We start from the raw sequence: 57,671 nt of genomic DNA on the forward strand, positions 1-57,671 counted from the left end.
GGAGAAGCATGACACCCCCTTCCATGGGCACCTTTAGCTCAGTTGGTAGAGCACCTGACTCTTAATCAGGGTGTCCAGGGTTCGAGTCCCTGAAGGTGTACCACTCCCACTTGGGTGTGTGATGCACCCAAGTGGGAGCCCCAAAAGCTGGGTAAAAAACACTTGACAACGGCGGAGAAATCTGCTAATATGTCAAATGTTCAGTGCAGATCAAAAGGTCTGTGTCGACTTAGTCGGTGCTGATTGCAGTGAGGGTCCACCCGTACCCATTCCGAACACGGCAGTTAAGCTCACTTGCGCCGAAAATACTTGGCTGGCGACGGCCTGGGAAGATAGGTAGTGCCGACACAAAGAGGTTTGAGTTTCTCAAGTCTCTCAATATTCCTCCTTAGCTCAGTTGGTAGAGCATGCGGCTGTTAACCGCAGGGTCGTTGGTTCGAGTCCAACAGGGGGAGCCATTTCTGTACATGAGCCGTCACAGGTTTGTGACGGCTCATGTAGACAGAACAGATCGACGACATGGGCCTTTAGCTCAGTTGGTTAGAGCAGCCGGCTCATAACCGGTCGGTCCCGGGTTCGAGTCCCTGAAGGCCCACCATACAGGGGTATAGCTCAGCTGGTAGAGCATCGGTCTCCAAAACCGAGTGCCGAGGGTTCGAATCCTTCTGCCCCTGCCATAAAAATAACAGCGGAAGCTGATCAAATAGATTCCCCCAGATGGCGCGGTAGTTCAGTTGGTTAGAACGCCGGCCTGTCACGCCGGAGGTCGAGGGTTCAAGTCCCTTCCGCGTCGCCATTTGCTGCTATAGCTCAGTCGGTAGAGCGCATCCTTGGTAAGGATGAGGTCGGCAGTTCGAATCTGCCTAGCAGCTCCAAAAAGTCTTGAAAACTTCGGTTTTCGAGGCTTTTTTGTTTGCAATAATGATGTTTGGGTGTGGGTCAAAATGTGGGTCAGGGGCTTGACCCACACCGTGACCCACACGGGGAAAGGGTCAAAGAGTGCCGGACAGGAAGTTTCCGCTTCCTGTCCGGCTTTCTCTCTGTCTTATATCACTTGTGCCATAAAGCTGCCCATGGTGGCTGCTGCCTCGTCCTGCTTTTGCCTGGTGGCGTGGGTGTAGGTGCGGAGGGTGAATCCGGCGTCGTAGTGGCCCAGCATGGAGGACACAGTTTTTACATCCACGCCGTTTTGCAGGGCGGTGGTGGCGAAGGTATGTCGGAGGTCATGGAAGCGGATGTGGGGGAGCCCGGCATCCTTTAGAATTTTCTTGTGGAGGTTTACCACCGAATCCGGGTGGTACATGTCTCCGGTGATGGGGGAGGGAAACAGGTAGGGGCTGTGGGGGTGTTTCTCGTGCTCCTGGATCAGCAAATCCACCGCCGCCTGTGGGATGGACACCAGGCGGACGGAGTTTTCCGTTTTGGGGCGAGTTAATTCCAGAGAGCCGTCTGGATTTCGGACATACTGCTTGCTCACCGAGATGGTGTTGCTCTGGATGTCCAGGTCGTCCCACCGCAGGGCTACCAGTTCACCCTTCCGCAGGCCGCTGACCAATTCCAGATAGAACATGGGGAGCAGGTCCCGGGCTTTGGCTGCCTCCAAGTAGGCGTGCATGTCCTGGGCCGGTAGAATCTGCATCTCCACCTTCCTGGGCTTGGGAGGCACGCAGTCCTCCGTTGGGTTTCTGGGAATCAGCCGCTCCTTTACCGCCCGTTCCAGGGCTGCATGGAGCATGAGGTGGACGCTGTGGACGGTGGTAGTGCTCAATCCCTGGGGCTGGTTGCTCCCTACATGGATTCTGCCGCTGTCCAGCAGCTCCTTATAGAGCTTTTGCAGGTGGCGGGTGGTCAGCTTCTTCAGTCTGATGCTTCCAATTCTGGGGATGGTGTAGCGTTCAATCATCAGTTCATACCGATTGGCGGTGGCGGTGCGCACATTGGGCTTGGCATACAGCTCGTACCAGGTGCGCAGCCAGGTTGTCACGGTGTATTCCTCACTGCGGCTTACATCCAGCCCCTGACACTCTGCTATAGCCGCCTGGAGTTTCTCTTTTACTTGGGCCTGGGTCTTGCCCAGTACATTCTTGATGATCCGCTTGCCGGTCTTGGCATCGTACCCGGCGGTGTACCGGCCTTCCCACCGGCCATCCTTTCGCTTTCGAATATTTCCTTCGCAGTTGGCTCGTTTCTTTGCCATTTGGGGTCACCTCCTATTCAGTGACACAACATAGCACAGAGGGGAGAATAGCCAGGGGACACGAGCAGAGTTAAAAGAAAGTTATCAATTCCCACGTCAGGGGTTTTCATTGTTAACACTGTGCTATTTTGGGAAGTGCTTTCTTTGTTTAGGCGACACAAATTCTGAGCCACGCGAGCAGTCACAACCCCTGTAAATTTGTTGCGGCCCTAAGGATACGGGGAATCACGCCAGCCTTGGGGGAGTATTTTGCTGTTTACAACGCCCTGTTTGACCCCTGTAAAAATGCCCGCACTGCGGGCATTTGTGGCCGGAGAGGGGGCGCTTGCGACCCCTCTCCTTTCTCCTGCTTCTCGTCGTCGCAAGCTACATATCCCTCATTTCCGCCTGGGAGGGCGAAAACTTGCTCATTCCGCTGCTCCTCCTTTCCCCAACGAAACCGCTTTGCTGGGTTTCGTCGGGGGCCCCATTGACCGACTGTCCATGGTCGTGGAAAACGGCCCAAATTGAGCCGGGATTCCTTGGGTGGGGAAGTGGGCTGCCCTAATCCCAAGAAGGGCACACAGAGGCTTACAGGGGCAACAGTTGGGCCGTTGGCCTGTCCTGCGTGCCTGTTGGGCCAAAAAAAGAAAGACAATTCCATCTGTCCAAACAGGCGGGGGTATGGTAGGATACAAGGGAACAGGGAGACTGGTATGCATGTCCTTCATCCAATGGATTCCCCCTAAATTCTCCAGATAAGGGGTGTTTCTTGCAGGGCGTTTGGATTATGCTCTTGCCATCAAATGAGAGGAGGGGACTTTATTTCCGGTGTCCTGCTGGGGATCTCCGTAGGGGTGATGCTGGTAGGCATCTGCGTGACGATATTGGGTTTCTCAAAACGTGGCTAACAAAGGAGGCCTCTGGAGTTAGCGCTCCAGAGGCCTCGGGTGCGTTTTCTCAATAGTAGAAGCCCTCCCGACGCAGCAGCTTCACAAATTCATACATCCTCTGGCCATTCACATCAAAGGGGAAGGAAAAGGAAAAGCCAATTTCCTGCTCTTGGCAAGCACGGATGTTCTCTTTTAATTCCTCTATGGTCTGCCCAGGGTGATAAAAGTCAGCCAGGTAGTCCTCCACGCCGTAGGCTTCAAAGTCATATTCAGCAAACTTGACAAAAGAATAGTTCAGGGCAGTGGAACGCTTTAGTTTTGTGGACACGGAAATGTGATCCGGTTGAACTTCAATGTCGCAAAAACCTTTTACTCCAATCACCGGGATAGGATAGGCTTCTCGAGTCCAGTTTCCATCTTCCATTTTGTGATAGTGACCACTATACCATCCTACTTCCAATTCAAAGACCCTGTGAAACAGGGCGTGGAATAGTTGCCCCGATCTTGTCTCTAATCGGTCATAGAAACGTTGCATCTCATGGAAAAGTTCCTGATTCATGTGACCACCTCATACGCACCAATATGAAAACCAACATCAGTATAGCATAAAGATAGGACTTGCACCACAGGGACAGCGTGGGTGTAGTAAGCCTTATCCATGGACTGATATTAGAAGATTTTATGTTATATTTGTGCAAACAGGGATATGTTCAGCTATTTTTGGTAATCCCTCACGTTGTTTAAGTTAGATTCTAATATTTTTCTGCTATATGTTTTTCTCCTGCTGAATCTCTAACTTCTTTCCATAGGATAGAGGCTACCTTCAACTTGTTACAATAATTTGAGCTAATTGGATCTGCACAAAAATCCTTTAAAAACTGATTCCACTGGCACACTGAGTTATCATACCGAGCATAATCAGATTGCCCATAATAGATATCCAATAAATCTTGAATTGTAAATTTGGTATCTTTCTCTCGCTTTACTTTTCTCCAGGCTGTGGCCATGTCAGCTGTAAATTTAAATGGCGAAACTCCGGTTAAGACCGAAAAATATTCTCGAAACCTTGCGTTGAAAGAAAATCCGCAGGTAAGCAATGGAGTGTCCAGTGTAAGAATATCAGCGGTGTTAGAATTTTTCTGTATATCTGCTTTCTTGATATAATTACCATTAAAATATTCTTTGATTATGTTATTTAATTCTTGCTTAGTCCCCCTATGCTCGATCTGCAATGATTTGCAGATTTGAGAGAGTTCTTCACGATACCAATAATGTTGATTAAACTCTTCAAATGAGTTGATATCGCTGAACTTAGGCCTTTTTTCTACCAATATTTTCGCCCCCAGTAAGTTTAAACTTCGTGATATAGGCGGGAGTTTCGCCTGAATGGTCTGCAACAATAGTATAGCAGATGAATCTGCAACTACAAGGCTGTACCTTTCTACCGCACTTTTTGTAGAAAAGTCAATGGCTGGGTGAAAATTGCAACAGAATTCATTCTTTTGTTGGCCTGACCCACATGGGGAAAGGAGCGAACGGGACCAACGGAGACAACCGTGCCGCCCACCAGGCCCCTGTGAGCCTCCTAGAGGCATGTTCCGCGGCGGCCCATCCCCCAGGGGTGTACACGCGCCAGATGTGGCATACAGCCTATGCCTGGGCCGCCCAGGCTATTCCACACGATACAGCTTGCATCCAGCCATTGGCGCGTTGTCATGCCCACACGACAAGTGGTTTACACTCTATGAAGGATGGAGATCCAAGTGAGAATGGACATGGAGAAAAATAGATGTGGAATGTGGAGAAAATACCTGATACAATAAATACATACAGGAAAATTGGCGGAAAGCAGGTTTGAGGCCTGCCTGGCCCTGTGGTAGGTTCGTCAGGAGGAAAGCGCGTATGGGAACCCGATTGGACGGAATTATCAATCAAAATTACAACCGATTGAATCATCTGGATTTGCGTATTTTGGAATTCATTCAAAATCATCTCCATGAGAGCACCACGCTAAGCATAGCCAAATTGGCACAACGGTGCAATGTATCCACAGCAACGGTGTTACGCACCACGCAGAAGCTCAATTTCAGCGGGTATAGTGAATTTAAGTATTTTCTGAAAAGTGATGATGCACAAGAGGCAAGTCAGAATGTGGATGCTGTGGAGATTTTGAATCAGGATATAGCTCAGACCATCAAAATGTTTCAACAGAACGGGCAGATTGCGGAAATCTATCGGAAGATGGATGAGGCAGAAAATATATATGCCTATGGGACCGGGCAGGGCCAGCGATTGATGCTCCAGGAAATGGCCCGCTGCTTTCTAAATGTAAATAAGAAGATCATTGTCATATCTGCGTCGACCGAGTTGAAAATTGTAAAGAAATACATGAGTCAGAGGGATGTATTGTTCATTGCGTCTTGGTCTGGAAATATTGATAAATACCGAGAATCCCTGTTGAGTTTGGATGTTTTGGGGACCTCCATCGTATCCATTACAAACTTTCATAAAAATGAGTTGGCCAGAATTGCTCCCTATAATCTATATTTTCAAAGTACCAGCATTGATGAGGTGATGAACATCAATCGCTCCAGTTATTTGACTCTCCACTTGGTTCTCCACTTGTTGTATGATGGCTATATTGATTATTCTCTCAAGCGAAAAGAGACAACATGAAAAAATCTCCTGACTGTGGCGCACTTGGACCACAGTCAGGAGATTTTCATCTATCAGGTAGATATGGGCCGAACCTTCATGGCTTTTCCCTTTTCCAGAAGCAGGGGGCGCAGATAGGCCACCGTAGAGGTCAGCGGGAGGACGTGGGGGCTGAGTTGGATGCCAAGCTCTTGTTGGAGGTAGCGCCTTCTGGCACAAATGCGTGCCCAAAAAGCAGGTGCTTGCGCTTGAATCTCCTGCTGCAGCTCTTCATCCGCCAGCGCAACGGTACTTTCTGCGTTGGTAGCGCCGTATCCCGCCACCGAAGGGATCATATCAATTTGAAACAGCATGCCGCTGACGATGGCCTCTTGGCTTCCTTTGTAAATGGGGGAGGCCAGCCATTCCTCGTCGGCCGTCAGATGGCCCGGGCATAGCGACCAGTGATACTGGGATTGCGGCATGACGGTTTGGATGCGGTCATACAGATCTCCGCCAGACATGCCGCAGCGGATTTGCTCCAGCCAAGTCACATAAGCGTGGAAGTAGGGCTTAACCACCACGTCCACATAATCTCTGATGGGTTCCGGCAGCTGAGAGGCGTCCTGAACGGCGTACCCGGCCCGAGACGATAGGCCCCCTTTATATCCCACGGTCAGGCTGATGGGATCCCCCAGCGCTACGGTGCGCTGGGTGGGATATAGGTTGGCCTTGATAAAACGGGGGCCAGATGCGGCAATGGTGACCACGCTGTTTTTTTGCCCTAGGGCGTTCAGCGCCGATCCCAGCTCTGTTTCCCGGACGCCTTCCTCCACTAGATCCATGGCGGCCAGAATGCAGTCGCCAGCCAGAGAAGCACCAAACTCATAATGTTCCAGTTCATTGATGTTATTGGTGCGGCGAGCGCCCTGATCGCCGATGAAGATGGATGCGGCATTGGTAACCCGTCCAGAGCTGCCCACCAAGCTGCCAACGGCATCTACAATGTAATAGGGAACGTCAAAAAGCTGGGAATTATCTTCCTGGGAGCTGGTGAACATCTTCCAGCCTGCGATCCCCACGCAGGACCCCGCCTGAATCCCAGCCTGGGAAAGGATCTCTTGGAAACTCTGGGTGGTCTCCATGGGCTGGTTGGGCAGAGAAAAGTGGGGGGCATGGATGGGAGTTGCTGGGATGCGAGCGGAAGCCACTTTGTTGAGGTTCTCGTTGCCCATGACCATGTAGTGCTGGCCACCTTGATGCAGCACCAGAAGCGCCTCCTCAAAGCGAGGCAGGAATCCGGTCAGATACTCAAAGTTATTGCCATGTTCCAGGTCTGCATACACCACCAGAGTATCCAGAGCAGCGGCTTCCATCCGTTCCAGGACTTTGCTGCACCGCTGGGCCATGGTTTCGTCGGTGAGCATGACCGGGATCTGGGTACAATCCGGAGAAGGAGGGGTTACCTGTGTGTAGTCGATTCGTTCCAACGTATCCATATGATTCTCCTGACATTATGCTTTTGAAATCTCTTTGATGAACTCCAGCAGGACATCGGCGCCTTTTTTGATGCTCTCGTAGTCGGTGAATTCCTCGGGACAGTGGGAGACTCCGTGGTTACGGCTGGGGACATAAATCATGTTGGTATCACAAAAATCTGTCATAATCATGGAATCATGGCCGGTTCCGTTGTTGATTTCCAGGTAACGATACCCCAGATGATCGCAGATGGAGCGCAGCTTTTCCACGTTGTCCCCATTCATGATGCTGGGTCCGGTGGGATTGGAATACCCAACACGGCGGATTTCTTCCAGTTCGCAGGCAATGCCGTATTTGTGGCTTACCTCATCCAGAATGGTTTGAATCAGCTGCTTGAAGTCTGTGGTCTCCGTAATGGCTTTGCTGAAGGTGCGGATTTCAATTTTCCCTTCCACGCGTTCCGGTACAAACTGATTGGAATTGGGGGTGATGTCCAATTTGCCCATCATACCCGTGACATCTTCGCCCAAGGCCTTGATCTGTGCGTCAAAGGCTTGGATAAAGGCAGCGGCAGCCACCAAGGCATCTTTTCGAGAGGACATGGGCGCGGTGGAGTCTGCGGTTTGGCCATGGAAGCGAAGGGTATATCGCCCAATTCCGGCCAAATAGCGAATTAAGCCCACATCCACCTGGGCTTGATCCAGGACAGGACCCTGCTCCACATGCAGCTCCACAAAGTTCTTAATGGACCCGGGCTTGCGAACGCAGGAAGCCAAGTCGGGGTTCAGGCCGTATTCCTTCATGGCCTCCAGCTTGGTTTGCCCAAACCGGTTTTTGACGGTACGGAGCTCCTCCATGGTGAGGGTGCCCACCATGGCTCTGGAATTGGTCACTCCGGTGCAGGGGCCAAAGGTGGCTCCTTCTTCTGCATTCATGAGAATCAGTTCCAAAGGATAGTCGTTGCAAAAGTGTTCCTCCGTGAGCACGCGCATCACTTCCAGCGCAGCAACGGTACCGGCCGCACCATCAAAGGCACCACCGTGGACCACAGAATCATAGTGGGAACCGAACATGACCACCGGGGCATCCGGAATGGTGCCCTCTCTGCGGCCGAAAATGGTGCCTACGCTGTCCTGGTAAATGTGCAAATGGAGCTTTTCCATCTCGCCAATCAGATACTCCTTTGCCATGGTATCTTCCTTGGAATAGGAAGAGCGTGTTACGCCTTGGCCTGGAGTAGAGGTGTAGGTGGCCAGGGTTTCCAGATCCTGCTGAATTCGACTTGTTTGTGTTTGCATGGTGTCATATCCTCTTCCTTGTTATGTTTTTTAGGGGTGGTGCTGTATCATCCGGCTGGATGATACAGCACCACGGAGGGAGGGAGTTGGTTAGGTGTGGGATTTCACAGCCCGCTTCAATTCTGCAGCTGCTTTTTCCACTTTGGAGCCATAGACAATTTGGCAGGCAGTTTCGTTGATACGAATGAGGCCCAGAGCTCCGGTGGGTTTCAGGGCAGCTTCGTCCACCAAAGAGGTGTCTTTGAGAATCAGGCGCAGGCGGGAGATGCAATTGTCAATCTCCACCACGTTGTCGGTGCCGCCGATGGCGGAGAGAATGGCAGCGCCCAACTCGGTGACTTCAACACTCTGGCTGACCTGGTCGGACTCATCCTCGCGGCCAGGCGTTTTGATGTTGAACTTGACAATGGCCCACCGGAACACCAGGAAGTAGGTCACGGCATAGACCAGGCCAATGGCCACGTTGATATACCATTTGGTCTCAGGACCACGAAGGACGCCGAACAGCATCAAATCCACCAGACCGCCGCCGGCATTGCCGATGCACACACCCAGCAGGGTGTTGATGAAGAAGGACAGACCGGCCATAACTGCGTGGAACAGCCACAGCAGGGGAGAGATGAAGAAGAATGCAAACTCGATGGGCTCGGTGATACCAGTCAGGAAACTGGTGAGGCCAGCGGCCAGCAGAATGCCCTTGACTTTCTGACGGTTCTGGGGATAAGCGGTCTTATACATGGCAAAACATGCAGCGGGAAGACCGAAGACCATGAAGGGATGAGTGCCCTGGGTCAGGAAACGGGTTGCCTCTCGCATGGTGTCCATATCAGGATTGCTGGACATGAGCAGCTGGTTGAAGATGTTCAGGGCACCGGATACCTGCTCGCCATCGATCATGGCGGTGCCGCCGATGGGGGTAAAGCGGATCAGCTGGTTGAGAATGTGGTGCAGGCCCGTGGGGATCAGCAAACGCTCCAGGAAGCCATAAATGAAGGTGCCGAAAGCGCCTGCGGCAGCTAGCAGATTGCCAAAGCCATTGATTACCATGTTGAACAAGGGCCAAATGAAGTACATGGCAATGGCCACCAGGGGAATGGTCACCACGATCATGATGGGTACAAAGCGCTTGCCGCTGAAGAAGCTGAAGGCAGTGGGGAGCTGGGTTTCATGGAAGCGGTTGTGGATGAGAGAGGACCACAGACCCACGATAATACCGCCGAAAATGCTCATGCGGTAGGTGAAGATACCCAGCACGGTATCATACGCGGCATTGGTCTGGGTGGCGGTCAACACATCCATGCCTTGGCTGGTCAGATACTCCACGCTGGTGGTCTCAGCGGTGATGCCATTTAACTGAAGGAAAAAGCGGATGGTGATGTGGAACAGCACAAAGCCGATGACAGAGGAGAACGCTGCCACATCTCGATCTTCCTTGGCCATACCCTGTGCCACAGACATACAGAATAGGACCGGAAGAAGGCTGAAGAGGCCGCTGGCAAGGGCATTGACCAGACTGACAAAGTCGTTTACAAAGCCCACATGTGCCAGTGCGTTTCCGAACACATTGGGATTTTGCAGGGTAGACGCTAAGCCCAGGAGTAAACCTGCGGCAACAATGATGGATAGGGGTCCCATCAAGGACTTGCCCAGTTTCTGTACAAATGTTCTCATACGATCCTCCCATAAGTTTTTTTGTGAGTTATTCACATGCGCGCTGTGATCAAACCCTTGTGTATTTGTATTATAATTGCGTAAGAGGGGAAAGCAATCCTTTTGCCTGCTTTTGAGAGGATGTTGAGCAAGAGAAATTTGTATCATTTTGTGAAATAAATTACAACGTGACGATCATCGCAAATAACTGAATAAATAAAGGCGAAATTTACACAATAAAGTGATGGAAAAGAGTTGCACAGAAACAGTAAATCATGCGAGCTGAGAAGGCAGTGGGTCAAAAAAGAAATTTGCGCACCGGATAGAATGTTCTATCCGGTGCGCTTTTATAGCTTGGCTTATGGCTCTCCCACAAAGAGCAGATGATTGGAGGCACCCAGGTGTTCCGGTTTCTCACAGGTGTAGAAGTGATACCGCAGATACTGGGCATAGTTCTTTTCGTCCATGGCATTGATCTTCTCCTGGAGCAGCTCGCTGACCCCGTCCGAGGCCACCTGGTGGAGGATCTTCACACCGCCCTCCCGCAGCAGTTCCCGGCAGGCATCCACCGTGTGGAACACAAAGGGAAAGTCGTGACAGCGGAAAGTGTCCTTGTTGTAGTCTCCCGTCACGAAATAGTCCGGGACCTCGTGAAACATGGTGAGGATGACCATATCGTTGGAGATAAAGGCGAAGAACAGTTTTCCGTCCGGCTTGCACACCCGCTTGGCCTCTTGGATGCAGCGCAGCTTGTCGGCCTGGCTGTGCAAGTGATACAGGGGACCAAAGAGAAGGACGATGTCAAAGGAGCTGTCCTCATAGCGGCTGAGATCCAGGGCGTTGCCTTGCACCAGGTCGATGGTGTCCCGGTCCGTCAGCTTGGAGCGAAAGGCTGCTATGTTGTCCTCAGACAGCTCCAAAGCGGACACTTGGTATCCCTTTCGGGCAAAATACAGGCTATATTCTCCCGCGCCAGCTCCTATGTCCAGAATTTTTGCCCCCGGAGTGAGATACCGCTGGATATACTCCACCGTGGTCAAAAACTCCACCCGGGCGGCCTGGGAGTGATTGAGGCGGCTGTTCTCATCTAAACGGCGGTATAATTCTTGCACGAGTTGGGTGTCGTTTTCGTATATAAGCCCCTCAGCCAAGTCCCTGGGATGTCCCCACTGGCTTTTTAACATGGCATAGTGGACGGTATCACAGATGCCCTGGTTGTTGCAATCCGACTGCCGGGAAGTGCCTTCACAGGTCATACCGCATTTCTTCATCACACCACCGGAGTGGGGGTTGTTGGTGTCGTGCTTAGCGGTGATGCGGTGGAAATCGCAAGTGTCAAACAAGTAGCCCAACACCCCTTGCAAGGCCTCGGTGGTAATGCCCTGATGCCACCAGGGTCGCCCGATGCAATAGGCCACTTCTACGCTGGAGAGCTGGTCGTTGGGATTCATGCCGCTGATGCTCCCGATGGGCTGGCCCAGATCTTTGGGCACAATGAGCCACTGATAGAAGTTGTCCTTCTGGTAGCCATTCACCCAGAATTGCAGCACCTGCCGGGTGATGTCTGGGCTGGTGTGGGCCGGCCACATGAGGTACTTGGTGACTTGCGGGTCAGAGGCCCAGTGGTCAAACATGGCCTGGGCATCCTCCACGGTGGCCCGGCGGAGAATAAGTCTAGGTGTTTCAATGGTTTGGGTTCCTCCATGGGTGGGCATAGAATCAGTCCTTTCTAAAAAATGAAACGCAGTGCAAGCTGGCCTGTGCGGGGTGGGCTTGCACTGCGTCTGTTTTCTAAAAATATCCCTTGGGATTATGGTGAAAAAGAGCGTGACCATGCAAGCCCGATGCGACCATAAGGCATATCGGACGAAAGGGCGTTCATATTACTATGATCCATATGACAAAGCATGGTCACACCTCCTAAAAGTTTTGCACATTATACGTCTGCGGTGTGGAAAAGTCAAGGGATTATAGAAAAGCTGTGGAAGAAAGAGCTTGGATGGGGTTGGCCGTGCAGAGCAGTAGCTGGTGGCAGCCTATTACAACGCAATCGACCGCCCCTTGCGACGTCGTTATATTTGTGCTAAATTTGAACTATCAATCCTAACAGGAAAGTTAAAGGCGCTGTTGGTGGTATATCTTGCGAATAGGTGAAAAAAGAGCGGGAGGCTGTAACGGTATGAAAAAGTACATCATACTCGTGATTTTAGCTTTGTCGGTTGTGTTGCAAGGATGCGCCATAAAGTACAATGACATAACAGAGCAAACGGAATATGAGATTGTCAGCCAGGTGAAAGAGTACTTAACAGAGAAATACGGGAGTTTTTATTATGAGATAAACGGTTTTTTCAGGGCTGGTTGGGACCAAGAATATGATCTTTTGAACCTCTCCGTTGAAATGGATGGCATTAAAGAGAACTTTTCTGTTCAGAGATATAAAACAGAATCTGGATATGTTTTTGGAGACAATTATTTTGGCTTAGTCATTAGGCCAAGTTTTGAACAAAAGGTATCAGAGTTTGCTTCCCAATATTTCGATGAGTATGGTGTTTACGCAACGTTAGAGCAAAATTATCCCGACAAATTAACTCAGGCTACGCAAATACAAGAGTTGTTAGAGCTGGATAATCTCCAAAACATAACGATAGTCGTGGTGGTTGAAGAGGAATTTCGTAGTGTTGAGGAATTTGAGAAGGTTGCGAAATCATTTGTTTATCAATGGACTCAGGAAGGGGTACCGTCCACAGTTCGGGTTATTTATCTTAGTGAGGAAGTATTTAAGACGATTGATCGATCCAATGTTTCTTCTGTTTTTGTAAATAACCAACTGGCTGAGTACCGTGAAATTGTGAAATAGGTAATAAAAGATAACTTAGCATCTGAATTGAAAAGAACGGTAGGAAGCGAACTTGGGGTTCTTATAGACAATGAGGGAATAGATAGGGGAGAGAATGGGTGGGCAATATGGAAGGGCGGAATGTTTCAGACACCGAGAGCCCCCAAAGACATTTGATTGTACCCTGTTCATTGAGGTGTTGTGTTATGTCAAAAGCAAAACGAGTTTTTCTCATCCTCCTGGTGATTCTGGTCGGCACACTGTTTTCTGCCTGTGATCAGGGCAAATCTGATCCACAAGAAACAGAAGAGACTGTAACAAAGGTTGTTTTTTCAGAGAAAATTCTCGGGATTGCCCAAATGTCTCCAGAGGATTGGATGTCGGATTTAATGAGTACCAGCGAAGGGAATTATGAGAACGTATATGTGAATGATGCTGGGACAGCAGTGACATTGGAAATTACCGATACGCAAAAAGAGTATTGGATGACATCTAGAGAAAAGCTGCTGACCGACCTGAAAAGTCAATTTGCCCAACTTGGGACGGGATATAAAATTGAGTACAGTGATGATTATAGCCATATTGATTTGTACTATAACTTAGAATTGGATGCTTATGAGGCGATTCGCTACGTCATGTCTACAGAAGTGTTTTGTGCAAATCTGCAGCTGCTGTCCGGAGTTGAACACGACCAGTGGAAAGTGAGCTTCAATATCTATAATTCCGAAACGGGTAAGTTGGTAACAAGTGGAAACAGCGATACGGGGCTTTCCTATGATGCATCCGATTGGGAGGCAAGTATGTAAATGGGAGAAGAGCTGAAAAAGCCTGGAAAACTTCGGTTTTCCAGGCTTTTTTCTAAATGTAATTTTTGATGTGGGACAGGATGAGGGGGCCATCTGCCCCATGCGAAAAATGGGCAGCGTTAATCCAACCGGGAATCCATGAGTTTATATAGGACAAACAGGGTTGCCACACCACAGGCAGCCAGGGGAACGGGAAGCGTGGCCACTGGCTGGGATAGAAAGGTACCTGCACACAGCAGAGCAAATAACAAGAGGAAAATTAACACCCACGGCCCTTTTTTGGAGTTGGAGGAAAAGGAACTCCGGCAAATCCAGTAGACGATCCCGCAGGAAATCAATATAAGGCCCATGCCAGCCAGCAGTTGGCCAAAGGTTAGTGTCAGCCGGGGCCAACTTCCTATGCCCAACAGGCCCTCCAATATCCCAAATCCCAGCCAAATGGCGGCAAGAATGGACGCGGACAGCAGCCCATCTCGAAGGCTGGTGAGTAGACTAACCCACCGGGACGTGGGGGGCAACGCCTCAATTACGCTGTCGCAAAAGGCCTTGGGATCCGGGCCAAGGACATCTTCGGGTTTATCTCCCCGGGCCTGGGCATCCAACAGCATTTGGGTCATATCCCGGCGTACCTGTTCTTGCTCCCAAGTGCTGATTCGAGAACCTCGCAGATAAACCACCATATCCGTTAACAGAGTCTTGCTTTCTTCACTCAAGGCTTCTTCCAATCGGTTATTTTCCTCCAAAAGCTGCTTCGTCTTCTTGCGCATCTGGATAACCTCCTGTCATTTTGATGAGTTGATGGACCGCCCGGTTTAGCTCCAGGTAATGGTGGAAAAATTCAGCCAGTTCTTCTCGGCCCAATTCGGTCAGGGCATAATACTTCCGCTGAGGCCCCTCCGGTGAAGCCCGAAAACTGGCTGTAATGGAACCTCGCTTCTCAAGCCGCAGCAACAGGGGGTAAACGGTACCCTCAGGAATCCGGCCAAATCCATAGCCCTCCAACCTTTGTGAGATTTCATATCCGTAGTGTTCCTCCTCCCGAAGTACAGCCAGTACGCATCCTTCCAGCGTGCCCTTAAGCATTTGAGATGGTATCAAGGAATCACCTCCACTATCTTGTTTTACAAGGTAGGTGTTTACTATATTGTAATGCAAGATAGCAAAGCTGTCAAGAAGATTTAACGTGAGCGGTCAGGGGATGACGGGAAAGCAACAGGAAGCATGTCTGCTGCTGATATGCTGGTATGTTTCCCATGGGAATGGCTGTAGCGAAAAAAAGTGAAACTTGAAATAAACAACAAAGTTTGGTATAATATACCCGAATTGTATTGATATGGGTAGAAATCTACACTGGGTGCAAGACAAGTAGTAGTAATTCAAACATCTCTCTTATCTATATGTTGTGGTTCAGAGAGAAAGAAAACCAAGTTGCCTAGATTGCCTAGACCTGTCGAATAACATGGACGGTCTTTTATTTTTTTCAAAAATATGACCATGACGGTTTGGTTAGGGAATGCCATAGTGGGTACAGAGACAGAGGAGTTGGGATTGTGCAGTTTAGTACAACCAGTGATTATGCAATCAGGACAGTGCTTTATTTGGCTTTGAACAGCGGGAGTTGCGCCACGGCAAATGAGGTTGAGAAAGCGATGGGAGTACCTTCGCTATATCTGAATAAGGTGACCAAAAAGCTCAAGCAATCCGGAATACTGGAAACTGTTCGAGGAAATGGCGGCGGATACAGGCTGATTAAGGACCCGCAACAGATTTCTTTATACGATATTCTCAGCCTTACGGAACAGAGTATGGAAATCAATGGGTGCTTGGAGAATGAATCGTTTTGTTCCAGACATGCCGCTGCAACCTGTCCGGTTCGAAAGGTATACACGCGGATTAATTCTGCCTTAGCTGCGGCATTAAAAGAAACCACCATATTTCAACTGATGGAAGATGCCGCTGGTGACGAATGATGCACCGGTTTTATCACTGGGATAGGACTGTAAGTGTGTTGTGCCGTGCTTATGCGCAAGGACGCAGAGCCGTGAGCGGGGCAGAGGCATCATAGAGATATATAACTTCAAAGCGAGGTATTTGTGGATGGGTAGAATCCGAATATTGGCTGCAGCTATGGCGGTTGTTTTATCCATACAAATGCTTGTGCCGGTTCGGGCACAAGCTACATATTCAGAAGCCTTCCAATCGGAGGTTGTGGAGGACGTACAGCCAGAACCGCAGGCAGTCCAGACGGAAGAACCGACGGAAGAAGTTCCGGCCATAGAGGACGAATCTTCCATGCAGGAAGAGCCAGAAGGGGGAGACAGCACATCTGCCCCAGCGGTTTACCAAAATGGTGTCATTCTCCTGTACTCCTATGAGCAGCTCTGTGCGGTGGGGAGCGGCCAGCCGGTAAGGACTGGAGATGCCGCACAACTGGGAAGTGGCCAGACTGTAATGGATGACCAAGGCCGGGAAGTGGTGTACGGGCTGGATGGGGAATATAAGCTGATGAACGATATTCCCTTGAATGGAACCTCTATTTGGACGCTTCCCCAGGAATTTACCGGGCATTTCGTATCCGATTCAGTGGAAAAGGATGCTCCTTTGTATGACGGCGATACCGATACCATCTATGTCTACCACAACTATCAGTTGCTCACCATAGCTTCCGAGACAGCTGCCCAGGAGCCGGTGATGAGCGGTGATATGTATCCGGATCAGTTCGGTGTGGGCAATTTTGTCTACGCTCAAAATGAGGGCGGGGACACAGGGCCCTACCTCACCTACGATCTCAACCACAAGTATCTCCTTTCTAAGAACTTTACGCAGGAGATGCCTGAAATGATTGCAACCGTGGTGGAACGTGGTGAGGCGGACCCGGCGCAACTGGGCGGCCGGTCGCACATCGGACAGGTGTATGCGGAAATTGACGGAACGAAGTACATCCTCATAGGCAACGAGCAGCAGTTGGCCGCCATTGGCACAGATGCCCAGGTGGCGCCCATGTTATTTGTGCGGACGGAAACTAAGGTGTTGGGCGGACTGGGCGGCACGTATGTTCATTTATTTCCGTATTATCCCGGTGATGCGGATATTAACCTGAGAAATTTTGATGAAACGGGTTTCATAAGTTCAGATATTGAGGACAGCGAAAAAGAGTTCCTTTATTTTCAACAGGACCCCATTCCCACTGGTTTGTGGAATCCGGATTTGAGTTCTGATAATTTGCTGGAGGGGATTTCTAATCTGCTAAAAGATATTTTGAATGGCTTATTGGGGCTTATTGCAAATTATAAGGCAGAGCTGGTAGGCCTGAAAGATGAAAACACCGACAGCCCCAGCATTGGAAAGGACAGTGGAGGCCTGTTCGGAGAGCCGGAGTATATGACCTTTGAGGAGGTAAAAGCCACCTATCAGGACTTGAAATATACGTCAGATGCCAACTATATCATTTTCCGGGACATCGACCTGAACAAACGAAACAGCAATCCGGAGGAATCCAACTGGACACCCCTCATGTTTTCCGGCACCATGATCGGAGCTAAGGCCCAAAACGGAGAAAAGCTGACAGACGGCAGCGCCATTACCGCCACGGGCCGCCCTGTGATCTCCAATGTGCGGGTCATTCAGAAAGATGCACTGAAAGTCAACGAATATATGGGCATTGGTTTCTTTGCCACCATCTCCAATGAAATTAACAGGAATAATGTTGGCATCAGTGCTGGGCAAGTAAGGGTGGAAAATCTGGAGCTGGAAAATATTTCTGTACAGACGAAGACCAGCGATACCGAACAAGCAGACACCATTTTGAATGCACTGACATCTAGTCTTGGATGGATTGTGGGCGGACTTTTAGATTTGGTGACTACGATCATCACAGTGGGGAATGTAAAGCTAAACTTGCGAGATACGCTTTCCGGTCTGCTCAATGCCCGAGTGAAAAATCCCACTCGCTTTGCAACGGGGGCGTTTGCGGGAAGAGTGGAGGGCGATGTCCGGGTTGAGGATTGCATTGTGACCAACGCAACTGTGACCAACCAAAACGACTATACCGGTGGTTTCGTGGGATATGCCGTAGGTGTGACAGAGTACGATGGGCTTTCCGACACACTTGGCCTAACGGTGGATGTCCTGTCCTCGCTGCTGAATGCGATTCCTGGGCTTGGTCTGGGAGACCTCATTACAATCTTGCTTGACAATGGCCTTGCAGTGGGGAATTTGATCCCCACCGGCTACTACAACCCTGTTATGGAAAACTGCCACGTAAAGAACCTGAATGCAGGTATCGAAGGCCATGTTCTGGGAAGTACAGGAACGGATTATGCCGGCGGCTTTGTAGGAGCACAGGTGGGTACACGGATCATAGACTGCTCGGTTGTGTGCGAAAATGACTATACCGTCCAGGCGGCCACATACGGCGGCGGATTTTCCGGCCTTGCCCGAGATGCGGAAATCAAGGGTTTGCTCACCGACGTGGGTGTGGAACTGGTGCGGGTCACCCAGCCTCAGAGCCTTTTGTTGAACTGCAAGGTAGTTGCGCCCCAGGTTACCGTGACCGGCGGGGAGAACCTCGGCGGTTTCGTGGGTGCGCTGGCCAACAGCTATGCCATCAATGACACCATGGAAGTTCCCCAGATGAAGGTGACCGGTTCGGGCAGCTGTGTGGGTGGCTTCGCGGGCATTGCAACGGTGGGGTGGATTTCCAACCTGGGCAAAGACGAAACCACGGAGTCGAGTCTGCTCAGTACGGTAAAACAACTGCTCAACGGACTGCTTTCCACCGAACCTGCCAAAGTGCAGATGCTGCTCTCTCTGGTGGGCATTCAGCCTTCGGCCATCCTGGGCTGTCAGATCAACCCCAATATGGACAGCGGTGTGGCCTATGACATTCGAGTGCAGGGCAATGGCTGTGTGGGCGGTTTTGTGGGGAAAGGCGATGGTCTCTATTTGACCGAATCCTCCCAGACATATCTCAAGGAACTGCCCCTGTGGAAATGGAAGGGCACCAGTGCCCCAGTTGTGACAGAGCGGGAAAACCAGCTCAAAGGCATCTCCTCGGTGACGGCCAGCGGCGACTATGCCGGCGGCATTTCCGGCTGTATGGGTGCGGCCAGTGTCACGGGGCTGTTGAATGGGACCCTGGGAGTGGGGAATTTCCTGGGCTTTACCGCCACCAATTTCTCTGTCAACGGCGGAACAGCAGGTTACACGGTGGATGCAGCGGGTGACTATGCTGGTGGCGCATTTGGTTTGGCAACGGGGGGGCAGGTAACCAAGATTCAACTCCATGGGCTGGCTTCCGTGACGGCAAACAACCGTGCGGGCGGCTTTGTGGGCTGTGCTGGTCCGGGCGATCTGGCCGGAAGCAGCGGCTTGAAGCTGGGCTTGCTGGGGCTGGAATTGCTGGAACTGAAAAATCTGCTGTCTGTGGCGGAAGGCGTGCGTGTCCAGATACAAAACTGCACGGTAAATGGCATTGCATCGGGCTTTACGGTGACGGCAAGTGGAAGCAATGCAGCGGGTGAAGTGGCTAATTTTGTAGCTGGCGGCTTTATTGGGCAGAGCAACAGCACACAGATAGAAAACTCCCATGTCTATGGGCTCAAGTCGGTCCTTGCATCCAATGTAGATGGCTTTGCCGGTGGATATGTGGGCACCTCCCACACAGGGGGATTGGCAGAGGTTGCACAGGAAGACGATATTCTGACGCTGATTAAGGCGGATAACCTGTTGGGAGCGGTGGGATATTTGATTCCCACCTACACCAACTGTACCGTCACCTATCAGGATGGCGGCTATGTCCAGGCGGATGTGGCCGGAGGCTTTGTGGGTGAACTGCAAAGCGGAAAGGTGGACAACCAGAGCCGGGGAGAAGCCGACTATTATGCCGTGTACAACATAGATCATGTCAGGGGGCAGACCTATGGCGGCGGCTTCGGCGGCAAGGTCTACTCTGGTGCTTTGGCCGATGCTGGCGGTGGTATCTCTATCCTGGGTGGCATAGACGGGCTGAATATCAGCGTGGACAACCTGCTGAATGTGATTCAGGCCTATGTTCCCTATGTGGAGTACGCCGGAGTAAAGTCGGACAACGGCTTTACCGTCACGGCCAACCAGCTGGACGATTTGGACAGCCATTCCGGCAGCGCCGGTGGCTTCATCGGCTATGCCAGCGGCGCGCAGATCTCCACCTGTGATGTGACATATTTGAAGCACACAAAGGTGACCCCACCCGATGATCTGGAAGCGGTGGATACTCCCAGTTATTTCAATGAAGAAAGTTCTTACGCAGTCACCGGCGGGCGTTATGCCGGCGGCTTTGTGGGCTGCATGGACATCGGCAGTGCAGCTTCGGTGGGCAGCGGTCTGGGTGTACTGGGTCAGAGTATTCAGCTTACCGACGTGCTCCGCGCACTGTCGGTAGTGGTTACCACCATCGAGCACTCGGATGTCACCGGCGGCGTCGGCGGGTATTCGGTACGGGCCAACCAAACGGATGCCTCCGGTGCTGTGGGTCACGCTGGTGGATTTGCCGGTGCCATCTATGGCGGACACATCCAAAACTCCAACGCCCACAACTTTGAGTATGTCATCGGCCAGATTTCCGCCGGTGGCTACGTGGGTGAGATGGAGCCCGGGGATGTGGCAAAACTACTGGACCAGGGCAGCATTTTGGATAAGGTTCTCAATATTAAGGAAAGCGTAGCGTCCTTGCTCCAGAGCTTTGTCCCTACCATCCGCAACAGCAGCACCGATGCAGTGCCCTGCGGCGGCGTGGTACGGGCTCAGACCGCCTCGGATGCAACCATCCAGCGGGGCATGGCTGGCGGCTATGTGGGCCACAACATGGGGGGCAGCATCTGGGGGCTGAATACCGACCCCTGGAAGACGGCTTTGACCCCATATGACGGCCCCACCAGCATCTGCAAGGCCGAGCGCATTCGCTCGGTATATGGCGCGGAATATGCCGGCGGGTATACCGGATTTATGGAAGCGGCGGACACCGCCCATGTGGGCGGCTTGCGCATTCTTGACGGCTTAATCAGTGTCAACAATATCCTTGGTGCATTGAGTGTGGTCTACCCCACCCAAGAGAATACCGCGGTGTACGGTCCCCTGGCCAACCTGACGGTGGGGACCTGGAATCAGTGGGTGGAATATGTGGGTCAGTACGGCGGCTACGGCTATGAGCTGGCCCAGACCGGCAAGGTAGAAAACCAGGATGAACTGAATGCCAAGCTGGAGCAGTACGTTTACGGCTTCCACGTGGTGGCCGGGCGCAGCCAGAAGGACACCCTGTTGCCCAACCCCGGCGGGGATGCCGGCGGGTATGTGGGACTGATGCGCAGTGGCACACTCACCAACTGCATGGCCTATGACGTGAAGTTGGTGCGGGGCTGGCGCGCCGCCGGAGGTTACGCCGGGAGCATGGAGACCGGCGGGGCGGCAAACTTTGGCAGCGTCTCCATTTTGGGGTTGAATCTCAATGTGGGACAGCTGGTTGATCTGGCGGAGCTGTTTGTTCCTGCGGTGAAAAACTCCTCGGTCTATGGTTATACCTCGGGATTGACCGTCCAGGCCACGGGCTTGTCCACGGATGGAGCGGGCTATGCTGGCGGCTATGTGGGCTGCTCCTATGGGGCGCAGATTCAGCTCAATGACCAGGGCCTGCCTGCTGGAGGAAGCTGGGCAGAAACATCCAAGTACCCGGCCCCCACTGCCTCCTGTGATGTGGGCAACCTCCGCCGGGTCACCGGGCGCAATGCCATTGGCGGCTATGTGGGGTTGGCTTCGGCGGCGTCCCTGGCCAGTGTCAACACCAATGCCTCCGACGGCCTGCTCCAGGGGATTCTGGACAGCGTCATCAGCAAAGCCGGTGACCTGATTCAGGTGCTCCCCGCCACCTATACCACCATCCACAAGGCTTCTGTCTCTCCGGCAGATGGCCAGTGGGGCTTTGTGGTGGATGGAGCATATACCACTGATACCACAACGGTACAGTATGCTCCCTTTGCCGGCGGCTTTGCGGGATACGTCCAGGCGGCGGTGCTGGGCGAGAAGGGCGCCGCATCGGATGTTCTCACCGTGACTGGATTGAGAAGTGTAGACGGCGGCCTCTACGCCGGCGGCTTCCTGGGGCTGGCGGATGTGGCAGCTGTGGCGGAAGTGGGCGGCACCGATGGGGAAGGCAGCACCGTGGATGTAATAGGAGCCATTCTCAATTTGGGCAGTATAGATGCCCTGGATGTGCTCCGCTGCTATATCTATCACGCCGGAGTGACCGGGGTGGAGGACGGCTACACCGTCCAGGCCCACAGTGAAAACAGCCAGGGCATTTTGGACGAGACACGCCATACCGGCTGCGCTGGCGGATTTGTCGGAGGCCTGATGAACGGCACCATCCAAAACGGTACCGCCACCAACCTTTCCACCGTGCAGGCGCTGAACTACACCGGCGGCTTTGTGGGCCACATGGGCAAGAGCGGCGTGGTGGACGTGGACAGTGTGGAACTGTTGGCCAAGCTGGTAAATTTGGGTGCCGGTGTGGGGGATCTTCTGGGCTCCCAGATCTTTGACAGCTCGGTCACCGGTATTGCCCAGGGGGCCATCATCCAGGCCACCGGCGGAAAAGAACCCATTGCCGGGGGCTTCTCCGGGTACAGTGACTTGGGGCGCATCAAAAATTCCACCGTGACCAACCTAAAAAAGGTGACCAGCGACCAGATTGCCGGCGGCTTCATGGGTAAGACGGATATGGCATATCTGGTCAGTGTGGGGGCGGATTCTCCGCTGGTCAAGGCAGTGCTTATCATCGTCGATGAATTGCTGAAAGCACTCTATGTCAATGACACTGGGCTGGAGAGCATTGACTTGGTGGATTTGAACCTGGGCATCCTGAAAGTGGAAGTTCTCAACGACGGAAATACCCTGAAAGTGGAACTTCTGGGTCTCCCCATCACGGTGGCGCTTTCCAAGAAAGCGGACAACCCCCACCAGCAGACCGATGTGGCCATTGTCACCATCGGCGATTCCATGATTCGTCTGCCCTGTGACGAACACGGACTCACAGAAGACGGCGAAAAGCAGCTGGCCGAAGCTGAAATCAACCTCATCAAGGGCAACCGCACGGAGTTGGAGTCCTGCACTGTTACCGGTGTGGCCAACGGCTACGATGTGTTTGGCGGCGGAGCCACCCAGGATGCGGATGGAACCCACGCCAACGGCATGGCCGGCGGCTTTGTGGGCTACAACCACGAGGGTAAAATCAGCGATTCCCAGATGGTTCTGTGTGATGTGGTCCGGGGGACAGCGGAGCAGGTGGGACCCTTTACCGGGTACAACGACCTGAAATCGGTGTATGACTTCAATACTGTGGAGAACATCGAGGGTGACAACAACACCTACTCCATCTACCGTCCCAGTGACACTGGTCTGACTGCCATTCAGGCAGGTGGACAGCAAATTGGTGCAACGGCTGCCCCAGAGACCGTGGGTGGCACAGCGTATAACCGCTACGATATTAAGCACATTACAGATTTTGGTGAGCTGGTGGACACCGGCAAGGAACTGAGTGTTTACGACACGTTCCTGGCCTTGAAAGGGGCTATAGAGACCGGAATAGACGGCACTCAGCGGGATTTGAACGCCTATGTCAGCGATGCCAAGGCGGTGCTCATGCTGGACACCCAGTCCCCAGACAATCCCCCCTCCACGGTACCGGAACCCGGTGAGAACGCCGACCCCTGTTCGGAGAATGTGGACCTCACCATCCAGAAGATCTGGGAGGACTGGTTTAACCTGGGCCAGACTCGACCGGACAGTATTACCATCCGGGTATACCAGCAGAAGTTTGATACCAACGGTGCGGTGGAGGGCAGCAAGGTGGAGTATGAAACCATTGAGCTGACCAAAGCCAATCAGGAGAGCGTCTGGTCTGCGGTGTGGAGCACCGTTTTGAAGGATGTACCCCTGTATGAGTACACAGACACCAATGGAAATGGTGTCCGAGACCAGGACGAACCTATTACAGCCTACTACGTCTACACGGTGGAGGAAGTAAATGTCCCGGCAGGTTACGTGGTAACCTACGAGCCTTACGACCCCGATCAGGCAGGCGATTATACATTAACCATCACCAACACCTTGTCTATCCCTCTGCCGGACACTGGCGGGATCGGCAGCGCCATCTTTGTGGTGGTGGGAGTAGGAATCCTTTTGCCCGCGTTGACCATACGCAAACGCAGGAGCAGAGGGAGGGAGGATTGACAGTTCCATCAAACTTCCAAGCATAAAAGAAAGAGAAAGAAAGATGAAAGGACTGGAAGAAATGAAACAAACTATGAAACGTTTGGCAGCATCTGCCTTGGCCGCTGTAATGACCTTGGGCCTGTCTGCCACTGCATTTGCCGCTGGCAACGGAGGTGACCGCACCCTGACTGTGACCGGTGATACCCTGGACAACAAGAATGTCTATGCCGTGCAGATGTTTGACGCCCGTGTGACCGGCACCAAGGACGATTATACCTTTGACAGCTATGTGCTGGCTGATGAAGATTGGCTTACTTTCTTTACCACTGAGACAAGGTCCGGCGGCGTTGGCCTGACCGATCAAAATGGGGACAGTAAGGTGGACGGTGAGGATGCCCGTCTGTATGTGGAGAGCTTGAGAGGCCAGACTTTGGCTGACTTTGCACACCTGGCCCAGAAGTGGGTACGGTCTCATAGCAGTAACTTTGCCGTACTCACAGCCACTGCTTCCAACGACAAGGCCATCTTCACGGAGCTGAAAGCTGGCTATTATTTGGTCTACCCTGAGGGTGGTTCTACCGGTACTAGCAACCGTAACACCGATGCCATGCTGGTGAATGTACCTCGTGACAGCGATGCCGAGTGGCACATCAAAAGCACCTTCCCCACGGTGGACAAGAAGGTGGACACTGGCAGCGGCAATGCCGACAACGGCTCCGCCCAGGTTGGCGACATTGTCACCTTTACCCTGACCTCCAAGGTACCCGACATGACCGATTACGCCACCTTTTACTTTGCCTTTAAGGATACCCTGTCCAACGGCTTGGTGATTGTGGATAGCAACGGAGCTACTGTTCAGGACGGCAATAGTATTACGATCGACAATCTCACAGTTACCATTGGTGGAAAGACTGTCGCCACTGGGTATACGGTAAGCCTGAACAGCAATGTGCTGAAAATTGAATTTACAGATCTGAAAACCGCTACCCTTGCGGAGGGATCCATTACCACCGACGCCGAGATTGTGGTCACCTACAAGGCCATGATTACCGAGGACGCTGTTGTTGGAACTCCCGCCACCAACACCGTCGAGGTGGAGTACAGCAACGACCCCAGCACCAGCGGCCACGGTACCTCCACCCCCGATGAGACCGATGTTTACACCTACGAGATTGACGTGAATAAGTGGGCTACTGATGCTGGCGGCATGACCGGAAACCTGGCTGGCGCCAAGTTTGTGCTCAGCACCAACGCGACCCTTACCAACGGCGAGAGCGATACAAGCGTCATCAAGCTGGTAGGTTCCGGCAACAACTACCGTGTGGCCAAGCCTGGTGAGGGCGGCGCTGTGACCTTCTTCACCACTACTGCCACCAGTGACATCACCATCTCTGGTCTGGGAGAAGGCACCTACTACCTCCATGAGATAGAAGCCCCCACTGGCTACAACCAGCTGAAGGCTCCCATTCAGATCGTAATCACCATGACCAATACTCCGAATCCTGGCGATGCTACTATCACCGTGAATGGTGAGCCCGCCACCGGAGACGACGGCACTGTAGTGGACGTGGAGAACAAGAAGGGCATTGAGCTCCCAGAGACTGGTAGCATCGGTACCATTGGCCTGACTGTGGCTGGTGTAGCCATCGTGCTCTTCGGCATCTTTGCCCCCCACAAGAAGAAAAAGGCACAGTAAGGCCCACCCATGAAAGATAAGCTGTGGCGGCTGGTGCGGTGTCTGATTATTCTGGTGGGCATTGGCATTCTGGTGTATCCCTCCTTGAGTGAGTTTCTCGTCCAGCGCAACAGCAGCCGGGCCACTGCCTCCTATGATGATACGGTACTCCAGATGGAGCAGGAGCGGCTGGACCAGCTGTTGGCCCAGGCCCAGGAGTACAACCGGCAGTTGGCGGAGCTCAACACCGGCGAGGCTCCTTTGAGCGATGACAACGGCAACCCTATTACCCCAGAGAGCTACTGGGACTTGCTCAATGTGGACTCCACCGGCATCATGGGCTACATTGAGATGCCCAGTCTCAACACCACCATCCCCATCTACCACGGCACCCAGGAGGCGGTGCTCCAGGTGGGGGTGGGCCACTTGGAGAACACCTCTCTCCCCGTGGGTGGGCCATCCACCCACGGGGCGCTTTCCGGCCACCGAGGACTGCCCACCCGCAGCCTGTTCACCGACCTGGACCAGATGGAGGTGGGGGACCGGTTTTACATCAAGGTCCTCAACCAGACGCTGTGCTACACGGTGGATCAGATCCTCACGGTGCTGCCTTCTGAAATGGACGCTTTGGCCATTGAGGAGGGGAAAGACTACATGACCCTCATCACCTGCACCCCCTATGGCATCAACTCTCACCGGTTGCTGGTGCGGGGGGTACGCACCCCGTACGACCCCCAGGAGTATGCCCGGGATACGGAACAGACGATGTCCTTCTGGCACAGTCTGCCTGCCCAATACCGGCATATGCTCACCGGAGCCGGGGTGCTGGTGGCCGTTCTGGTCATTCGAGGCGTGGTATTATTCATTCTGCATTTGAGAAAAAGGAGGAGACAGCGACATGGATAAATACAGGACATCCCTGGGCCGATGCCGCTGGAGCATCCTGGTACTGGTGGTGTTGGTGCTGCTGAGCACGCTGCAGCGGCCGGTGAGCGCCAAACAGGCCACCGGCAGTCTGCGGTTGGATTGCCATGTGAATGTGGATGACCGGAAGATTCCTTTGGCGGATGACACCTATGCCATTGTAAAAATTGCGGACATCACCGTAGAGGGAAATCCCATTGAGCTTACCTATCAGGTGACTCAGGACTTTAAGGATTTCTCCTATGAATGGGACAAGCTGGACAACGAGGCCCGCCGTCAGGCCGCCCTGGAGCTGGAAACCTATGTGAAGGAACATCCCCAGCTGATTACCCGTACAGGGGTCACCGATGAGGACGGTGTGGTGGGCTTTTCCAAGCTGGAGCCTGCCCTCTATCTGGTCAGCCGCATTCAGGTGGACGTGGCCAACCAGGCCTGTACCATGGCCCCCCTTTTGGTCAGCGTGCCTACGGTGGTCAACGACACGTTGGAGTATAACCTAAACGCCGTACCCAAATATGATTACCAAAGTGTCAGCATCCGGCCCTGCAATGTGACCATTTATATGGGCGGTAACCATGGTTATGATGCCGTAGACGGGGATGAAACCACGTCCCTGCCCAAGCCCATGTTTGTCATCCAGGCCCCAGAGGGGATGGAGGTGGAGGACCTGACCCTGCTCTACTACGATGATCCCAATACCACCGATGCCCCTGGGAAACGGTATGAATGGACTCCGGTGGAGATCGGCGTGGATGAAGAAGGTAACACCTGCTATCGTCTGGACTGTACCGATGGAACCAATGAAAATTTCCACATCCAGTACTATGTGGATGGGGAAGCCGTCCAGGCAGACTCCTTCTTGCCGGAACTGGAGGAGGAACTGTACAAAATGTACCAGACCGGAATCCCTCTCAGTGAGGGAGAGATTCTGGTGGCCTACCAGAAGAAAGCAGATGGCGTTACCTTTTACCCGGTACAGCGTGGCACGGCAGAACTGACCGTACGTGGTGTGGAGCGGGACTCCATCCTCAGCAACCCGGACAATCCGGTGACCCGGATCTTGGAGGAGGGGGAGACCATTCCCCAGATTCCTGCCGGAGTGGGCATTGTGGCGGCCCAGGATGATACCACCTTTACCCTCAACGAGACCAACATCCGCCTGGAAAATCTCCACGGCGAGGACACAGAAATGGATGTGGGTCTGCTCTTTGACGATATTATGAATGAGGTCTATGATCGTCAGAGCGTTCTGGAGGCACAGGCTGATGCCCGTATGCCTGAACTGGAAGAGGGGGCCACTCGGTATTTCCAGAGCCAATACCTGGATCTGGTGGACATGAACAATGGCAACGCCTGGGTCATGGCCTCTCAGAACGTGGAGATTTACTGGGGCTATCCCGAGGGAACGGATGAAAACACCAGCTTTACTCTCTGGCACTTCCCCGGCCTTCACCGAGACGGTACCGATGATACAGGGGCGTCCGGCTACGACTTGGAGGATATCTATGCGGTAGAGCCGGAAAAGGTGGAGATTGAAAATACTTCCCAGGGTATTCGCTTTACCGTTGGACCCGGTGGATTTTCTCCCTTTGTGCTGATTTGGGAGGAACATGACGGCGCTTCCTCCGACCCGGGCTCCCAGCCATCTACGGGAGACACCGCCCGACTGAATCTGTGGGTGGGGCTGTTTGCGGTCGCTTTGGGCGGCATGGCCCTAACCCTGTCTTGGAAGAGAAAACATAACCTTTGATGAAATGAAACCCACCCGTTTGACGGGTGGGTTTCATTTTGTCCCTCTGGGCGCAGGGAAAGGGGAACTCGTGAAAATTTTACACACACCTCACGTAAGAATGCTTGGGGCCTTTACATGACTTTGATACCATAATATATCCCGTAGCATCGCAAAGGGGTCCCCTGGGCTGTTAATCCCCACGGGAGAGAAAAAAGTTTTGTATTTCTTACAAGGCACCCGCCTGGTTTTTGTAAGGGAAATCGGCACTGGGGAGAAGGGCCATGTAAGTTTGTTACAAAAGGAGGAAGACCCATGCGCCATGAGATTCAGGTATTAGATCGGGTGAAAAGCGCCTATGCCTCGCTGCGTCCCTCGGAGCGGCGGGTAGCGGACTATGTGCTGGGGGACCCGGAAGGGTGTACCCAGTGTACCATTTCCGAGCTGGCCGAGCGGGTGCAGGTCAGCCAGCCTACGGTGGTGCGCTTTGTCCAGGCCATGGGCTTTGACGGATACCGCAGCTTCAAATACTGCCTGCTGCGGGAGCAGAGCGGGGGCGCGCCCCAGCAGCCCTACTTTGAGCCCATGGGGGATTTTGATTTAAAACCCTGGGATTGCCTGGAGGAATTACCCCTGAAGGAGACCCGCATGGCAGGGGGATTGCTGGAAGACGCCCTGAAATCCCTGTCCACCCAGGCGTTGAGCCGTGCGGTGCGGATGCTGGCCACCGCCCGCACCATCGACATCTACGGGGTGGAAAACTCCATGACCCCGGCCAACGATCTGCTCACCAAGCTGACCTATTTGGGGCTCAACTGCCGGATGCACACCGACGCCTATTTGCAGCAGATCTCCGCGGCCCACCTGGGGGTGGCGGACGTGGCGGTGGCCATTTCCCACTCCGGCTGCTCCATAGACACGGTGAAGGCCTTGAAACAGGCCCGCAAAACGGGGGCGGGTACCATCGCCATCACCAGCCCCAAGGAGCCGCTGCTGGCCAAGTACGCCGACGTGTGCCTGAGCACCGGGGGACAGGCCCTATCCATTTACGGCACAGCCATCTTTTCCCGTATCCCGGACCTTGCCTTGATAGACCTGCTGTACATGGGTATTATCCAAAGCGACTACGAGCGATTTTCCCGCAATTTGGACAAGAGCGGCGCGGTGATCGCCGATCGGGGATACAAAGATGAATGAGGGCAAGCCGCCCATCCTTGTAAGGAAACTACAAGGGTGGGCGGCTTTTTTGACGGGTTTTTACGGTTCAATTACGGAAACTCAAACTTTCCCTGCTTGTTTGCGGCCACAAAGATTTGGTAGCATAACCCCGTCGCCAGGACGTGAGGCGACACACAAAACCGAACTTTCATCCTGAGAGAGGAGCTGTATGTATGCTGGAACTGGATCACATCCAGAAATCCTATGATGGCGTGCCGGTGCTGAAGGACATTTCTCTCCAAGTGGCCGATGGGGAGATCGTCTCCATTCTGGGCCCCTCCGGCTGCGGCAAGACCACCTTGTTGAATTTGATTTTGGGCATTGTGGATGCCGATGGTGGCCACATCCGGTATGACGGCCAGGACCTGACCCACACCCCCATGGAGAAGCGGGGCTTCAATATCGTCTTTCAAGACTATGCCCTCTTCCCCAACCTGAACGTGTATCAGAACATCACCTACGGCCTGCGCAACAAGCCGGGCATCTCCACCCAGCAAGAGGTGGAGGAGCTCATCGACCTGCTGGGCCTGCGGGATCACTTGAACAAGCGCATTGACCAGCTCTCCGGCGGCCAGAAGCAGCGGGTGGCTCTGGCCCGCACCATGGTGATGAAGCCCCGTATCCTGCTGCTGGACGAACCCTTGTCCGCCCTGGACGGGGTCATTAAGGAGTCCATCAAGGACCGCATCAAGACCATCGCCCGGGAGTATCACCTCACCACCATCATCGTTACCCACGACCCGGAAGAGGCCCTGACCCTCTCTGACCGGGTGCTCATCATTGAGGGTGGCACCATCTCCCAGTACGCCAAGCCGGAGGAGATCGTCCACCAGCCCCAGAACGACTTTGTGCGGAAGTTCATTCTCAACCAGCTGGAGATCAAGCGCAACAATATCTATGCTCTGTTTGGAGATCGCCCTACGCTGGCCGTCCAAGCGGGATGAGAGGGCGCTATGACACGGACAAATCGTGAACTAAAGCTTATTTTCCTGGGTGTCGTGGCCCTCTTCGCCGTATTTCTGGTGGCTCCCCTGGTGGTGCTGCTGGGCAAGTCGGTGTGGGATGGAGGGCTGACAGGGGAATTTTACACCTCGGTAGTGAGCCAAAAGGGTTTTCTCTCCGCCCTGGGCAACAGCTTTGCCGTGGCGGCGGCCTCGGCGGCGGTGTCCACCTTGCTGGCCTTTGTGCTGGCCTATGGGGTGCATTACACCTGCCTGCCCAAATGATTCAAAGGGCTCATCACCGCCGTGGCCACCCTGCCCATGTTTCTGCCCACCATCACCTATGGGTTTGCCATCATCTACTCCTTTGGCAAACAGGGTCTGATTACCCGCCTGCTGGGACGGCAGCTGTTTGACATCTACGGATTTTTCGGGCTCATGGTGGGCTACGTCATCTATACCGTCCCTGTGGCCTTCCTGCTCATCCACAACACCATGGGATTTGTGGATAAAAAGACCCTCACCGTCTCCAAGGTCATGGGAGATCACACCCTGGCCACCTTCTGGATTGCGGTGCTGCGCCCTTTGCTGGGCACCTTTGCCGGGGCGCTGATTCAGGCCTTCTTCCTGTGCTTTACCGACTTCGGCATCCCCGCCTCGGTGGGAGGCGGCTACGAGGTCATCGCCACCTTGCTCTACAACCAGATGTTGGGGGGTATCCCCGACTTTCACCGGGGAGCGGTCATCGCCATGACCATGCTCATTCCCTCCATTGGAAGTATCGCCATCTTGCAGATTTTGGAGCGGTTCAACATCCGCTACAACCGCATTTCCCAGGCAGAACTGCGGAAAAACACCCTGAGGGACACCGGATGGGGCCTGTCTGGCTCGGTGGTGTCCGTGGCCATCCTGTCCATCTTTGCGGTGATCTTTGTGGTGCCGCTGGTGGAGGCGTGGCCCTATCAGACCGGGTTTTCTATGGAACACGTGCAGGCGGTATTCACCGACAGCAGTTTGCTGGCCTCCTACGGCCACTCTCTGCTCATGGCTCTGCTCACCGCCGCTCTGGGCACTCTGGTGGCCTACGGTGGAGCGCTGATTACCGCCCGCAGCACGTTAGGGGCCGGATATAAGCGCACCATTGAGAGCATCGCCCTGGTCACCAACGCCATCCCCGGCATGGTGCTGGGCGTGGCCTACCTGTTCCTCTTTTCCGGCACCAGCCTGCAAAACACCCTGCTGCTCATGGTGGTTTGTAACGTGGTGCACTACTTCTCCACCCCTTACCTGATGATGAAAAACGCCCTGTCCAAGATGAACGCCGGGTGGGAGACCACCGCCATGCTCATGGGGGATAGCTGGCTGAAAACCATCTTGCGGGTGGTGACCCCCAATGCCCTATCCAGCCTCATCGAGGTGTTCGGCTACTACTTCATCAACTCCATGGTTACCATCAGCGCCCTGATCTTCATTGCAGGAGCCCGCACCATGGTGCTGACCACCATGATTAAGCAGCTGCAATACGTCAACCGCTTCAACGAGGTCTTTGTCCTCTCCCTGCTCATTCTGGCCACCAATCTGGTTGCCAAGGCCCTGTTCTCCTGGCTGGCCAACCGCCGGGGGAACTCCACCAAGAAATCCAAAGAAAAGGAAGGAATTCAATCATGAACGTGAAAAAGCTTCTTGCCCTGGCCCTGTCCGGCGCCATGTGTCTGTCCGCCCTCACCGCTTGTACAAGCTCCTCTGCCGGAGGAAGTGGAGATCAAGTGGTCATCTACTCCAACGCCGACGAAGAAGCGGTGACCGCCATGCAAAATGCCCTGGACAACAACGGCTACAAGGGCAAGTACATCTTCCAGACCTACGGCACCTCCGAGCTGGGCGGTAAGCTCATGGCTGAGGGCACCAACCTGGAGGCGGATCTGGTGACCATGAGCACCTTCTACCTCCAGAGCGCCCAGGATCAAAATGCCATGTTCCTGCCCCTGACCTTTGAGGTAAACACCCTCACCCAGGTGCCCGACTACACCGCCCCCATCACCGCCCAGGAGGGCGCTATTATCCTCAACACCGAGCTGATGAAGTCTGAGGGCCTGCCCACCCCCACCAGCTTGAAGGATTTGGCCGACCCTGTGTACGCCGGACACATTGCCGTCACCGACATCCAGTCCTCCTCCACCGCCTGGCTGCTCATTCAGGCCCTGGTGGATGCCTACGGGGAAGAGGAGGCCCAGGAGATTCTGGCCGCCATCTACGAAAACTGCGGGGCCCACATTGAAACCTCCGGCTCCGGTCCTCTGAAGCTGTGTCGTGCCGGTGAGGTGGCCATTGGCTTTGGCCTGCGCCATCAGGCGGTGGCGGACAAGGCCGACGGCCTGCCCATCGACTACGTTGACCCCGCCGAGGGCAACTTCTCCCTCACCGAGTCGGTGGCTGTCCTGGACAAGGGGGACAACACCAACCCTCTGGCCATGGAAATGGCCCAGTGCATCATTGAAAATGTCCGGGAGGAGCTGCTCCAGACCTATCCCAACCCCTTGTATGAAGGCGAGACCTCTGATTCCGCCCACAAGTCCGCCAATCCTCAGGTCTTTGATGAGCCTCTGACTCTGGAGCTGTTTCAGGCTCACCAGGAGTTGTCCGAGGCCGCCAAGGGCTGATGGAAAGGAGCGCTGCACTGTGAATACCTACAAACTGCTCACCCCCGGCCCTCTCACCACCACCGATACCGTCAAGCAGGAAATGCTGGTGGATCGCTGCACCTGGGATGACGACTACAAAGTCGTCACCCAGAAGATTCGCCGCCAGCTGCTGAAGCTGGCCCACGTCTCGGAGGACGACTACACCACCGTGCTCATGCAGGGCAGCGGTACCTTTGGGGTGGAGAGCGTGCTCACCAGTGTGGTGGGGGATCAGGACAAGGTGCTCATCTGCTCCAACGGCGCCTACGGCAAGCGGATGGTGGACATCTGCCTCCACAGCCGTGTCCCCTTCGTCCACTACGCCCAGGACTATGACAAGGTACCTGATCCCGCCCACGTGGCCCAGCTGCTGGCCCAGGACCCCACCATCACCCACGTGGCCATGGTGCACAGCGAGACCACCAGCGGCATCCTCAACGACATCCAGTCGGTGGGCAAGGTGGTGCATGACGCAGGCAAGACCTTCATCGTGGACGCCATGTCCTCCTTTGGCGGGGTGGACATCCCCGTGGCCCAGTGGAACATCGACTTTTTGATCTCCAGCGCCAACAAGTGCATCCAGGGTGTCCCCGGCTTCTCCTTCATCCTATGCCGGAGAGACAAGCTGCTGGCCAGCGAGGGTAAGGCCCGGTCTCTGTCTCTGGACCTGCTGGACCAGTGGAAGGGGATGGAGAAGGACGGCAAGTGGCGCTTCACCTCCCCCACCCATGTGGTGCTGGCCTTTGCCAAGGCTCTGGAGGAACTGGAGGCAGAGGGGGGCATCCCCGCCCGCAGCCGCCGCTACGCCGAGAACAACCGCCTGCTCATTGAAAAGATGAAGGCGTTAGGCTTTGCCACCTACGTGGGCGCCAGCCATCAGGGGCCCATCATCACCACCTTCTTCTATCCCGCCGGGGTGTCCTTCCAATTTTCCGATTTCTACAACTATATCAAGCAGCGGGGGTACGCCATTTACCCGGGCAAGCTCACGGAGATGGACAGCTTCCGCATTGGCAACATCGGTGAGATCTACCCCCAGGACATTGAAAAGCTCACCTCCATCATTGCCGCATTCTTGCACGAGAGAAAGGAGCAGATCGCATGATCGAACTGGTTATCTTTGACTGGGCAGGCACCACCGTGGACTACGGCTGCTTTGCCCCGGTGAAGGCCTTTATGGAGGCCTTTGCCCACTACGGTGTGCCCGTGACCATGGAGGAGACCCGCAAGCCCATGGGTATGCTCAAGCGGGACCACATCCGCACCATGATGGGCATGGAGCGCATCGCCCAGGCTTGGCAGCAGGCCCACGGCCATGCGCCCACCGAAGAGGACGTGGAAGCGGTGTACGCCCAGTTTGAACCCAAGCTGTTCTCCATCTTGGATCAGTACGCCGACCCCAAGCCCTTTGCGGTGGAGACGGCGGCCAAGCTGCGGGAAATGGGGCTGAAGATCGGCTCCTCCACCGGGTACACCGACGCCATGATGAACATTGTGGTACCCCAGGCGGCCCAGAAGGGGTATGCCCCCGACTTCTGGATCAGCCCCGACGGGGTGGACGGCAAGGGCCGCCCCAACCCGTACATGATCTTTGCCAACATGAAGGCACTGGGGGTGTCTGCGGTGAACCGTGTGGTCAAGGTGGGCGACACCGTCTCCGACATCTTGGAGGGGGTCAACGCCGGTGTATGGACGGTGGGGGTCATCGAGGGCAGCTCCGAGCTGGGCCTGAGCCAGGCGGAGTATGAGGCCCTGGACCCTCAGCAACGGCAGGAGGCCTGCCAGAAGGTGGAGGACACCTTCCGAAAGGCAGGGGCCCAGTTTGTCATTCAAAACCTGTCCCAGCTGCCCGATTTGATCTGCGCCCTGGGTAAATAAAGAAGAAAAAGCCTCGGAACTTTCGTTCCGAGGCTTTTTGCTGTAAAACAAAGAAAAGTCGGTCAGGCCCGTACGCTGAGCCGCCGGATGAGCCGGGTGGACACGGTGGTGGTCAGCCGCCCCACCTGCTCCATGGCGTGGGGCACCTCGTGGCGGGAAATCCGCCGGGCCAACAGTTCCGCGGCCACCACCCCCAGCTCCTCTTTAAAGCAGTGGACGGTGGTCAAGGGGGGATCCAGCATGTCGCACAAGGGGATGTCGTCAAAGCCCACCACCGACACATCCTGGGGGATGCGGTGGCCGTGGCGGTTCAAGGCCCGGATGGCGGCGGCGGCCAGCACGTCGTTTTCCGCAAACAGGGCGTCGGGCAGGGCGGGGGCAGTGTCCAACCAGGCTTCAAAGTCCTCATAGGCCCCCTCCGAGGAGATATCCACGTCAATGGTCACCGCAGGGGCACTCCCTCCCAGAGCGTCCTGCACCCCCAGCCACCGCTGGTCCAGATTGGCGATGCGCTGCTTGGCCCGGATGTAGCCCAGGCGGGTGTGGCCGGACTGGAGTAAATAGGCGGCAGCATCCCGGGCTCCACCCCGGCAGTCGTTGACCACGCAGTCGGTGCGGTGGGCGGGGGCGGAGCTATCCACCACCACCACCGGAGTGTTGGGCAGGGCCTGGAACAGGGCCTCCAGCTCCTCGTCCTGGTTCTGGGTCAGGTCGGTGCCCAGTAAAATCACTCCAGCCGCCCCTTGGAAAGTGCCCAAGGCCTGACATTGGCGCAAATCCCCCTGGTTGAGGTAGCGCACCTGGGTGTGATAGCCCAGCTGAGTGGCCCGACTCTCCACCCCCTGGAGCACATAAGAGGCAAAGGAGGTGTGCTGAGCCACCTGAACCACCCCTCCGGCGTAGCGCACAAAGCATATGGTATGCTGTTGTGGTGCGGGTTCCGGCCGGATATAGCCCAGCTGGGTGGCGGTGGCCAGCACCAAATCCCGGGTGCTCTGGCTCACCCCCGGCTTTCCGTTTAAAGCCAGAGATACCGCAGCGGGTGATAAGTTGAGTTTGGCGGCAATTTCTTTGGCGGTGATCCCCGACATGCCCCATCCCTCCTTGGTTTTGGTTGATGCTATTATACCCGGGGGAGCGGGGGAAATCAATCGCCCAACTAAATTTAGCTAAATTTAGTTGATGCACAGGAGAGTGTCTCTGATATGCATAAAATTGAGGAGAATATCTTTGCGTATATGACAAAAAGAAGGAGGGTGGAGCGGAAGGGATTGACATATAACTAAACTGGAACTAAACTGGACTTAACAAATGACCCCGGCGCAGACCGGGGAAAGGGGGAAGCGTGATGTACTACATCGGCATTGATTTGGGCACCTCGGCGGTGAAGCTGCTGTTGGTGGACGAGATGGGCGAAATTTGTAACACCGTCACCCGGGAGTATCCCCTGGAGTTCCCCCAGCCAGGGTGGAGCCAGCAAAACCCGGAGGACTGGCACCAGGCAGTGTGGCAGGGCATGGCCCAGCTGCTGGAAGGCTTTGACGGGGCTCAAGTGGCGGGCATTGGCTGCGGCGGCCAGATGCACGGCCTGGTGGTGCTGGACGACCAGGACCGGGTAATCCGCCCCGCCATTTTGTGGAACGACGGGCGCACCGCCGCCCAGGTGGAGTACCTCAATGAGGTGGTGGGCCGGGAGAAGCTTTCCAAGTATACCGCCAACATTGCATTTGCCGGCTTTACCGCTCCCAAGCTGCTGTGGCTGAGAGAGCAGGAGCCGGAGCACTTTGCCCGCATTGCCAAGATCATGCTCCCCAAGGACTACATCAACTACCTGCTCACCGGGGTGCACAGCTGCGACTACTCCGACGCCTCGGGGATGCTGCTGCTGGACGTGGAGCACAAATGCTGGAGCCGGAAGATGCTGGAGCTGTGCGGCGTGCGGGAAGAACAGATGCCCGCCCTGTACGAGAGCTATCAGGTGGTGGGTACGGTGAAGCCAGATGTGGCCAAGTCCCTGGGCATTCCCCCCACGGTGCAGGTGGTGGCGGGAGCGGGAGACAACGCTGCCGCCGCTGTGGGCTGCGGCGTGGTAGGCCCTGGTGGGTGCAACATCAGTTTGGGAACCTCGGGTACCCTGTTTATCTCCTCGGACCGGTTTGAGGTGGACCCCCACAACGCCCTCCACGCCTTTGCCCACGCCGACGGGGGCTGGCACCTGATGGGGTGCATGCTCTCGGCGGCCAGCTGCAACAAGTGGCTGTGTGAGGAAATTTTGCACACTACCGACTACCCGGCCGAACAGGCCCCCATCGCCCCGGACCGGCTGGGGCACAACCATGTGTACTTCCTGCCCTACCTCATGGGGGAGCGTTCCCCCATCAACGACACCAACGCCCGTGGCACCCTGGTGGGCATGACCATGGACACCACCCGGGCGGATGTGGTGCAGGCGGTGCTGGAAGGGGTGGCCTTTGCCATCCGGGACAGCCTGGAGGTGGCCAAGTCCCTGGGCCTGGACATCCCCCGGGCCAAGCTGTGCGGCGGCGGGAGCAAGTCCCCGCTGTGGCGCACCATCTTTGCCAACGTGCTGGGTATCCCTTTGGAGCTGCTGCAAACCGAGCAGGGGCCAGGCTTTGGCGGGGCCATGCTGGCCATGGTGGGCTGCGGACGCTTTGACAGCGTGCAGCAGGCTGCCGACGCTCTGGTGCACGTGTCCCAGGTGGTGGAGCCCCAGCCGGAGCTCACCGCCCTCTACGAGCAGCGTTACCGCCAATATTCCACCCTGTATCCCGCATTGAAGAACGTATTTGCCCGCCTGGTGTAATGCCGGGGGGCCAAGGAAATAAAGGAGTGACCATATATGAATATCCCTGAAGTAAAGCTTGGTATCATTGCCGTATCCCGGGACTGCTTCCCCATCGCCCTGTCCACCCAGCGCCGCAAGAACATCGTAGAGGCCTACGGAGAGGGCCTGTATGAGTGCCCCATCACCGTAGAGAACGAGGCGGACGTGGGCAAGGCCTTGGAGGACGTGCGCGCCCACGGGGTCAACGCCCTGGTGGTGTTTTTGGGCAACTTCGGCCCTGAGACCCCCGAGACCCTGCTGTGCAAGAAGTTCCACGGCCCCACCATGTACGTGGCTGCCGCCGAGGGAGACGGCGACCTCATCAACGGCCGTGGCGACGCCTATTGCGGCGTGCTCAACTGCTCCTACAACCTGGGGATGCGTCACCTGAAGGCCTACATCCCCGAGTATCCCGTGGGTACCGCCCAGGAGTGCGCGGATATGATTCGGGAGTTTGTCCCCATTGCCCGGGCCATCATCGGGGTGAAGAACCTGAAAATCATCACCTTCGGTCCCCGTCCCCAGGACTTCTTCGCCTGCAACGCCCCCATCAAGGGCCTGTATGAGCTGGGGGTGGAGATTGAGGAGAATTCCGAGCTGGATCTGCTGGTGTCCTACCAGGCCCACGCCGGAGACCCCCGCATTGCCGACGTGGTGGCAGACATGCGAAAGGAGATGGGCAATCACACCTACCCCGACCTGCTGGAGCGCATGGCCCAGTTTGAGCTGACCTTGCTGGATTGGGCGGAGAACCACAAGGGCGCCCGGAAGTATGTGGTGTTTGCCGACAAGTGCTGGCCCGCCTTTCCCCAGCAGTTTGGCTTCGAGCCCTGCTACGTCAACTCCCGTCTGGCTGCCCGGGGCATCCCTGTGGCCTGCGAGGTGGACATCTACGGCGCCCTCAGCGAGTACATTGGCGCCTGCATCACCGGCGACGCCGTCACCCTGCTGGACATCAACAACTCCGTGCCCCAGTACCTCTACGACGAGGACATCGCCGGCAAGTTTGACTATCAGCTCACTGACACCTTCATGGGCTTCCACTGCGGCAACACCCCCAGCTGCAAGATGTGCGACGGCTGCGGCGTGAAGTATCAGCTCATCCAGAACCGCCTGCTGGAAAACGGCGGCACCCCCGACTTCACCCGTGGCACCCTGGAGGGTGACATTGCCCCCGGCCCCATCACCTTCTACCGCCTGCAGTGTGACAGCGAGGGCACCCTGCGCTCCTACATCGCCCAGGGCGAGGTCCTGCCCGTGGCCACCCGTTCCTTCGGCGGCATTGGCATCTTCGCCATCCCCGAGATGGGCCGGTTCTACCGCCACGTGCTCATCCAAAAGCGCTATCCCCACCACGGGGCCGTGGCCTTCGCCCACTGCGGCAAGGCCCTGTTCGAGGTGCTCAAGTACCTGGGCGTGTCCGACATTGCCTACAACCAGCCCAAGGCCCTGCCTTACGCCACCGAAAATCCCTGGGCCTGATCCATACCACCCAAAACGTCCCGGTTTTCACAAACCGGGACGTTTTTTTCGAGGTGTTGCCACAGGGCGGCGGGCATATTATAATAGAGCCAAATCAAAACGGGAGGAGGGAGTAGGAGATGAAGCGACGGGGTGGCCAGGAAAAACCCTGGTTTCAGCTGGACAACGCGGCCATGATGTATTCCGCCATCCAAAGCGGCAACTATTCGGCGGTGTATCGCTTTTCCGCCGTCATGACTCGGGAAGTGGACACCCAGGCCCTCCAGCGGGCCATTGACATCACCATGCCCCGGTTTCCCGGTTTTCATGTGAAGATTCGGAAGGGCGTGTTCTGGTACTACTTCGAGCCCGACGACAGCCCCGGCCCCTTTTTGCAGCCGGACATTCAAAACCCCTGCCAGCCGGTGTACTTTCAAAACCGGGACCCTTTGATCCGCTTTTTCTACTACCGCCACCGGATCTCCATGGAGGTGTTTCACGCCCTGGCCGACGGTGGCGGGGCGCTAGTGCTGTTTAAAACTATGTTGGCGGTGTATTTGCGCCAGTTGGGGGAGGAGATCCCTAACGAAGAGGGTATTTTGGACGTGGAGGAGGCTCCTGACCCCCAGGAATGGGAGGATGCCTATGCCCGTTATACCCGCAAACGGGTGCGGCTGGGTCACTCCGATCCAAAGGCCTACCCCTGTACCGGTACCCGGGAGCCCTTCTACACCCTTAATGTCACCATGGGCTTTGTCTCGGTGCAGGCTCTGCGCCAGGTGGCCAAGAGCCACGGGGCATCCATCACCGAGTATTTGGCGGCGGTGCTCATCCAGTCCATTCTGGCCCGGCAACGTCGGGAGGGGCGACGGCGGGAGCTGCCGGTGGCCCTAGCCATTCCCATCAATCTGCGGCCTTATTTTCCCACCCGCACCCTGCGCAACTTCATCCTCACCGTGCGCCCCTCCATTGACCCGGAATTGGGGGACTACACCCTGGAGGAGATCATTGCCCAGGTGCACCATCACATGCGGCTGCACATCACCCGCCAGGAGATGCAGGGGGTCATCACCCGCAACGTGTTTCTCCAAAAATTTCTCCCCCTTCAGCTCATCCCGGTTCCGGTGAAAAATTTTGCGGTGGACCTGGGATACCGCATTGCGGGTAACCGCCCCTACTCCACCACCTATACCAACCCCGGGGCCTTCCGGGTGCCCAAGGAGATGGAGCCCCATATCCAGCACATGGAGGTGGTGTTGGGCCAGTCCTACACCCCACGGGTCAACTGCGCCTCCATCAGCTACGGGGACACCATGGAGATCACCTTTGCCGGTACGGTGAAGGAGACGGATGTGGAGCGGGACTTTTTCCGCACTTTGGTGCGGGACGGCCTCCACGTGAAGGTCACATCCAATCGAAGGGAGTGAAGGAGTATGTCATACTGTGTCAACTGCGGGGTGGAGCTGGACAAGGACGCTGCAACTTGTCCCCTGTGTCAGACCCCGGTGGTCAATCCGGTGTGCCCGGTGGACACCACCCTTCCCCCCAACTTCCCCGTGGAGCGGCGGGAGGTGGAGCCGGTGAACCGCAAGGAGCTGGCCCTGCTGCTCAGCACCATGCTGGGGTGCGCCGGTGGGTGCTGCCTGCTGCTCAACCTGGTGTTGTGGCGGGGGATGCACTGGTCCATTCTGGTGGCGGGGGCCTGCGCCATGCTGTGGGTGTGGACGGTGGGGCCGCTGCTGCTGCGAAAAGTGCCTTCCATCTTTCTAGTGGGATTGGATCTGCTGGCGGTGGCGGGCTATCTGTGGCTCATCGCCCTGGCGGTGGACGGCCTGGACTGGCTGGGTCGGCTGGCCCTGCCCATCTGGTGGGGGTGCTCGGTGGTACTGCTGTTTTTGTGGTACATTTTGCCCCGCCGCTCCATTTTGAGCCGGTGTATGCTGGTGCTGGGGGGCGGCGTGGTACTGATGCTGTGGCTGGAGTTTTGCATTGACCTGTTTTTGGGCAGCTACCAGCCCATGTGGTCCATTGTGGTGGCGGCGGTGGGGCTGGCCCTGGTGTTGCCGCTGCTCATCATCCGCTACCGGCCCGACTTGCGCCGAGAGGTGCGCAGACGATTCCATTTTTAAGAGAAAAACTCCCCCATTTGGGGGAGTTTTTTCACGTGTGAAAGCGTTGAAGAAGGGCCTGGGCCTTGGGGTGGTCCCGCAGCCAGGTAAAGTCCGGGTCGCGCTCCAGCTGGGAGAGGAGCAAGGTTCGCAGTTCACCGGGCTGGAAGTCCTTGGCCTGGGGAGCCATGCGGCGGTACAGCACCGTATCGCCCAGCTGCCAGGGTTGTTCCAGGACCTCCAGCATGTGCTCCAACTCCGTGAGGGCTTCTTGGGCGTTCTGGGTGTGGACGGCCACTTGCCACAGGGCGGTGTGCTGGTTGTACGGCCACAGGTCCAGCACCTGGGCCAGAGTTTGAGATTTCTTCGCCACGATTTGGGCGGTTGGGATGTCCCCACAGGAAAGCTCTGCATCCACCAGCTGGGACAAAAGCAGCTGTATTCGGCTCCCTTCTTGGAACAGAGCCTGTTCCAGGGCCAGGGCGGCCTCCTCTGGCTGCCCCCGTTTCAGGTAAATGGACACCTGGAGCAGGAGCTTGTCCGGCAGGGAGGCGGACATCACCCGTTTATCCGGGATGGTGTCCAGCACCTCCTGGGCCTCATCCAGCCGGTTTTGCCGGATGTAGCGGTTGACCTGCATGGAGTTGGCGCTGGCCTGAATGGTCTCATCCTCGCTCTGCCTCAGCTGGGCGTACCAGGCGGAGATTTCCGTCTCCAGTTCCGGGTGGATCCCGGGAGCCTGCACCAGTACAGCATCCAGAAGTATGGCCAGATTGAGGCGCAGATGTTCATCCCGGGGGAATTCCCGCAGTTTCTCCCGGGCCAGGGAGAAGGCTTCGTCTGGGGCCTTTCCCACCAGTTGGTTGCAGAACAGGCCAATCTCCTGACGAGACAGGGTTTCATGGAATCCAAACAGGGTGTTCATGTCTACATTTAAGAGGCGAGCCAGAGGCGGCAGAAGTCCCACGTCGGGGCTGGTGAGGCCGTTTTCCCACTTGCTCACGGCGGCGGTGGATACATTGAGACAACGGGCCACCTGTTCCTGGGTGAGGCCCAAGGCCTTGCGCTGCTGTTGAATGATGAAGTGCATAGGCATAAGTCATACCCCCTCTTGTGGGCTTTTTGTGCTTTTATTATACGGATATTTCAGAGAATGTACAATGGAGGCGTGGTTAAAAGACGGGTGAGAGAAGTTAACTCAGGGTTAAAAGAGGCATAAAAGCTCCCCCAGATGGGGGAGCTTTTCGCTTAATCGTATTGCTGCAAGAAAGCCGCCATGTGCTCCATGGCCTCTCCGGCGCTTTTTACGGGGAACATCTGGAACACATGCCACATGTCCGGCCAAGTGCGGATGATACAGGGCACTTCCGCCTGTTGCATGGTTTGGGCCAGACGGGTGGAGTCATCCCGAAGAATTTCCCGTTCACCCACGTGGATGAGGGTGGGGGGAAAGCCGTGGAGGTCGGCAAAGAGAGGGGATAGATGGGGGTCTTCCCAGTTGCCCTGGGGGGCGTAAGCGCCCCGTACGGCGTGGACATAATCGGATGTAATCATGGGGTCCAAGTCCCGGGCGGTGGTGTAGGACCCCCCCGAAGCGGTCATATCCGTCCAGGGGGAGAAGAGGAGCAGCTTGCTGGGCAGCATGCGGCCCGTCTCTTTCAGGCGCAAGGTCAGCTCCAAGGCCAGATTTCCCCCGGCGGAGTCACCGGCTACCACCACGTCCCGGGCACCGTATCCCAGATGCATCAGGTAATCCCAGGCGGTGAGGGCGTCTTCCAGAGCGGCAGGATAGGGGTGTTCGGGAGCCAGCCGGTACTGGAAGGCCAGCGTCTCCCGGCCGGTGGCGGAAGCCATTTTGGCCGCCAGCACCCGGGCGTAACCCAAATTGCCGCTGGTGTAGCCGCCACCGTGGCAGTAGAGAATGATTTTCCGGCGCTGGTGTCCCCGTTCTGGACGGACCCAAGCCATGGGAAGATCCTGGTGAACAAAGGGCTCCCAGCTAAAGCCGATGGGGGGAGAGGCCAGCCGCCCCAGCACCTCCTGGCCTCTGCGCTGGCGATTCAAATCGCTGGGGTCCATGGAGTCAGGGGAGGTGGCGGAGTGGATGGTTTTCAAAGCGGCCATCATGCCTTCGGTGAGGCGTTTGTTCAGCCGCTCGGCGCGCTCCCGGGGGAGCAGGGCGTGGTACTTCATGGGAAACCTCCTGGCATCAGCGGATGGAGCGGGCGGCGATGAAGTCGGCCACGCCGTCCAAAATCAGGCCCAGGCCGAAGAATTGGATCACCATCTGGGCGGCCTGGAAGGGATTGATGAGCAGCACGATGCCCAGAATGAGGGGAACCAAGGTGGAGGCCACGCCATAGGCCATGCCAGGGGCGTGGGTTTGGATGGCATCCAGCATCACGGGCAGTTTTCCCACCCCGTCCAGCAGCAGCAAAGCACCCAGCACAAAGGGGAGGAAGGAAAGGATCACGTGGGGGCGCAGCAGGGCAAACAGGGCAAAGAGCAGGGGGAGCACCGAGAGAAACAGGTCGCCTCCAAAGGCTTGGCCCACCTTTCGGCCCTGGAGATAGCGGACAAAGTGGGGTACGGCGTACACCAGGCAGCCGATGGCCAAGGCCCACACAAAGACAGTGCCTACGGCGGCGGGGAAGAGCAGCAGGGGCAGACCCAGAACGATATACACCACGGCCATACCCACCGAGGCGTTGCGGGACCAGAAAAAGTTGAACATATGCAGGACCTCCTTTGTAACGCCATTGTATCATATCCCCAGGCGAAAGGGAAACCAAAAAGGGGCCACGGCAACCGCCGTGGCCCCAAGAAATTATTCCGCGCACATATCCAGGATAATGTGGGCAAACAGCTTGGCCGACAGCATCAGATCGGCGATTTTCACCCGCTCGTCGGCGCCGTGCAGGTGGGTGTCGAATCCAGGCATGGTGCAGCCGAAGGCCACGCCGCCGGGAATTTCATGCACATAGGTGCCGCCGCCGGTGGACAGGCACTCGCCCTTTTGTCCCGTATACTCCTCGTACCGCTTGAGCAGGGTCTGCACAAAGGGAGAGTCGGCGGGGGTGTGGTGGGCCTCCTCCTGCTCACCTTCAAAGGTGAAGCCGCGGGATTCAAAGGCGGCTCGGGCCACGTTCTCGCAGTTCTCGCGGGTGGCGCACAGGGGCACCCGGGAGTCAAAGCGGCCGGTGAGGCCGGTCTCGGTGACCTCCAGCAGGGTGAAGGCCACGGTCAGATCCCCGGCGATGGGCTCGGACTGGGCGATGCCCAGGGCGCGGCCGTGGTAGTCCCCGTGGGGGAGCAGAGCGTTGAGGTCAGAAAGGGCCTGCTTGCAGGGGCCGTCGGCCAGGGGCAGGGCGCACAGCAGGGCAATGAGGCCGGTGACGGCGTTGTTGCCCCCCTCGGGCCAGGCGGCGTGGCTGCCCTCGCCCTTGGCGTGGATGACGGTGCAGTTGCCCTCGGTGGCAAAGGTGAAGGTAATGCCGGTACGGGCGGTGATGTCCCGGGCAAAGGGATGTACCTCGTGGAGGGTCAGGCCCTCCACCGCTGCCTCGGCATCACCGGGCAGCACGTTGATACGGAAGCCGCCGTGGAGCCACTTGACCCGGGGCAGAGCCTCCTGGACGGGCCAGGAGCGGGTGAAGGTGGGCTTCAAGCCGCCCTTCTCGGTGTTGATGACGGGATAACCGGAGTCGGGGGAGAAGGTGGCGGGGGCGAAGGGGTGGCGGGCAAAGTACCATGCGATGTCCCCCGAACCGCTCTCCTCATTGGTGCCCATGATGAGGCGGCAGTTGGCCTTCAGGGGCACGCCCAGGTCCTTCACTGCCTTCATGGCCAGCAGAGAGGCCACCACAGGGCCCTTGTCGTCGTCGGTGCCACGGCCGTAGATGAGGCCGTCCACCACCTTGGGCTCATAGGGCTGGGTGACGGTCCAGCCTTCACCGGGGGCCACCACGTCCAGGTGACCCAGGATGTGCAGAGCGTCCTCTTTGTCGCACAGGTCGGCGGTGCCCACATATCCCTCGTGGTTGGTGGTGATGAGACCCCACTCCTGGGCCAGCTTCAGACCCTCGCAGAGAGCGGCGGCAGGGCCGGGTCCAAAGGGAGCGCCGGGGGCGGGCTCGCCCTCCACACTGTCAATGGACACTAGGCGGCACACGGCCTTCACCAGCATGTCCTGTTTGTCCTGAAAATAGGCTTCTAATTGTTCACGATACATAATGTAATCTCCTTAGTGAAACGGGTAAACAGCTATCCTCCACATTGTATCCCACCGGGGGACAAAAAACAAGGGAAGAACGGTCGAAAAGGGCTCACTCTTCTTCGCCGTGTCCGGCCAGCTCGCCCAGGTATTTATACACCGTGTACCGGGAGACTCCCAGGTGCTTGGCCACATAGGGCACAGACTTGCGGAAGGAAAAGGCGTTTTTCTGCTCCAGCATGGCGATCATGCGCAGCCGGTCTTTCTTGTTCAGGGCGTCCACAGGCTTGCCTAGGGCGGCCAGACACCGCTCGAAGAGGTCGGCCAGCTGCTTGGAGTCCCCCTCCTGCCACAGGGCGGACTGCAAATCCGAGCTGGCGCTCATGAGATCCACCAAAATCCGGTTGGCAAACACCAGAGAGGTGTAATCGAAGTTGATGCCCAGGGCCAGGTTGTAGTCCTCTCCAATGAGATGGAAGGTGGAGGACTTGGTCTGACGTCCGTCGGGGGTGGTGGCGGCCAGGTTGACAAAGTCGGTGACCGAGGAGTCCTCGTCCAGCTCCAGGCCGATGCCCAGGATGTCCATGGTGGAACCCACCTCACGACCAGATACATGGCCATTGTAAATGGACAAAATGGGGTGGGAGGGAACTCCCATGTCGTGTACCAGGGTTTCGCAGGAGGAGCCGAACATCTCGGCAATGCCTCTTGCGGTGCGGTCTAAAAATTCAAAGGCCTCGTCTCGTGTCATAGGGAAGCCCTCCTTCTTTACAAACTGTTAACCTTTATTGTACTAAATTGTGGCCAAGTTGGCAAGGGGGCAAACGGATTCCTAAGGGGGTTTCAGCCGGGTGGGGACGCTCCGCTGGAGAACGCGCTCCACTGGGGTCCATGTGCTTTGCTCCGCAGGGTGACTTTCTCCCCCGATGAGAAAGTCACCAAAGAATCGCCTAGGGCGTTCCCCCCTAGGTACCCCCCTGAGGTCTCCTTGCCCAGCGCTGGAGCATTCCACCGCCGACGCTGAGGTATATGGAATTGTCTATTTTCCTTGCGCCGCTGCCGCTGATGCATTCCGTGTAGTACCATGGTGCTTCTTTGGCAACAGCGTCTGGTCTGGGAGCAGGCCGTCAGCTGCCACTGGTGGCAGGCCCTGTGCTTCTGGGGCAAATTCTCTCCACACAGGGACAGTGAGCGGCAGCGGATGTAGCGGCACAGAGTATCGGCTTACCTCTGGGTCGGTTTGAGTTGCTCCAGCATCAAAAGACTGCTGACCCAAGGGAGGTTCTTAGGGGGGAACGCCCTAAGCGGCTTTTTCGTCTATTTTTGGCCGCTCAAAAATAGACCCCCAGCGGGGAGCGTCCCCAGGCTTCCAAGGCTGAAAAAACAGGCGTGTTGCTTTTGATGCAACACGCCTGTATTTCTTATTCTCCCATAAACCGGGCCAAAAACTCCCGGGTTCTGATCTGCTTGGGGTTGGTGAACACATCCTTGGGATCGCCCTGCTCGCAGATGACTCCGTCGGCCATGAACACCACGTGGTTGGACACATCCCGGGCAAAGGCCATCTCGTGGGTCACCACCAGCATGGTCATGCCCTGGGCTGCCAGGTCCTTCATCACCGAGAGCACCTCGCCCACCATCTCAGGGTCCAGGGCGGAGGTGGGCTCGTCAAAGAGCAGCACTTCCGGCTCCATGGCCAGAGCTCGGGCGATGGCCACACGCTGCCGCTGGCCGCCGGAAATCTGCCGGGGGCGGGCGTTGATGTAGGGGGCCATGCCCACCTGTTCCAGGTACTTCATGGCGTTTTCCTTGGCCTCAGCTTTGGACTTTTTCAGCACCTTCACCTGTCCTACCATGCAGTTTTCCAGCACGGTCATGTTGTTGAACAGGTTGAAGGACTGGAACACCATGCCCACCTTGGAGCGGTATTGGCAGGGGTTGAAGCCCCGGGCGGTAATGTTTTCCCCGTGGAAGAGGATGTCGCCGGCGGAGGGGGTCTCCAGGAGGTTGACACACCGCAGCAGGGTGGACTTGCCCGAGCCGGAGGCGCCGATGATGGAGGTCACGTCTCCGGGGCGCACGGTAAAGTCGATATCTTTCAGAACCTGGTGACTGCCAAAGGACTTGGACAGATGCTGGATTTCCAAAATTGCGTCATTCATGTTACCGATCTCCTCTCGTGCTGCCATTTCGGTTTTTCAGGCCCAGGGCGATGCGCTCCCGCTCCTCCTTGCTGTGCTCATCAAAGGGAGTGCCCCGGTTGGGGTGGCTGTACGTTCCGGCGGTCATGGTTAAAGCGTCCACCTGCACCAGCTCGTAGTTGTCCGAGCCGTCCAGGCGCTTCTCAATGAGGCGCAGGGCGGCGGAGGCCAGCAGGGTCATGGTCAGGTAGCCGATCATCTCAATGGCGGCGGAGGGGAAGTACAGGTTGTTCACGCCCACGATGTAGCGGTGGAAGGCGAAGAACTCGGTGAAGCTGATGATGAACATGACCGAGGTGTCCTTGATGTTGATGATGAAGTTGTTGCCGATCTGGGGGATGATGTTGCGAATGGCCTGGGGCAGGATCACCGAGGTCATGGTCTGGAAGTGGTTCATGCCGATGGCCCGGGCGCCCTCGGTCTGGCCGGGGTCAATGGAGATGATACCGCCGCGCACCGACTCAGCCATGTAAGCGCCGGTGTTGATGGACACCACAATGATGGAGGCCAGCCAAATGCCTTCGGTCCCTCGGAAGGCCACCGAGCCATTGGTGAAGTAGGGCAGGCCGTAGTAGATAAACACCGCTTGCAGCACCATGGGCGTGCCACGGAACACCTCCACGTAGATGCGCACGATGGCCCGAATCACTTTCAGCAGGATGCGCTTGGGCAGGGAGTCCTGCTTGGCGTAGGGAATGGTGTTCAAAATGCCGCACACCAAGCCGATGACACAGCCGATGACGGTGGCGATCACGGCCAGGATGATGGTGTTGAGAATGCCGCTGAGATAGCCGGGATAATAGTCTCGCAACAGCTGGGCCATATCCTGTCCCAGCTTGACAAAGAGGTTTGCATCGGTCCCGTCGGTGGCGGGCTGAGCGGCGATAGCCTGGTCCATGATGGCGTCAAAGTCCTTCTGGGTGAGCTGGGAGAGGACGGCATCCATGGCGCTTTTCAGCTGGGTGTTGCCCTTCTTGACGGAAATGCCGATGTTCACATTCTCCGCTCGCTCTTCCTCGGTGGCAAACTGGAAGTCCCCATCGGTGCCGGAGAAGTCCAGCACCACCAGGTTGTCGTCCTTGGCGGCGGCGCCCTTGGCGGTGGGCATATCGGTGCAGATGAAGTCGGCCATGCCGGTTTGCAGCTGCATAATCATGGCGGGGGCATTGTCGGCGGGGGATAGAATGTTGGCGTTTTCAATCTGGGGCAGGCAGGAATCATACCAGATGGTGCCGGACTGAGCGGTGCAGGTGCCGCCGGCCAAGTCGGCGATGGAGGTGGCAGAGGCGTAGGGGCTGTCCTTGGTGGTGACGCACACGATGGTGGCGTAGTAGTAGGGGCCAGCCATGTCCACTTCCTTCATGCGGTCGGCGGTCATGGACTGGCCGGCGATGTTGGCGTCCATGGTGCCCGCCTGCACGGCGGGGGTCAGGGAGTCCCAGGCGCTGGAGACAATCTCCAGTTCCCAACCGTAGGCCTCACAGATGCGCTTGGCGATCATTACGTCATAGCCGTTGGCGTAGGAGCCGGGGACATTGGAGATCTCCACGGCTCCGTTGGAGTCGTCCATCTGCATCCAGTTGTAGGGGGCGTAGGCGCACTCCATACCCACGGTGAGTACGCCGTCCTCCAAGCCGGGGATGGTGGAAGTGTCCACGTCGGTGAAGTCGGGGACATCGGGGATGTCCGCGGCGGGGACCTGGCTGGTGGCGGCGTCGGAGCCGGAGTCCGACGAGCCGGCGGTACAGGCTGCCAGGGACAGCATCAGCACCGCAGCCAGGAACAGGGCAAAGATTTTCTGTTTCATGGGGGTTCCTCTCTCCTTCTTGGTGATTTGCCTTTGGGTGGCTGCACGGGGGCAGCAAAAAAGGCCATGAACCGCGTGATGCGATCATGGCCAACAAACCCCCGCGCCCAAAATGGAGCGGGAACCCGGTGTACACCATGATAGCGCTTCACACCAAGTCAGTGTGACAGTCCGCAGGGTATTCCCCTACGACCCAGGTACAAAGTGGGTGGAAGCCCCTTTGCCCTTCGGCAGTGACACCTCGCATCCCACGCCCTTCCAGGCAGATGTGGGATGCCCATTGGCACCGCGCCTCTATCAGTGGTTCATTTTGGCGGTATTATATCTCCCCCGGGCAGAATTGTCAACCAAAACAACGATTTTTGGCAAACCTGCCCGGGGGATGAAGGGGGGGACGGGAAAACTATGGGGAAATTCCCGTTATTTCAGGGCTTTTCCCCGATGCTGGGCGATGCCCACCACAATGGAGGACAGGGCAAACAGGGCGATGGCGTTGGGGATGACCATGAGGTTGTTAAACAAGTCGGTGAGGCCCCACACCAGGTCGTTGGACATGGTGGTGCCCAGGAAGATGAACACCAGGGCCAGCACCCCGTACACGGGGGCGGCCTTCTTGCCAAAGAGGTACATCACGTTGATTTTACCGAACAGGTTCCAGCCCAGCACGGTGGAGAAAGCGAAGAAGAACAGGCAGATGGCCACGAAGATGGCTCCAAAGTGGGCGCCAAACACGGTGCCAAAGGCGGTTTGGGCCAGGTTGGCGCTGTTGAGGGTGGCGGTGACGTCTCCCACATAGCCGCCAGCCAAAGGGCCGTCGTGGGTGTACAGGGTGGAGATAACCACCAGGGCGTTGAGGGTGAGCACCACGAAGGTGTCGATGAACACGCCCACCATGGCCACCACGCCCTGCTCGTGGGGGTCTTTCACGTTGGCCTGGGCGTGGGCGTGGGGGGTGGAGCCCATGCCCGCCTCATTGGAGAACAGGCCACGCTTGGCGCCCTGGCTGATGGCGGTTTTGATGGCGTAGCCAAAGCCGCCGCCAATGATGGCCTGGGGCTGGAAGGCGTAGCGGAAGATCATGGCGAAGGTCTCGGGCAGGTAGGTGATGCGGGCCACCAGCACCGCCACAGCGCCCAGCAGGAAGATGGCGGCCATGATGGGCACCAGCTTCTCGGTGACGGCGGCCAGACGCTGCACGCCGCCCAGGAAGATGAAGGCGCAGATGACCACCAGCACCAGACCCATCACCCAGGATGGCACGCCAAAGGCGGTCTGGAAGGTGGAGCCGATGGAGTTGGACTGCACCATGCAGCCCATAAAGCCCAGGGCCAGAATAATGGCTACGGCGAAGAAGCCCGCCAGGAATTTACCAAAAGCACCCCGGAAGGCGGTGGTAATATAGTACACGGGGCCGCCGTGGATGTGGCCGTCTTTGTCAATGACACGGGTGTGGATGGCCAGAGTGGCCTCGGCGTAGATGGTGGCCATGCCGAAAAAGGCAATGATCCACATCCAGAAGATGGCGCCGGGGCCGCCGGTGAGGATGGCGCCGGAGGCACCCACAATGTTACCGGTACCCACCTGGGCGGCAATGGCGGTGGCTAAGGCCTGGAAGGAGCTCATGCCCCGCTCCTGGGCGCCGCCCCGCAGAGACAGGTTGCCAAAAACCTTTTTCATACCTTCTCCAAAGCAGCGCACCTGGACAAACCGAGTGCGGATGGAGTAAAACAGGCCCACACCAATGAGCAAAAACACCAGAATGTAGCTGGATAAATAGTCGTTCAAGGTGTTGACCAGGGGTAAGAGCGTGGCTTCTACTTGCTGTAACATGGGTATCCTCTCCTTTTGTCTTTTGCCAAAACAAAAACAGGCTGCGGAAGTGAGAATCCGCAGCCTGAGGAAATGCTGAGCCAGCACCACGCCCACCCAAGGGGAACGGGTACCATCCAGAAATGATTTCCTCTGTCCTTTTGCCTGAGAGATTGGCCAGACCCCTACGGGGTCCGACGTTGCACCTTCGGCACTCATTGCTGAGCTTCTCCAGAGTTACATCCACGTACAGTCCTCACCCCGGGAGTCCGGGGAACCTGAGAGTGTCACTCCTTCGGTAGGCCGCTTGGCCTTTTCCTGCACGCTTCGTCTGTTTTTGTTTTGTTGTGATGGACATTATACCGCCGCTGACGGACAGTGTCAAGGGAAATGTTGCACAGTAAAGTGGCACAGAGATGCGCCAGGATTTGGATGCACCCCCAGGGTGTGCTCCGCAGGGTGACTTTCTCCCCGATGAGAAAGTCACCAAAGAATCGCCTAGGGCGTTCCCCCCTAGGTACCCCCCTGAGGTCTCCTTGCATGGCGCTGGAGCACCTCCCACCGACGCTGAGGTAAGGAGGATTGTCTTCTCTCCTTGCGCCGCTGCCGCTCATACTCACTGTGTAGGACCGTAGTGCTTCTTTGGCAAAAGCGTCTGGATTGGGAGCAGGCTGGCTGCCACCACCTACGGCAGGCCCTGTTCTTCTGGGGCAGGTGCTTTCTACACTGGAACGGTGAGCGGCAGCGAATGTAGCGGTACAGAGTATCAGTTTACCCCTGGGCCGGTTTGGGTTGCTCCGGCAGCCTAGGGCTGCTGACCCAAGGGAGGTTCTTAGGGGGGAACGCCCTAAGTGGCTTTTCGTCCATTTTGGCCACTCAAAATGGACCCCAGCGGAGCGCGTTCCCTGCACGAGGAACGTGGAGAATCGTTCCGTAGAACTTGGGAAGTGTGGGCCTGCCCCGATGAAACATGCGGGAATTTGCAATTTCCTCTTTTTTCTCCCAGTGGGTTATGGTATACTACATAAGTTAAAATGGGTTGTTCTACCCAAGCACTGAACCAGAAAGGAAGCGCGAACATGGGTTTGTTTACGAAAATATTTGGCACCCCGTCCCAGCGGGCGGTCAAGGCGCTCACCCCCATTGTGGATAAAATTGAGTCTCTGGAAGAGGAGATGAAGGCTCTCACCGACCAGCAGCTGCGGGCCAAGACCGACGAGTTCAAGGCTCGTCTGGCCAACGGCGAGACTCTGGACGACATTCTCCCCGAGGCCTTCGCCGTCTGCCGTGAGGCCGACTGGCGTGTGCTGGGTATGCGCCCCTACCGGGTGCAGCTCATCGGCGGCATCATCCTCCACCAGGGCCGCATTGCCGAGATGCGCACCGGTGAAGGTAAGACCCTGGTGGCCACTCTGCCTGCCTACTTGAACGGTCTGTCCGGCAAGGGCGTGCACATCATCACCGTCAACGACTACCTGGCCAAGCGTGACTCGGAGTGGATGGGTAAAGTTTACCGCTTCTTGGGCCTGTCCGTGGGTCTGGTCATCCACGGCGTGGAGAAGGAGGCGAAGAAGGCCGCCTACGCCGCCGACATCACCTACGGCACCAACAACGAGTTTGGCTTCGACTACCTGCGCGACAACATGGCCATCTACGCCAAAGAGCTGGTGCAGCGGGGCCACAACTTCGCCATCGTGGACGAGGTGGACTCCATCCTCATCGACGAGGCCCGTACTCCTTTGATTATTTCCGGCCAGGGCGAGAAGTCCACCCAGCTCTACCAGCTGGTGGATAACTTCGTGGCCCGTCTCAAGTGCGAGCGGGTGACCTCTGTGGACGTGAAGGAGGAGGAGGCCGCCGACATCGACGCCGACTACATCGTGGACGAGAAGGCCCGCACCGCCACCCTCACCGCTCGAGGCATTGCCAAGGCCGAGCAGCAGTTCAACATTGAGAACCTGTCCGACCCGGAGAACACCACTCTGTCCCACCACATCAACCAGGCCATCAAGGCCCGTGGCGTGATGCGCAAGGACATCGACTACGTGGTCAAGGACGGCGAGGTCATCATTGTGGACGAGTTCACCGGCCGCTTGATGTATGGCCGCCGCTACAACGAGGGTCTGCACCAGGCCATCGAGGCCAAGGAGCACGTCACCGTGGCCCACGAGTCCAAGACCCTGGCCACCATCACCTTCCAGAACTACTTCCGCCTCTACGACAAGCTGTCCGGCATGACCGGTACTGCCATGACCGAAGAGGAGGAGTTTGGCCAGATCTACTCCCTGGATATCGTGGAGATCCCCACCAACCGGCCCATCGCCCGTATTGACCACCCCGACCAGGTGTACAAGACCCAGGCGGGTAAGTACCGGGCTGTGGTGGAGCAGATCAAGGCTTGCCACGAAAAAGGCCAGCCCGTGCTGGTGGGTACCGTTTCCATTGAGATTTCCGAGCTGGTGAGCAAGCTCTTAAATCGGGCGGGCATCCCCCACAACGTGTTGAACGCCAAGCACCACGACAAGGAAGCGGAGATCGTGGCCCAGGCCGGTAAGCTGGGCGCCGTCACCGTGGCCACCAACATGGCCGGCCGTGGTACCGATATTACCCTGGGCGGTAACGCCGAGTACATGGCCAAGGCTCTGCTGCGCCGGCAGGGCATGAGCGATGAGATGCTGGCCGAGTGCGATGGCCACGCCGATACCGATAACCAGGAGATTCTGGCCGCCCGTCAGGCGTTTGCCGAGGCGGAGGCCCAGTTCAAGGCCGAGATCAAGGAAGAGGCCGAGAAGGTCCGGGAAGTGGGCGGCCTGTACATCCTGGGCACCGAGCGCCACGAGTCCCGCCGTATTGACAACCAGCTACGCGGCCGTGCCGGCCGTCAGGGCGACCCCGGCGAGAGCTGCTTCTTCCTGTCCATGGAGGACGACATTCTCCGCCTGTTTGGCTCCGAGCGCATCCAGGCCATGATGGAGAAGCTGGGCGTGGACGAGGACACCCCCCTGGACCAGAAGATGCTCTCTGGCGCCATCGAGTCCGCCCAGAAGCGGGTGGAGTCCCGCAACTTCCAGACCCGTAAGACGGTGCTGGAGTACGACGACGTGATGAACACCCAGCGTGAGGTCATCTACAAGCAGCGCCGCCAGGTGCTGGATGGGGAGGACGTCCACGCTGCCATTGAGAACATGCTTACCACCACCGTCACCAACCTGGTCTCCGGCCACGCCGGGGAGCAGGGCAAGCTGGACCTGGAGGGCTACCGGGTGGCCCTGGCCCCCTGGGCGGGCATCATGTTCACCCCCCAGCAGCTGCAAGAGGTGAAGGAGGAGCTGGACACCCTGTCCACCCAGGCCCTCACCGACAAGCTGTTGGACATGGCCCGGAGCAACTACCAGCTCCAGGAGGCCGCCATCACCCAGCAGCTGGCCGAACTGGGCCAGACCGGCATCCAGAACCCCATGCGGGAGCTGGAGCGGGTGATCCTGCTGCGGGTGGTAGACGAGTACTGGATGGACCACATCGACGCCATGACCGAGCTGCGCCAGGGCATCGGCCTGCGGGCTTACGGCCAGTCCGACCCCGTGGTGGAGTACAAGCGGGAAGGCTACGACATGTTCGAGGAGATGATCGCCGCCATCCAGGAGGAGACCCTGCGGCGTCTGTTCCGGGCCCGCATCCGCACCAACCAGGGCATCCAGCGGGAGCGGGTGGCCAAGGTCACCGGCGAGTCCGGCGGCGCTTCGGATGGGACTGTGGCCAAGCAGCCCACCAAAAAGACGGTGAAGATCGGCCGCAACGACCCCTGCCCCTGCGGCTCGGGTCTGAAGTGGAAGAAGTGTACCTGCGAGCAATATCACAGCCAGCAGCAGTGAGACCTCACTGCGGGGCCAAGTTATGAACGGGGAGGAAACTGACCATGACCATCACCCAAAAGCAGCATCAGGGAGTGACCTTTTTCGCCTCTCAGGAGATGGAACAGGCCGGTGGAGTAGCCCATGGCTTCTCCACCCGTCTGGGCGGCGTGTCCGGAGGCATGTGGGCGTCCCTGAATTTGGGGGTGAGCCGGGGAGACGACCCGGACCACGTGCGGGAAAACTACCGGCGGTTCTTTGCCGCTATTGGGGCGCAGAGCCCCACCATGGCCATGTCCAACCAAATCCATGAAAACCATGTGCGGGTGATTACCAAGGCGGACACCAAGCAAGATCCCTACGAAAAGGTGTCTTACGAGGCCGACGGGCTGGTCACCGACCTGCCCGGAGTGACCCTGGTGATCTTCTCCGCCGACTGCCTGCCCATTTTGTACTATGATCCCGTGCGCCAGGTGGTGGGCGCGGCCCACGCCGGGTGGCGGGGCGCCGCTGCCGACATTGCCGGGGCGGTGGTGCGCAAGATGGAGGAGGTCTACGGCAGCCAGCCCCAGGACATTCTGGCCGCCATTGGACCCGGCATCGGCCCCTGCTGTTTTGAGACCCACGAGGATGTGCCCAACGCCATGATGGCCGCCTTCTCTACCCCGGTGCTTCAATACCTGCACATCCAGGAAAACGGCAAGTATTCTGTGGATTTGAAGGGAATTAACCAGATGCGGCTGGAAAAGGCGGGGGTGCTGCCCGAGCACATCGGGGTGTGCGACGTGTGCACCAGCTGTAACCAGGACCTGTTCTGGAGTCACCGGTGTGTGGGCAACAACCGGGGCTCCATGGCTGCTGCCATTGGGCTCAAATGAGAAAACGAACCAAGCTTCTGGCGTTGGCGGCAGCGGGCATGATGCTCCTGTCCGCCTGCGCTGCGTCCCCACAGGAGGAAAACCCCTCGGCGGCCCCCTCTGGCACCACCCAACCGGTACAGACGGGGGTGTTTTCCCTGGCCTATGACCCCAAACAGACCATGCACCCCATCACCGGCACCAACGGGGTGAATGTGGAGCTGGGGGGACTGGTGTACCAGGGCCTCTATGAGTTGGATCAGAGCTTCCAGCCTCAGCCCCGGCTGGCCGCCGGGGCCACCGTGAGCCAGGACGGCCTGACCTGGACGGTGGAGGTGGCCCGGGGGGTGTGCTTTTCCGACGGCACACCCTTGACCGCGTCCCATGTGGTGCAGTCCCTGGAGCTGGCCCGCACCGCAGCCCGGTACCAAAGCCGCCTGTCTGGGGTGACCGGGGTGTCCCAAGTGGGGGGCCACACAGTGGTTATCACCCTGTCCGCCCCCAACGCACAGTTTTTGTCCCTGCTGGACGTGCCGGTGGTACTGGAGCGGGAGGGGCAGGACCCCTTGGGCACCGGTTCCTACCTCATGGAAGATGGGATGCTCAGCCCCAATCCGTACAGCGCCCTGGTGGACACCTTACCGGCGGAGAATATTCCCCTGGTGGAGGTCAGTTCCCCGGACCGGCGGGTGGCTGCTTTTGACAGCGGGGAAGTGTGGATGGCCACCACGGAGTTTTTCTCCCCCGACGCTCTGGGTTATTCCGGCACCTGTGAGGTGGTGGACTATCCTACCACCCAGCTTCTCTACCTGGGCTTTCGCACCCAGGGGGGCGCGTGTCAGGATGAGAATCTGCGCCGGGCCATTTCCGGGGCGCTGAACCGGCAGAATCTGGTGGATGTACAGCTGTCCGGCCACGGAGACCCCACGGCCCTGCCTATTTCCCCGGCGTGGGGAGAGCTGCCTGAGACCACGGTGGAGGAGGGGACAGCCACCCAGACCTCACTGCGGCTGATTGTCAATGAAGATAATCCCACCCGCCAACGTCTGGCCCAGGCCATTGCCACCCAGCTGGCGGGCATCGGCGTGACGGTCACGGTACAGACCCTGGCCTGGGAGGACTATGTGTCCGCCCTGGAGCGGGGCAATTTTGATTTGTACCTGGGTCAGGTGCAGCTGACCCAGGACTTCAACCTCACCACCCTGCTCACCGGCTCTCTGGCTTACGGCGGGAGCCAGAGCGAGGTGCAGGCCCTGCTGGACGGCTGGCGCAGGACCGGGAGTGAGACGGAGCTGGAGGCTTATGTGCAGGGCTTTGCCCAAAAGGCCCCTCTGGCTCCCATCTGTTTTCTCCGGGGTTCCCTGCTGGTGCGGTGGGGACTGGTGACGGGGGTGGCCCCCACCCAGGCAAACCCCTATGCAAAGGTGGATCAGTGGACGATATTCTCGTCCGTGGA

The 57,671-nt window shown here is 56.7% G+C and carries 40 protein-coding genes, 6 tRNA genes, 1 rRNA gene, 1 pseudogene and 2 riboswitches (1 of these 50 running past the window's edge); of the genes and pseudogenes, 29 read left to right on the forward strand and 19 right to left on the reverse strand.

Features of this window, described 5'->3' with window-relative positions; all coding sequences use genetic code 11:
* Nucleotides 1-27 precede the first annotated feature (27 nt).
* From B5G37_RS08330 to B5G37_RS08360, 7 genes are all read left to right on the forward strand, one after another.
* Nucleotides 28-103, forward strand: a tRNA-Lys gene (locus B5G37_RS08330).
* Nucleotides 104-232: 129 nt separating this feature from the next.
* Nucleotides 233-348: ribosomal RNA gene (gene rrf, locus B5G37_RS08335) — 5S ribosomal RNA — on the forward strand.
* Between the two features lie 34 nt (nt 349-382).
* A tRNA-Asn gene (locus B5G37_RS08340) sits at nt 383-458 on the forward strand.
* A 63-nt stretch (nt 459-521) separates the two neighbouring features.
* Nucleotides 522-598, forward strand: a tRNA-Ile gene (locus B5G37_RS08345).
* A 3-nt stretch (nt 599-601) separates the two neighbouring features.
* A tRNA-Trp gene (locus tag B5G37_RS08350) sits at nt 602-677 on the forward strand.
* Nucleotides 678-719: 42 nt separating this feature from the next.
* Nucleotides 720-796 (forward strand) — tRNA-Asp (locus B5G37_RS08355).
* Nucleotides 797-799: 3 nt separating this feature from the next.
* Nucleotides 800-875, forward strand: a tRNA-Thr gene (locus B5G37_RS08360).
* Nucleotides 876-1,045: 170 nt separating this feature from the next.
* Here the strand turns inward: B5G37_RS08360 and B5G37_RS08365 are convergent.
* From B5G37_RS08365 to B5G37_RS08375, 3 genes and pseudogenes are all read right to left on the reverse strand, one after another.
* Nucleotides 1,046-2,197 carry a tyrosine-type recombinase/integrase gene (locus tag B5G37_RS08365; protein ID WP_087256379.1) on the reverse strand — a complete coding sequence of 384 codons (1,152 nt, stop codon included), beginning with the start codon at nt 2,195-2,197 and terminating at the stop codon, nt 1,046-1,048.
* 939 nt (nt 2,198-3,136) lie between these two features.
* Nucleotides 3,137-3,628, reverse strand: a complete 492-nt coding sequence (locus B5G37_RS08370; protein WP_143482905.1) for a DUF3201 domain-containing protein — start codon at nt 3,626-3,628, stop codon at nt 3,137-3,139.
* A gap of 155 nt (nt 3,629-3,783) precedes the next feature.
* A pseudogene (locus tag B5G37_RS08375) lies at nt 3,784-4,400 on the reverse strand (SAP domain-containing protein).
* Between the two features lie 571 nt (nt 4,401-4,971).
* On the opposite strand from B5G37_RS08375, the gene B5G37_RS08380 reads away from it, so the two are divergent.
* Nucleotides 4,972-5,745 carry a MurR/RpiR family transcriptional regulator gene (locus B5G37_RS08380; protein WP_087256383.1) on the forward strand — a complete coding sequence of 258 codons (774 nt, stop codon included), beginning with the start codon at nt 4,972-4,974 and terminating at the stop codon, nt 5,743-5,745.
* Between the two features lie 53 nt (nt 5,746-5,798).
* Here the strand turns inward: B5G37_RS08380 and B5G37_RS08385 are convergent, their stop codons facing one another.
* The 4 genes from B5G37_RS08385 to B5G37_RS15920 all read right to left on the reverse strand — a co-directional run bounded on the left by B5G37_RS08385 (nt 5,799) and on the right by B5G37_RS15920 (nt 11,845).
* Entirely contained in the window at nt 5,799-7,202 is a 1,404-nt protein-coding gene (locus B5G37_RS08385; RefSeq protein WP_087256385.1) for an aminopeptidase P family protein, read from the reverse strand.
* A gap of 15 nt (nt 7,203-7,217) precedes the next feature.
* Nucleotides 7,218-8,480, reverse strand: a complete 1,263-nt coding sequence (locus B5G37_RS08390; protein ID WP_087256387.1) for a M20 family metallo-hydrolase — start codon at nt 8,478-8,480, stop codon at nt 7,218-7,220.
* 90 nt (nt 8,481-8,570) lie between these two features.
* Nucleotides 8,571-10,151 carry a PTS transporter subunit EIIC gene (locus tag B5G37_RS08395; RefSeq protein ID WP_087256389.1) on the reverse strand — a complete coding sequence of 527 codons (1,581 nt, stop codon included), beginning with the start codon at nt 10,149-10,151 and terminating at the stop codon, nt 8,571-8,573.
* A 338-nt stretch (nt 10,152-10,489) separates the two neighbouring features.
* Nucleotides 10,490-11,845 (reverse strand): GNAT family N-acetyltransferase, encoded by a 1,356-nt coding sequence (locus B5G37_RS15920; RefSeq protein ID WP_343229702.1) that lies wholly within the window; start codon nt 11,843-11,845, stop codon nt 10,490-10,492.
* 464 nt (nt 11,846-12,309) lie between these two features.
* Between B5G37_RS15920 and B5G37_RS08405 the strand changes: the two genes are divergently transcribed.
* Together B5G37_RS08405 and B5G37_RS08410 are read left to right on the forward strand one after the other, a co-directional pair.
* Complete coding sequence (locus tag B5G37_RS08405) at nt 12,310-12,987, forward strand: hypothetical protein (protein ID WP_087256391.1); 678 nt, start codon at nt 12,310-12,312, stop codon at nt 12,985-12,987.
* 185 nt (nt 12,988-13,172) lie between these two features.
* Nucleotides 13,173-13,772 carry a hypothetical protein gene (locus B5G37_RS08410; RefSeq protein WP_087256393.1) on the forward strand — a complete coding sequence of 200 codons (600 nt, stop codon included), beginning with the start codon at nt 13,173-13,175 and terminating at the stop codon, nt 13,770-13,772.
* 119 nt (nt 13,773-13,891) lie between these two features.
* Here B5G37_RS08410 and B5G37_RS08415 read toward each other — a convergent pair whose 3' ends face one another.
* On the reverse strand, nt 13,892-14,539 hold the full coding sequence (locus tag B5G37_RS08415) for a hypothetical protein (RefSeq protein WP_087256395.1): 648 nt from the start codon (nt 14,537-14,539) through the stop codon (nt 13,892-13,894).
* Nucleotides 14,502-14,870, reverse strand: a complete 369-nt coding sequence (locus tag B5G37_RS08420) for a PadR family transcriptional regulator (protein ID WP_087256397.1) — start codon at nt 14,868-14,870, stop codon at nt 14,502-14,504. Before B5G37_RS08420 ends, B5G37_RS08415 begins: the two co-directional genes overlap by 38 nt.
* 452 nt (nt 14,871-15,322) lie before the next feature.
* Here B5G37_RS08420 and B5G37_RS08425 point away from each other — a divergent pair, with 452 nt between their 5' ends.
* A complete protein-coding gene (locus B5G37_RS08425) occupies nt 15,323-15,742 on the forward strand; it encodes an Rrf2 family transcriptional regulator (protein WP_158099377.1) in 420 nt (139 codons plus the stop codon).
* Nucleotides 15,743-15,956: 214 nt separating this feature from the next.
* Here the strand turns inward: B5G37_RS08425 and B5G37_RS15210 are convergent, their stop codons facing one another.
* Nucleotides 15,957-16,235, reverse strand: coding sequence for a hypothetical protein (locus B5G37_RS15210; protein ID WP_158099378.1), 279 nt, complete (start codon nt 16,233-16,235; stop codon nt 15,957-15,959).
* Between B5G37_RS15210 and B5G37_RS08430 the strand changes: the two genes are divergently transcribed.
* The 11 genes from B5G37_RS08430 to phnX all read left to right on the forward strand — a co-directional run bounded on the left by B5G37_RS08430 (nt 16,224) and on the right by phnX (nt 35,063).
* A complete protein-coding gene (locus B5G37_RS08430) occupies nt 16,224-24,035 on the forward strand; it encodes a Cna B-type domain-containing protein (RefSeq protein WP_158099379.1) in 7,812 nt (2,603 codons plus the stop codon). The genes B5G37_RS15210 and B5G37_RS08430 overlap by 12 nt on opposite strands.
* 61 nt (nt 24,036-24,096) lie before the next feature.
* Complete coding sequence (locus B5G37_RS08435) at nt 24,097-25,713, forward strand: isopeptide-forming domain-containing fimbrial protein (protein ID WP_158099380.1); 1,617 nt, start codon at nt 24,097-24,099, stop codon at nt 25,711-25,713.
* A gap of 9 nt (nt 25,714-25,722) precedes the next feature.
* Nucleotides 25,723-26,598, forward strand: a complete 876-nt coding sequence (locus tag B5G37_RS08440) for a class C sortase (RefSeq protein ID WP_087256405.1) — start codon at nt 25,723-25,725, stop codon at nt 26,596-26,598.
* Nucleotides 26,591-28,366, forward strand: a complete 1,776-nt coding sequence (locus tag B5G37_RS08445) for a hypothetical protein (RefSeq protein ID WP_087256407.1) — start codon at nt 26,591-26,593, stop codon at nt 28,364-28,366. Before B5G37_RS08440 ends, B5G37_RS08445 begins: the two co-directional genes overlap by 8 nt.
* A 294-nt stretch (nt 28,367-28,660) precedes the next feature.
* Nucleotides 28,661-29,542: a MurR/RpiR family transcriptional regulator gene (locus tag B5G37_RS08450; protein ID WP_204217899.1), complete on the forward strand. Its 882-nt coding sequence runs from the start codon at nt 28,661-28,663 to the stop codon at nt 29,540-29,542.
* A gap of 194 nt (nt 29,543-29,736) precedes the next feature.
* Nucleotides 29,737-30,507: an ABC transporter ATP-binding protein gene (locus tag B5G37_RS08455; protein WP_087256409.1), complete on the forward strand. Its 771-nt coding sequence runs from the start codon at nt 29,737-29,739 to the stop codon at nt 30,505-30,507.
* 9 nt (nt 30,508-30,516) lie between these two features.
* Nucleotides 30,517-30,789: a hypothetical protein gene (locus B5G37_RS15750; protein WP_242962831.1), complete on the forward strand. Its 273-nt coding sequence runs from the start codon at nt 30,517-30,519 to the stop codon at nt 30,787-30,789.
* Between the two features lie 36 nt (nt 30,790-30,825).
* Entirely contained in the window at nt 30,826-32,172 is a 1,347-nt protein-coding gene (locus B5G37_RS08460) for an ABC transporter permease subunit (protein WP_242962833.1), read from the forward strand.
* Nucleotides 32,169-33,164 carry an extracellular solute-binding protein gene (locus tag B5G37_RS08465; protein ID WP_087256411.1) on the forward strand — a complete coding sequence of 332 codons (996 nt, stop codon included), beginning with the start codon at nt 32,169-32,171 and terminating at the stop codon, nt 33,162-33,164. Before B5G37_RS08460 ends, B5G37_RS08465 begins: the two co-directional genes overlap by 4 nt.
* A 19-nt stretch (nt 33,165-33,183) precedes the next feature.
* Complete coding sequence (gene phnW / locus B5G37_RS08470) at nt 33,184-34,290, forward strand: 2-aminoethylphosphonate--pyruvate transaminase (protein WP_087256413.1); 1,107 nt, start codon at nt 33,184-33,186, stop codon at nt 34,288-34,290.
* Nucleotides 34,287-35,063: a phosphonoacetaldehyde hydrolase gene (gene phnX, locus B5G37_RS08475; RefSeq protein WP_087256415.1), complete on the forward strand. Its 777-nt coding sequence runs from the start codon at nt 34,287-34,289 to the stop codon at nt 35,061-35,063. The genes phnW and phnX overlap by 4 nt, the downstream gene beginning before the upstream one ends.
* A 62-nt stretch (nt 35,064-35,125) precedes the next feature.
* Here the strand turns inward: phnX and B5G37_RS08480 are convergent, their stop codons facing one another.
* Nucleotides 35,126-36,154: a LacI family DNA-binding transcriptional regulator gene (locus B5G37_RS08480; RefSeq protein WP_087256417.1), complete on the reverse strand. Its 1,029-nt coding sequence runs from the start codon at nt 36,152-36,154 to the stop codon at nt 35,126-35,128.
* A 257-nt stretch (nt 36,155-36,411) separates the two neighbouring features.
* On the opposite strand from B5G37_RS08480, the gene xylB reads away from it, so the two are divergent.
* The 4 genes from xylB to B5G37_RS08500 all read left to right on the forward strand — a co-directional run bounded on the left by xylB (nt 36,412) and on the right by B5G37_RS08500 (nt 41,498).
* The gene (gene xylB / locus B5G37_RS08485; protein WP_087256419.1) at nt 36,412-37,887 is read left to right on the forward strand and encodes a xylulokinase; all 1,476 of its coding nucleotides are present in this window, start codon (nt 36,412-36,414) and stop codon (nt 37,885-37,887) included.
* 36 nt (nt 37,888-37,923) lie between these two features.
* Nucleotides 37,924-39,390 carry a fucose isomerase gene (locus B5G37_RS08490; RefSeq protein ID WP_087256421.1) on the forward strand — a complete coding sequence of 489 codons (1,467 nt, stop codon included), beginning with the start codon at nt 37,924-37,926 and terminating at the stop codon, nt 39,388-39,390.
* 119 nt (nt 39,391-39,509) lie between these two features.
* Nucleotides 39,510-40,796 carry a hypothetical protein gene (locus B5G37_RS08495; protein ID WP_087256423.1) on the forward strand — a complete coding sequence of 429 codons (1,287 nt, stop codon included), beginning with the start codon at nt 39,510-39,512 and terminating at the stop codon, nt 40,794-40,796.
* A 6-nt stretch (nt 40,797-40,802) separates the two neighbouring features.
* Entirely contained in the window at nt 40,803-41,498 is a 696-nt protein-coding gene (locus B5G37_RS08500; protein WP_087256425.1) for a DUF6320 domain-containing protein, read from the forward strand.
* 31 nt (nt 41,499-41,529) lie between these two features.
* Here the strand turns inward: B5G37_RS08500 and B5G37_RS08505 are convergent, their stop codons facing one another.
* From B5G37_RS08505 to B5G37_RS08545, 8 genes are all read right to left on the reverse strand, one after another.
* Nucleotides 41,530-42,573 (reverse strand): helix-turn-helix domain-containing protein, encoded by a 1,044-nt coding sequence (locus B5G37_RS08505; RefSeq protein WP_087256427.1) that lies wholly within the window; start codon nt 42,571-42,573, stop codon nt 41,530-41,532.
* A gap of 152 nt (nt 42,574-42,725) precedes the next feature.
* Complete coding sequence (locus B5G37_RS08510; RefSeq protein ID WP_087256429.1) at nt 42,726-43,670, reverse strand: alpha/beta hydrolase; 945 nt, start codon at nt 43,668-43,670, stop codon at nt 42,726-42,728.
* A 16-nt stretch (nt 43,671-43,686) separates the two neighbouring features.
* Nucleotides 43,687-44,211, reverse strand: a complete 525-nt coding sequence (locus B5G37_RS08515; RefSeq protein ID WP_087256431.1) for a DUF308 domain-containing protein — start codon at nt 44,209-44,211, stop codon at nt 43,687-43,689.
* A 93-nt stretch (nt 44,212-44,304) separates the two neighbouring features.
* Nucleotides 44,305-45,708, reverse strand: a complete 1,404-nt coding sequence (locus tag B5G37_RS08520; protein ID WP_087256433.1) for a Sapep family Mn(2+)-dependent dipeptidase — start codon at nt 45,706-45,708, stop codon at nt 44,305-44,307.
* Between the two features lie 94 nt (nt 45,709-45,802).
* Nucleotides 45,803-46,441: a helix-turn-helix transcriptional regulator gene (locus tag B5G37_RS08525; protein WP_087256435.1), complete on the reverse strand. Its 639-nt coding sequence runs from the start codon at nt 46,439-46,441 to the stop codon at nt 45,803-45,805.
* A 670-nt stretch (nt 46,442-47,111) separates the two neighbouring features.
* Complete coding sequence (locus B5G37_RS08530) at nt 47,112-47,852, reverse strand: amino acid ABC transporter ATP-binding protein (RefSeq protein WP_087256437.1); 741 nt, start codon at nt 47,850-47,852, stop codon at nt 47,112-47,114.
* 1 nt (nt 47,853) lies between these two features.
* Nucleotides 47,854-49,698: an ABC transporter substrate-binding protein/permease gene (locus B5G37_RS15925; RefSeq protein WP_343229703.1), complete on the reverse strand. Its 1,845-nt coding sequence runs from the start codon at nt 49,696-49,698 to the stop codon at nt 47,854-47,856.
* Nucleotides 49,699-49,831: 133 nt separating this feature from the next.
* Nucleotides 49,832-50,003: riboswitch (Lysine riboswitch) on the reverse strand.
* A 115-nt stretch (nt 50,004-50,118) separates the two neighbouring features.
* Nucleotides 50,119-51,528, reverse strand: coding sequence for a sodium:alanine symporter family protein (locus B5G37_RS08545; RefSeq protein ID WP_087256439.1), 1,410 nt, complete (start codon nt 51,526-51,528; stop codon nt 50,119-50,121).
* Between the two features lie 122 nt (nt 51,529-51,650).
* A riboswitch (glycine riboswitch) is annotated at nt 51,651-51,752 on the reverse strand.
* An 834-nt stretch (nt 51,753-52,586) separates the two neighbouring features.
* Between B5G37_RS08545 and secA the strand changes: the two genes are divergently transcribed.
* The 3 genes in view from secA to B5G37_RS08560 are tightly spaced (at most 44 nt apart) and all read left to right on the forward strand, a layout consistent with a single transcriptional unit that may run on beyond the window.
* Entirely contained in the window at nt 52,587-55,379 is a 2,793-nt protein-coding gene (secA, locus tag B5G37_RS08550) for a preprotein translocase subunit SecA (protein ID WP_087256441.1), read from the forward strand.
* Nucleotides 55,380-55,423: 44 nt separating this feature from the next.
* Nucleotides 55,424-56,236, forward strand: a complete 813-nt coding sequence (gene pgeF / locus B5G37_RS08555; protein ID WP_087256443.1) for a peptidoglycan editing factor PgeF — start codon at nt 55,424-55,426, stop codon at nt 56,234-56,236.
* A protein-coding gene (locus B5G37_RS08560; RefSeq protein ID WP_087256445.1) for an ABC transporter substrate-binding protein crosses the window boundary here: on the forward strand, nt 56,233-57,671 show its 5' portion. Its footprint extends 37 nt past the window's final position; 1,439 of the gene's 1,476 nt are visible here — the first part of the coding sequence; its start codon is at nt 56,233-56,235; the stop codon falls past the right edge of the window. Before pgeF ends, B5G37_RS08560 begins: the two co-directional genes overlap by 4 nt.

This window comes from Pseudoflavonifractor sp. An85 (assembly GCF_002161235.1).
In the GTDB taxonomy this organism is placed as follows: Bacteria; Bacillota; Clostridia; order Oscillospirales; family Oscillospiraceae; genus Enterenecus.

What these genes read in the sequence shown, in the direction of transcription:
- B5G37_RS08395 (WP_087256389.1), bottom strand. Translation starts at nt 10,151, where the DNA reads ATGAGAACATTTGTACAGAAACTGGGCAAGTCCTTGATGGGACCCCTA.
- B5G37_RS08445 (WP_087256407.1), top strand. Translation starts at nt 26,591, where the DNA reads ATGGATAAATACAGGACATCCCTGGGCCGATGCCGCTGGAGCATCCTG.
- B5G37_RS08365 (WP_087256379.1), bottom strand. Translation starts at nt 2,197, where the DNA reads ATGGCAAAGAAACGAGCCAACTGCGAAGGAAATATTCGAAAGCGAAAG.
- B5G37_RS08450 (WP_204217899.1), top strand. Translation starts at nt 28,661, where the DNA reads ATGCGCCATGAGATTCAGGTATTAGATCGGGTGAAAAGCGCCTATGCC.
- B5G37_RS08505 (WP_087256427.1), bottom strand. Translation starts at nt 42,573, where the DNA reads ATGCCTATGCACTTCATCATTCAACAGCAGCGCAAGGCCTTGGGCCTC.
- pgeF (WP_087256443.1), top strand. Translation starts at nt 55,424, where the DNA reads ATGACCATCACCCAAAAGCAGCATCAGGGAGTGACCTTTTTCGCCTCT.
- B5G37_RS08520 (WP_087256433.1), bottom strand. Translation starts at nt 45,708, where the DNA reads ATGTATCGTGAACAATTAGAAGCCTATTTTCAGGACAAACAGGACATG.
- B5G37_RS08390 (WP_087256387.1), bottom strand. Translation starts at nt 8,480, where the DNA reads ATGCAAACACAAACAAGTCGAATTCAGCAGGATCTGGAAACCCTGGCC.
- B5G37_RS08415 (WP_087256395.1), bottom strand. Translation starts at nt 14,539, where the DNA reads ATGCGCAAGAAGACGAAGCAGCTTTTGGAGGAAAATAACCGATTGGAA.
- B5G37_RS08385 (WP_087256385.1), bottom strand. Translation starts at nt 7,202, where the DNA reads ATGGATACGTTGGAACGAATCGACTACACACAGGTAACCCCTCCTTCT.
- B5G37_RS15920 (WP_343229702.1), bottom strand. Translation starts at nt 11,845, where the DNA reads ATGCCCACCCATGGAGGAACCCAAACCATTGAAACACCTAGACTTATT.
- secA (WP_087256441.1), top strand. Translation starts at nt 52,587, where the DNA reads ATGGGTTTGTTTACGAAAATATTTGGCACCCCGTCCCAGCGGGCGGTC.
- B5G37_RS08410 (WP_087256393.1), top strand. Translation starts at nt 13,173, where the DNA reads ATGTCAAAAGCAAAACGAGTTTTTCTCATCCTCCTGGTGATTCTGGTC.
- B5G37_RS08545 (WP_087256439.1), bottom strand. Translation starts at nt 51,528, where the DNA reads ATGTTACAGCAAGTAGAAGCCACGCTCTTACCCCTGGTCAACACCTTG.
- B5G37_RS08525 (WP_087256435.1), bottom strand. Translation starts at nt 46,441, where the DNA reads ATGACACGAGACGAGGCCTTTGAATTTTTAGACCGCACCGCAAGAGGC.
- B5G37_RS08380 (WP_087256383.1), top strand. Translation starts at nt 4,972, where the DNA reads ATGGGAACCCGATTGGACGGAATTATCAATCAAAATTACAACCGATTG.
- B5G37_RS15750 (WP_242962831.1), top strand. Translation starts at nt 30,517, where the DNA reads ATGACACGGACAAATCGTGAACTAAAGCTTATTTTCCTGGGTGTCGTG.
- B5G37_RS08515 (WP_087256431.1), bottom strand. Translation starts at nt 44,211, where the DNA reads ATGTTCAACTTTTTCTGGTCCCGCAACGCCTCGGTGGGTATGGCCGTG.
- B5G37_RS08480 (WP_087256417.1), bottom strand. Translation starts at nt 36,154, where the DNA reads ATGTCGGGGATCACCGCCAAAGAAATTGCCGCCAAACTCAACTTATCA.
- B5G37_RS08495 (WP_087256423.1), top strand. Translation starts at nt 39,510, where the DNA reads ATGAAGCGACGGGGTGGCCAGGAAAAACCCTGGTTTCAGCTGGACAAC.
- xylB (WP_087256419.1), top strand. Translation starts at nt 36,412, where the DNA reads ATGTACTACATCGGCATTGATTTGGGCACCTCGGCGGTGAAGCTGCTG.
- B5G37_RS08530 (WP_087256437.1), bottom strand. Translation starts at nt 47,852, where the DNA reads ATGAATGACGCAATTTTGGAAATCCAGCATCTGTCCAAGTCCTTTGGC.
- B5G37_RS08500 (WP_087256425.1), top strand. Translation starts at nt 40,803, where the DNA reads ATGTCATACTGTGTCAACTGCGGGGTGGAGCTGGACAAGGACGCTGCA.
- B5G37_RS08490 (WP_087256421.1), top strand. Translation starts at nt 37,924, where the DNA reads ATGAATATCCCTGAAGTAAAGCTTGGTATCATTGCCGTATCCCGGGAC.
- B5G37_RS08465 (WP_087256411.1), top strand. Translation starts at nt 32,169, where the DNA reads ATGAACGTGAAAAAGCTTCTTGCCCTGGCCCTGTCCGGCGCCATGTGT.
- B5G37_RS08510 (WP_087256429.1), bottom strand. Translation starts at nt 43,670, where the DNA reads ATGAAGTACCACGCCCTGCTCCCCCGGGAGCGCGCCGAGCGGCTGAAC.
- B5G37_RS08440 (WP_087256405.1), top strand. Translation starts at nt 25,723, where the DNA reads ATGAAAGATAAGCTGTGGCGGCTGGTGCGGTGTCTGATTATTCTGGTG.
- B5G37_RS15925 (WP_343229703.1), bottom strand. Translation starts at nt 49,698, where the DNA reads ATGAAACAGAAAATCTTTGCCCTGTTCCTGGCTGCGGTGCTGATGCTG.
- B5G37_RS08455 (WP_087256409.1), top strand. Translation starts at nt 29,737, where the DNA reads ATGCTGGAACTGGATCACATCCAGAAATCCTATGATGGCGTGCCGGTG.
- phnX (WP_087256415.1), top strand. Translation starts at nt 34,287, where the DNA reads ATGATCGAACTGGTTATCTTTGACTGGGCAGGCACCACCGTGGACTAC.
- B5G37_RS08435 (WP_158099380.1), top strand. Translation starts at nt 24,097, where the DNA reads ATGAAACAAACTATGAAACGTTTGGCAGCATCTGCCTTGGCCGCTGTA.
- B5G37_RS08405 (WP_087256391.1), top strand. Translation starts at nt 12,310, where the DNA reads ATGAAAAAGTACATCATACTCGTGATTTTAGCTTTGTCGGTTGTGTTG.
- B5G37_RS08430 (WP_158099379.1), top strand. Translation starts at nt 16,224, where the DNA reads ATGGATGACCAAGGCCGGGAAGTGGTGTACGGGCTGGATGGGGAATAT.
- B5G37_RS08370 (WP_143482905.1), bottom strand. Translation starts at nt 3,628, where the DNA reads ATGAATCAGGAACTTTTCCATGAGATGCAACGTTTCTATGACCGATTA.
- B5G37_RS08460 (WP_242962833.1), top strand. Translation starts at nt 30,826, where the DNA reads ATGTTTCTGCCCACCATCACCTATGGGTTTGCCATCATCTACTCCTTT.